Below are 57,671 nucleotides of genomic sequence, written 5' to 3'. Positions count from 1 at the left end.
GACCAGCGCCTGGCGGTGCTGGCCGACGGCATGGGCGGCTACAACGCCGGCGAGGTTGCCAGCGGCATGGCCACCACCTTCATCCGCAGCGAGCTGGGCCGCTGGCTGGCGCAGGCGGGTGGCCGCGCCAACGCCCGCGAGCTGCGGCGCGCACTGGAGATCTGCGTGGAGAACGCGAACCGCGCCATCTTCAACGCCGCGCATGCCAACCGCCAGTACGAAGGCATGGGCACGACGCTGGTGCTGGCCGTCTTCCAGGACCGCCGCTTGGTCCTGGGGCACATCGGGGACTCGCGCTGCTATCGCCTGCGCGGCGGGCGACTGGTGCAGCTCACGCGCGACCACTCGCTGCTGCAGGAGCAGCTCGACGCCGGCCTCATCACGGCCGACCAGGCCGCCACCTCCACGCAGCGCAACCTGGTCACCCGGGCCCTGGGCGTGGAGGACACCGTGCTGCTGGAGCTGGCCGAGCACCGGGTGGAAGCGGGCGACTGCTACCTGCTCTGCTCGGACGGCCTGAACGACATGGTCGACGACCAGGGCATCGCGGCGATCCTGCAGATGCAGGCGGACCTCGAGCACAAGGCCGACCGGCTGGTGGAGACGGCCAATGCGAACGGCGGGCGGGACAATGTCTCGGTCGTGCTGGCCTGCGCCGAGGCCGGCGGACCTCGCCGGGGGCTGCTGTCGCGGCTGCTGGGACAATGAGCCCGGCCGAACGGCCCCACAGGCTTATTCAAAGACAAGGACCAGGAGCGGGACCATGCCGAAGATGATCATGTCGATCGACGGTGTCGTCATCAAGGAAATCCAGATCACCAAGGACCGGACCACCCTCGGGCGCCGGCCCTACAACGATGTCGTGATCGACAACCTCGCGGTCAGCGGGGAGCACGCGGTGGTGCACATGACCGCGGAGGGTGTTTTCCTTGAGGACTTGAACAGCACCAACGGAACCTACGTCAACGGGAAGGCGGTCAAGCGCCAGGCCCTGCAGCCCGAAGACGTGGTGGAGATCGGCCGCTACCGCATCAAGTACCTGGCCGAGGCGCCGGCGCCGGGCGCGCAGGAGCAGGCGAGCGCGGCGCCGCAGGCGGCTGCGCAGCCGCCTGCCAGCCCGCAGGCGTTCGTCAAGGTCCTTTCCGGCGCCGCCACGGGGCGCGAGGTGCCGCTCGTCAAGGTGGTCACCACCCTGGGCAAGCCGGGCGTGGCGGTGGCCGCGATCACGCGGCGCGCCCACGGCTTCAGCGTCAACCACGTGGACGGCGAGCTGCGGCTGGTCCTCAACGGCGAGCCGATCGGCGCCGAGCCCGTCACGCTGCAGGCCGGCGACGTGCTGGAGCTGGCCGGCACGCGCATGCAGTTCGTGCAGGCCTGATCGTGGGCTGGACGCGTCCGCGCCTGGACTTCCTGCGCCGGCACGGGCCGCGCGTCCTCCTCACCCTGCTCCCCCTGGTGCTGGCGCTGCTGCATGCGGTCGGCGCCCTGCCCATCGGCCTGCTCGCCCGCCTGGACAACATCGTCTACGACGCGCGCCTGCAGGCCACCATGCCGCGCACGCTGGACGAGCGCGTGGTCATCATCGACATCGACGAGCGCAGCCTGGCCGAGATCGGCCGCTGGCCCTGGGGGCGCCACCAGCTCGCGCGCCTGACCGACGAAGTCTTCGACCGCCAGGGCGCGGCCGTGCTCGGCTTCGACGTGCTCTTCGCCGAGCCCGACGAAAGCTCCGGCCTGCGCCGCCTGCGCGAGCTGGCACGGGACGAACTGCGCGACCAGCCTGCCTTCGCGCAGCGCGTGCGGCAACTCGAAGGCGGACTGGACTACGACGGCCTCTTCGCCCGCTCGCTGCAGGGCCGGCCGGTGGTCCTGGGCTACTACTTCACCAACGACTCCCAAGGCCGCGCCTCCGGCGTGCTGCCCGCGCCCGCGCTGCCCGCGCAGCGCCTGGACGGCCGGCCGATCCGCTTCACCAGCTGGAGCGGCTACGGTGCCAACATCGAGCGCCTGGTCGCGGCCGCCCCGCTGGGCGGCTACTTCAACCCCATGGTGGACAGCGACGGCGTGGTGCGCGCCGTGCCGCTCCTGACCGAGTTCCACGGGCGCTACTACGAGTCGCTCTCGCTGGCGGTCTTCCGCACCCTGCTCGGGCTGCCCGAGGTCGAGCCCGTCTTCGTCCCCGGTGCGCGCGGCTACCACGCGCTGGACGCGGTGCGGCTGCGCCTGGGCGACAAGGCGCTGGACATCCCGGTGGCCGAAGGCGTCACGGTGCTGGTGCCATTCCGCGGACCGGGTGGGGTGGACGGCGGCTCCTTCCGCTACATCTCGGCGGCCGACGTCATCCAGGGCAAGCTCGCGCCCGAGAGCCTGCGCGGCAAGGTGGTCCTGGTGGGCACCACCGCCCCCGGCCTGAAGGACCTGCGCGTCACCCCCGTAGGCGAGGCCTATGCCGGCGTGGAGGCGCACGCCAACCTCGTCTCCGGCCTGCTGGACGGCCGCACCCTGGTCAAGCCCGACTACGCGGTGGGCTACGACGTGGTGGTGCTGGTGCTGGGCGGCCTCGCGCTCGCCGCGCTGCTGCCGGCGCTCTCGGCAGCGCGGGCCATCGGCGTGAGCGCGCTGGTGATCGCGGCCGGCGTGGGGCTGAACTTCTGGCTGTACCTGTCCATGGGCCTGGTGCTGCCACTGGCGGCCTTCCTGGCCATGGCACTCACCGCCTTCGCGCTCAACATGAGCTACGGCTACTTCGTGGAAAGCCGCAACAAGCGCGAGCTGGCGCAGCTGTTCGGCACCTACGTGCCGCCCGAGCTCGTGGACGAAATGGTCAAGAGCCCCGAGAGCTACAGCATGGCGGCAACGAACAAGGAGCTCACCGTCATGTTCTGCGACATGCGCGGCTTCACGCGCCTGTCCGAGCAGATGGAGCCCATCCAGCTGCAGGCCCTGCTCAATCGCCTCTTCACCCGCCTGACCGACATCATCCGCGCCAACCGCGGCACCATCGACAAGTACATGGGCGACTGCGTCATGGCCTTCTGGGGCGCGCCCGTGGACACGCCGCGCCATGCGGCCCTGGCCGTGAAGACCGCGCTGGAAATGGCGCAGGCCGTGGAGCTGGTCAACCAGGAACACCGCGCCGCGGGCCTGCCCGCCATCGGCATCGGCATCGGGCTGAACACCGGCACCATGTGCGTGGGCGACATGGGCTCGGACGTGCGCCGCGCCTACACCGTCATCGGCGACGAGGTGAACCTCGCCTCCCGCCTGGAGGGCCTGTCCAAGTTCTACGGCGGCGTGATCGTCGCCAGCGAAAGCACGCGCGAGGCGGCCCCGGAGTTTGCCTGGCAGGAGCTGGACAAGGTCCGCGTCAAGGGCAAGGAGCGCGCGGTCTCCATCTTCCAGCCGCTTCCCGACGCGGCGGAGGCTGACACGGAACTGAACACCTGGGCCGGGTTCCTGAAGGCCTGGCGGAGCCAGGACTGGCCGGCGTGCGAGGCCCTGCTGCACGGCCTGCGCGCGCAGCACGGCGACAAGGCGCTGTATGCGCTCTATGCCGAGCGATTGCAGGACATGCGCGCCCAACCGGCCGATCCGGCCTGGGACGGCGCCACGAATTACGAGACCAAGTGAGGCGGACGACATGAAGGTGCGCGTGTTGGGATGCTCGGGGGCGATTGCGCGGGACTGCCGCACGACCTCCTTCCTGGTGGACGAGGACATCCTGGTCGATGCCGGCACCGGCGTGGGCGACCTCAGCCTGGACGAAATGGCCGCCGTCACCGACGTCTTCCTCACGCATTCGCACCTGGACCACGTGGCCGCCCTGCCGCTCATGCTGGATGCGGTGGGCGCGCGGCGCACGCGGCCGGTGCGCGTGCATGCGCTGGACGCCACGGTGGCGGCCCTGCAGGCCCATGTGTTCAATGACGTCATCTGGCCCGACTTCACGCGCCTGCCGCACCCGCAGGACCCCTTCCTGCAGTTCCATGCCCTCGCGCCCGGCGAAGTGACCGAGGTTCGCGGGCGTCGCATCGAGGCGCTGCCCGCCCTGCATTCGGTGCCGGCCGTGGGCTATGCCGTCTCGGCGCACGCGGGCTGCTGGGTCTTCTCCGGCGACACCACGCGCAACCCGGCGTTCTGGCGCCGCGTGAACGAGCTGGACGTCGCTGCGCTGGTGATCGAGACCGCTTTCAGCAACCGCGAGCGTGACCTCGCCCGGCGCAGCCAGCACCTGTCGCCGCACAGCCTGGCCGAGGAACTGGACTGCATCGCGGGCGGGCGCGCCTACCCCATCTACATCACGCACACCAAGCCGGCGGAGACGGAGCTGATCATGTCGGAGATCGCCCGCTTCGACGCCGAAGCGCCCGGCGCCGACGGCCCCACCCACGACATCCGCTGGCTCGTCGCCGGGCAGGTACTCGAGTTATGACCCGCGGCTCGACACTCCCTGTCCCGGGTGTAGTCGAGCCCACCGCAGTGCCACGCAAGCCCGGCGTCCGGGGCGGCCTGCCCTTCGAGGCGCTGTTCTACCGCCAGCTGCAGCAGGTCACCACGCGCATCCACGACACCGAAGACGTGGAGCAGATCATGCTGGAGGTCAGCCCCGAGATCTGCCGCCTCTTCAACGCCGACCGCCTCACGCTCTACGCGCTCGCCGAGGACCTGAGCGCCATCGTCTCCAAGGTCAAGACCGGCCTGGCCAGCGCCCGCGCGCTGCGCCTGCCGGTGGGCCCGCAAAGCATCGCGGGCTACGTGGCCATGAGCCGGCATGCGCTGAACCTGCCGGACGTGCACGACCGCGCAGCGCTGCGGCGCATCCACCCGCAGCTGAAGTTCCTGGACGAGGTGGACCGGCGCTCGGGCTACAAGACCCGGCAGATGATGGCCCTGCCCATCATCGAAGGCGAAACGCTGTACGGCGTGCTGCAGATCATCAACAGCCTGGACGGGCGGCCCTTTTCCGCATTGGAGTTCGAAGGGGCGGTGCAGCTGTGCCGCACCCTGGCCACGGCCCTGCGCCAGCGCATGCACAAGGCTGCTGTGCACTCCCTGCGCCGGCCCACGCGCTACGACGGCCTGCTGGCCGACGGTGTCATCGACGCCCAGGACCTGCATCGCGCCATGGAACTCGCGCGCGAGGACGGCCGGCCGGTGGAGCAGGTGCTGCTCACGGACTTCCGCATCCGCGCCGCGCAGATCGGCGCCTCGCTCTCGCGCTACTTCGGCGTGCCCTACGAGCCGCACCTGCGCGCACGCATCCGCTCGGAAACGCTGCACGGTGTGCTCAGGCGCGAATTCGTCGTCGAACACGGCTGGATTCCCCTGGAGGACTCGCCCGACGGCCTGCTGGTCATGTGCCGCGACCCGGAGGTCGTGCGCGGCTCGCGCATCGTCCCGCAGGTGTTCCCGCGCGCCGCGCGCATCGCCTGGCGCGTCACCACCGAGACGGAATTCGAGCAGACGCTGCAGCAGCTCTATGGCGACGACGAGCGCGCGCGCGTGGACAACATGCTGGGTGACATCGGCCCGCCGCTGGACGACGAGAACGGTGGCGAGCTGGAATCGGCCGCGGCGGACAACGAGCTGGTCAAGTTCGTCAACAAGGTCGTCGTGGATGCGTACGAGCAGCGCGCCTCGGACATCCACATCGAGCCGCTGCCGGGGCGTGGCCGCACCGGCATCCGCTTTCGCATCGACGGCGTCCTGCAGCCGTACACGGAGGTCCCCGCGCACTTCAGGCGCGCGCTGGTCACGCGCCTGAAGATCATGTGCGACCTGGACATCTCCGAACGCCGCCGCCCGCAGGACGGCAAGATCCGCTTCCGCAAGTTCGGCCCGCTGGACATCGAGCTGCGCGTGGCCACGCTCCCCACGGCCGGCGACGTGGAAGACGTCGTCATCCGCCTCCTCGCCGCGGGCGAACCCCTGCCGTTGGACCAGCTGGAGATCGGTGCGCACACCCTGCAGGCGCTGCAGGCGGCCATCGCCAAGCCCTATGGCCTCTTCTACGTCTGTGGCCCCACGGGTTCGGGCAAGACCACCACGCTGCACGCCATCCTGCGCCACCTCAACACCCCGGAGGTCAAGATCTGGACCGCCGAAGACCCGGTGGAAATCACGCAGAAGGGGCTGCGCCAAGTGCAGGTGAACAAGAAGGCGGGCCTGGACTTCGCCATCCTCATGCGCGCCTTCCTGCGGGCGGACCCGGACATCATCATGGTCGGCGAGTCCCGCGACGCCGAAACCGTGGGCATGAGCGTGGAGGCCTCGCTCACCGGCCACCTGGTCTTCTCCACCCTGCACACCAACTCGGCCCCGGAATCCATCGTCCGCCTGCTGGACATGGGCATGGACCCCTTCAACTTCGCCGACGCCCTGCTCGGCATCCTGGCGCAGCGGCTGGCGCGCAGGCTGTGCGAGTGCAAGGAGGCTTATCTGCCGGGCGAGGAGGAGGTGCAGGCCCTGGTCGGCGAGTACGCCGAGGAACTGCGCGCCACCCCGGCTTGGCAGGCCGACCCGGCGGGCGAGGTGCAGCGCCTGCGCGAGGCGTGGCTGCGGGAGTGGGGACACGACGGGCAGCTGCGCCTGTACCGGGCCAAGGGCTGCGAGCGTTGCCACGGCACCGGGTACCGGGGGCGCGTGGGGCTGCACGAACTGCTGGTGCCGGACGCGCAGGTCAAGCGGCTGATCCAGCAGCGGGCGTCGGTGGGGGAGATCTTCGCGGCCTGCGTGGGCAGGGGGATGCGGAGCTTGAAGATGGATGGGGTGGAGAAGGTGCTGCTGGGCGTGACCGACCTGTCACAGGTGCGGGCGGTCTGCCTGCGCTGAACCGCCGAACGTGACGAAAATGTCAGGGTTCGGCGGTCGAAGGTGACGTTCTTGTTGAGTCGCGGTTTCGAAACGAGCTGCAAGTGTGTGTTTCTTAACGAAACGGAGCTGGCACAGCAGTTGCTCTATGAGCCGGGCTCCCCAACGCTTTTCACCACCGGAGGTTTTATGAAGCGTCAACTGCAAAAGGGTTTCACCCTGATCGAACTGATGATCGTTGTTGCGATCATCGGCATCCTGGCCGCCGTGGCCCTGCCTGCTTACCAGGACTACACCAAGCGGGCGAAGATGTCCGAAGTGGTGCTGGCGGCTTCGGCTTGCCGCACGACGATCACGGAGGTGTATCAGTCGGGTACGGCGACGACGTTCAGCGCGAACGGCTGGGGCTGTGAGAGCACCACCGCCTCTAGCAAGTACGTGGCGAGCATCACGACCGGCACGACAGGCGTCATCACCGTGACCGCGACGGGTTTCAACGACACCACGATCGATGGCAAAGCCGTGATGCTCACCCCCTACCACGACGACACCACCGCGAAGAACCCGGCTACGACCGGACACATGGGCGCTCCGGTGTTCAAGTGGATCTGCGGACCTGACGCCACCAATGCCATGCCCACCAAGTTCCTGCCCGGCTCCTGCCGCGGCTGATCTGGACATTACTTGAGGAAGGGGCCTTACGGCCCCTTTTCTAATTGTGTTGCGCAGCGACTTTCAATCGATGCCTACGCCGTGCGACGGCGAGGAACTTGAACTGACCATCTTGATGCCCTGCCTCAACGAGGCGCGGACAGTCCAGGCCTGCATCAGTGCTGCACGCGGTTTCCTGGCAAGCCACGGCGTGAAGGGCGAAGTGCTGGTTGCGGATAACGGCTCGACTGATGGGTCCGACCGGCTTGCTGCTGCCGCGGGAGCGCGAGTCATTCGTGTGGATCGTCGTGGCTACGGCGCGGCTTTGATGGCCGGTGTGCACGCTGCGCGCGGCCGCTGCATCATCATGGGCGACGCAGACGAGAGCTACGATTTCTCGACATTGGCCGCGTTCGTCGCCCGCCTGCGATCCGGTGCGGAACTGGTGATGGGCAACCGGTTCAAGGGGGGCATCGAACCCGGCGCGATGCCAGCATTGCACCGGCATCTCGGCAATCCTGTCCTCAGTTTCATCGGACGCCGATTTTTCCGGATCGCGATCGGAGATTTTCACTGCGGCTTGCGCGGATTTTCACGCGAATCCATTCTGCGGCTCAGCCTCGCGACGGAAGGCATGGAGTTCGCCAGCGAGATGGTTGCCAAGGCGGCACTCGCGGGATTGCGGATCGAGGAGGTTCCGACCGTTCTACGACCCGACGGCCGTGGTCGGCCCCCCCACCTGCGCACCTGGCGCGATGGCTGGCGACACCTGCGCTTCCTCCTGCTCTTCTGCCCTCGCTGGTTATTTCTTTATCCAGGTGTGGCGTTGTTTCTCGTGGGTGCCATGGGGTTCCTGGCCCTTCAAAGCAAGTCCGTGGTAGTGGCTTCGATCGGACTCGACATCCACTCGCTTCTTTACATGGCTGGGGCGGTTATTGTCGGGTTGCAGTTGGTGCAGCTCGCTGTCCTCACCAAATGGATTGGCGTCATGGCTGGCGTCGTGCCCAAGCCCCGATGGCTTGAGCGTGTCGAGCGCTTCGGCTCGATCGAGATGGGCCTGCTAGTGGGAGCGGCACTCCTCGTGGCCGGCTGCGGATGGTCGGTGAGCCTTGTGGATGCATGGAGTTCGTCGGGTTTCGGGAATTTGGATCCGCGGTCGGTGATGCGGCATGCCATCCCCGCGGTGACGCTGGTGGTGCTGGGCACCCAGACCGCCGCGGGTGCGCTATTTGCCGGCGCGGTGGCGCTGACCTGGCGCTCGTCGCCAAGCCATTCGAAAGCTTAGCTCTATGAATCTGGAGTCTTCGCCACCACGCTTGCTTCTTGCCTGCGAGCCGGCGTTAGTGTGGCTGCTGGGACTCTTTGCTTTCATGGCTGTGCCTGTCGCGCTCGGTGGGCTGGGTCTGAGCTGGGATGCGCTCAACCACCACGTTTATCTCGGATGGATTGCCCAGTCCCCAAGGTTCGACCGCGACCTCCTTGCGGCTGCTTCGCAGAGCAGCCAGTACCCCTATCTGTATTGGCCGATGTACCGCCTCGCGACTGCAGGGGTTTCAGGCGTTGTCGCTGGCGGCGCACTCGCGTCGATCGCGTCACTTGCCGTTCCCGCTGTCTGGATGATTGCCCGGTGGTGCTGCCCTGGCCGCACGTGGATGGACTTCCTGCTGCGACTGAGTGGCGTCTTTCTAGCGTTCATGGGCGGCGTAACGCTGTCGCTACTGGATTCAACCTCCAATGACTTCTTGGCTGCGATTCCTCTCCTTTGGGCGTTTGCTGTCTGCACGCTCCTTGACGGAGGTCCGTCTGACCGCCGAAAAGTGGCACTCTCCGGCCTGTTGGCTGGGATCGCGGTTGGATTCAAATTGAGCAACGGGCCAATTGCGCTTGTGATGCCTGTGATGTGGTTGATCGGCACCAAGGCGGTGCCGCAAGCCGCAGCACGCCTCTCGATAGGAATGCTTCTCTCCTTCATCGGTGGATTGATCGCTTATGGATGGTGGGGATTTCAGTTGTGGCAGCAGTACGGGAATCCGATCTATCCGCTGTATCACGAATGGTTTAGCAATCTAAATCGGTTCGCGGGAATTTTGTGATCCGCTTCAAACCCGACGACTGGGTCGATGTACTCATGAGGCCGTTCGATATGGTCTCGCCCGAAGCCAACATCTATGTGGAGATCCCCGCTCCCGATGTTCGGTTTGCTGTCGTCGTTTTGTTGGCGGCTGCTCTCTTTTGCTTCTCTCTCATGGGCAAGCGGCCGCCGCAGGAGCCCCGCCGTGCGGCACGGCTGCTCGTGGTCACCTTGCTGGCCACAGGTGCATGGCTCGCGACGTCCGGTAACGGCCGATACTTCATACCCATACTGGTCATCCTCGGTCCTTTGACGGTCGGGTTGATCCGCTGTCTTTCAGTCAGTCGAGGATTCCAGCTGTCGCTGGTGGCGATGATCATGGGGCTGCAGGCATTCCTGTTGGTGCAGTCGCCGCCGTGGAACACGTGGGCTTGGTTGCGCTGGGGCACTGCGCCTTACTTCCATGTGGACGGGGTCCCTCAGGAATCGTCGGTCACTTACGTCACCGTGACCAATATCTCCTACTCCCTGATTGCGCCCCTCTTTCCGAGCGGGGCGCGCTGGGTGAATCTGACGGTGATCGGACAGCGGGAAGCCGCGGCGCTGGAGCATCTGGTCAGTAGTTCGGAAACGGTAAGGCTTGTTCTACCGACGCTACCGTCCCAGACGGACACGAGTGGCCAGCCATCGGCCGGAGTGCGCCAAGCCGTTGACCAAATGCTGCACAGCCATGGTCTTTCGCTTGGAAAATCGTGTGGCTTGCTGCCGTCGCGGAGCATCGCGGCGATCTTGAAGCGCGAGCTGCCGGAGGGAGGGGGTGATGCGCCGCCAGTCGGGTTTTGGGTGTGCCCATTGGAACGGACGGATGATCGGCCCCCTGTCTCCGATCATCCGCCAGGAGCCAACCTGGAAGACGTTTTCTCGGCTGTCGAAAAGTTGTGCCCCAGATTCTTTCCACCGAAAACCAGTGCGACGACGAGGGTGGAGGGGGCGTTCGCGCGCATGTACAGCGACTCCGACACCAAGTTGTATGTGCTCGACGATGGCCGGGTCATGTACAAGTTCTGGCGGAGCCTCAACCCAGTTTTTGTAGGGACCGTCGATGAAGTTCGAGGGTCCGCGGCTCGGATCGACTGCAGCCAGATACGGGCGCCTAACTGGCGCAGCGGCGGCCCCTAGATGCTTAGGGTGCCCACGTGGCGCTCAGCAGGTTGATCCGATCGCGGCACGTGCTTGGTAGCGCAGACGCGAGTTGCTCGCCGAGCGGGTCGTTGTCAGCGACGCCGCATTTCCAACTCCTAGCTGACTGTCCGGCAGCGAAGTTTCCGCCGCCCACCAGAGGCGGAACGGCTGTCGCATAAGGCTTCAGGTAAATAAACCGCCCGCTCAAGTCATTGACGTTCTGCAATTGGATGCGGATTTCGCCATGCTCCGTTGTCTGAATTCGGCGAACAAATTTAGAAGATGCAACCACGGTTTCGCAGCCCCAATTACCAGCACCGGGAGAATTCACTTCGCGGGACCAGCCGTCCGACACCGCTGTGCGGCACGTACTTCCCGCAAGCACGGCTTCGGACATGTTCGCGCGCAGGGTATTGTCTCTGTAAAGCGGCAACGCAACCGCAGCCAAGATGCCGATGATTGCAACCACCACCATCAGTTCAATAATGTTGAATCCGCGAACGCGCTGCAGCGAAGTGCCGCACATAGTCAACTCCTGTAAAGCCGCAAGTGCACAGTACATTCTGTCACAGTATGTGGTGACGTGGTCGTCGTAAAACGTTCGAAGGGCGTACCTAGCGGGGCGCTGGCAACAAGCCCCGCCCACTGAGGATTTCAGCCAACAGAACACCTCGGAAAAGAAGCTCGTCAACCCACGAATGCCGCCGGCGGACCGGGGAAAGAAGGAGCCGCGCAAGCCGAGTGGCGCGGCCAGGGTCCAAGAACTGCTCTAGCTCGCGGCGCTTTTCGGGCGGTAGGTCGGACCCGTACACCAAACCGAAGTTGCGAGCCTGCCGAAATAGGATATGCGCCCAGCTTCGCTTGAGCATGAAAGCCAAGGTCTGCAGATACTGCTGCGCTCCAGCACCGCGGCCCACAACATTGCGAGCGTGCTGCCGGTACAAAATCCGAGACTCGTCGTCGAAGATCACGCAGCCGAGTGCAGAGACCACGAGGTAGGCCCACCAGTCGTGAAAATATATGTCTTCGAGGTTCCCGGTGCGTGCAACGGCCAACGCGGCGGATCGATTCAGCGCAGCAGTGCAGCCGGTCACGATGTTCTCGCACAGTGCATTACGGAACGACGGCGCGTGAGTGAACCGCTGCGAATGGGAGATAAAACGGAGGTCCGAGTCAACGAGCGTCTGACGCGAGCAATAAAGCACAGGGACGGTGGATGGACGCGACGAAATAGCCGCCAAGGCGCGCTGCATCTTCCCCGGGAGCCAAACGTCGTCCTGATCAGCGAAGAAGAAGACGTCGAACTTCTCGCTTGCCTCGCCTAGCAAGGTAAGGAAGCTGGCGGCGAATCCAAGGTTGGATCCGATAAGGAGCTCGATCCGGGGATCTTCGAGGCTCGCGATGACATCAGCTGTCCCATCGCTGGATCCGTCGTCACGAATCAAGACGCGACCCCCCGGTGGCAGTTGCGACAGGATCGATGCAAGCTGCTCTATGACGAAGTTGGCGCCGTTGAATGTAGACATCAAAACGGCAACCTGCGCACCGCTGGGCTCCGGGACAGCCGTATCAGACTGCACGTTAGCTGCCATGCTCAGGCGTGGGGGCGTGCCAGGAGCCGCTCTTGCCCCCCTGTTTTTCTAACAGGCGGATGCCGTCCATGACCATCCCCCGATCCACAGCTTTGCACATGTCGTAAATGGTGAGGAGCGCCATTTGGACGGCGGTGAGCGCTTCCATCTCAACCCCAGTCACACCCAGTGTTTCTGCTGTCGCAGCACAAAAAACCGCCGATCGACTTTCATCGACCTCGAACTCCACCGCCACCCGCGTCAACGGCACCGGATGACACAGCGGAATCAGCTCACTCGTCCGCTTCGCCGCCATGATCCCCGCGATGCGCGCCACGCCCAGCACGTCGCCTTTCTTTGCCGTCCCCGACTTCACCAGTTCCAGCGTCGCACGCTCCATGCGGATGCGCCCCTCCGCCTTCGCGATGCGATGAGTTACGGCTTTCCCGGACACGTCCACCATGTGGGCTTGTCCTTGGGCGTCAAAATGCGTCAATCCACTCATGGGAAGGTGCGAAAGCTGTTCGATGAAGGATTCGATGATACGAGGCCGCCGGCCGGGGCTCGCCGCGCTGGTGCTGGCCCTCTCGGTGGCGTTCACCCCTGCTGGGCCGGCCAGTGCGCAACTGCCCAGCCTCGGCGACAGCAGCGACATCTCCGCCAGCACCGAGCGCCGCATCGGTGACCGCATCGCGCGCGAGCTCTATCGCGACCCCGACTACATCGACGACCCTCTCCTGCACGAGTACGTGATGAGCCTGTGGCAGCCGCTGCTCGCGGCTGCGCGGCAGCGGGGCGATCTGAACACCGAGCTCGACCAGCGCTTTGCCTGGCAGGTCCTGCTCGGGAAGGACCGCAGCATCAACGCCTTCGCCCTGCCGGGCGGCTGGCTCGGCCTGCACCTGGGGCTGGTGGCCAGCAGCGGCTCGCGCGACGAGCTGGCCGCCGTGCTGGCGCACGAGTTGAGCCACGTCACGCAGCGCCACATCGCGCGGCTGATGTCGCGCGAGAAGCGCCAGACCCCCTGGATGATCGGCGCCATGATCCTCGGCGCCCTGGCGGCGGCCAAGAGCCCGGAAGCCGGCAAGGCGGTGATGACCGGCGGCCAGGCGCTGGCCGTGCAGAACCAGCTCAATTTCTCGCGCGAGATGGAGCGCGAGGCGGACCGGGTGGGGCTCGGCATCATGAGCCAGGCAGGCTTCCAGCCCCAGGGCTTTGCGGGCATGTTCGAGAAGCTGCAGCAGCAGTCGCGCCTGAACGACGACGGCGCCTACCCCTACCTGCGCACCCACCCGCTCACCACCGAGCGTCTGGCGGACATGCAGTCGCGCCAGGTCCTGGGCGGCCGCAGCGCCGCACCGGTCGATTGGGAGCACGCCATGATGGCCGCGCGGGCGCGCGCCTTGTCCGCCGGGGGGACTGAAGCCCTGCGCAACGTGCTGCGCGAGGCCAGTTCCACGCCGGCCGATGCCGGGGATCTGCGGCAGGCTGGCGTACTCTATGCGGGCGCGCTGGCGGCCTCCAAGCTGGGTGACCATGCGACCGCGCTGCGCCTGGTCGACCAGCTCGGGGCCAAGGTGCAGCAACAGCCGGCGGCCATGCGCGCTTCGCGCGTGCTCGCGGGCGAGATCGCGCTCGCGGCGAACGACAGGCAGCGCATCGCGCCGTGGGTCGATGAAGCGACGGGCAGCGGTCGGCCCGAGGTCCTGCTGTCGGCCCGGGCGGCTTTGCGAGCCGGCCAGCCCGCGCAGGCGGCGCAGAAGCTCCAGACCTGGGTGGCGCTGCATCCGCAGGACGGCACGGCATGGCAGCTCCTGGCGACTGCCCACGCCGCGCAGGGCCAGCCAGCGCGCGCCGTGCGCGCCGAGGCGGAGGCGCAGGTCGCCTGGATGGATTACGCGGCGGCCATGGATCGCTTGCGCGCGGCGCAGGACCTGGCGCGGCGAGGATCGGGGTCAGACCACATCGAGGCGTCGATCATCGACACCCGCGTGCGGCAGGTGGAATCACTTCTTCGAGAACAGGCGCTCGAGCGCTGAATCGATGATCACGCCCAGGAACGAGTAGATCAGGGAGCCCAGCAGCGCCGCGCCGAAGCCCCGCACATGGAAGCCGTCCAGCAGCCCGGAGGCGGCCCAGAACATCAGCGCATTGATCACGAAGAGGAACAGCCCCAGCGTGACCAGCGTCACCGGCAGGGTGAGCACCACCAGCACGGGCCGCACCACCATGTTCAGGAGACCAATCACGAAAGCCGCGATCAGCGCCGAGCTGAAGTTGGGCACGTCCACACCCGTGTAGATGTTCGCCACGAAGAGCAGGGCGATGGCGCTGAGGAGCCACTTGGCGATGAGCTTCATGGGCGGGGAGGATAGCATTGGCGCTTTCTTCGGACGCGTACGGCCTTGCCATCTCTCCAGAGTGGCGCGGCAGTGCCTAGCGTGGCTATGTGTCACCAACCAAACCATCGAGACGCAGTTTGACGCATCACGTCAACCAGGGGCCCCGCCAGCGAGACCTCCTGTATAGCGCGGCCGGACTCCTCCTGCCGCTCGCGGCGGCCATGTGCGCGCTTCCGATTCTCATTCAAGCGCTTGGGCTGACCCGCTTTGGGCTCTTGATGATGATGATGGCGGGTGTCCTCTATCTCTCCGTGCTTGATCTGGGGATCGGAACTGCGATCACCTACTGGTTGTCTCGCCGAAACTCATCAGCCGACGAGTCGGGCGGGGTCATCGGCAGCGCCACCACAGTCGTGCTTGTGATCGGTCTTTTCGTCGGCGCAGCTATGTTGTACTTTGCGCCGCGGCTGGCATCACTCGTGGGAGATGCCGACCTATTGGCCGATGTAACGCTCGCGCTACGCGTGCTAGGGTTGGCAGCGGCCCCCGTCTTGCTAGGCGCGTTGTATTCCGGTGTGCTTGCCGCCGAGCAGCGGTTCTGGGAGCTCAACTGGATCAGGTCGCTCATGGGCGTGCTCAGCTACGCTGGGCCTGCCGCGGCAAGCTTGTGGATGCCGTCGCTGTCGCTATCGTGTGCGGTCCTCGTCGCCGTGCGTGCCATATGGGCAGCCCTTCTGTTCCGCGAGTGCCATCGCCTCGCGCCCATTCGCCTCTCAGGTGCGGTCGACGCGGTTCTCACACTTCGCCCATTGCTGCGGTTCGGAGCATGGCTGACGGTCTCGAACCTTGTCGGGCCGATCATGATGTACATGGATCGCTTTTACCTCGGCCTAGTTCGATCCGCAGAGGACGTCGCCCGGTACGTGACTCCCTACGAGATCGCAACCCGTTTGACGCTCCTGCCAGCAGCAGTTATGCCCGTTCTTTTCCCTGCGTTCGTCCGACTCTTCGCGAACCGCGATACTCGGATGCCACCCTCGGCGCTGCCTATGCAGACGGCTTTCTGGATCGCAACTGCGTGTGCACTTGCGGCGGGGTCCTTGAGTTTCGGAGCGCCGGCAGTGATTAAGATCATAGGTGGTGGGGAGCTGGCCGAAGATAGCGTGAAGGTCCTCCGAATCCTCCTGGCCGCGACGCTACTGAACTGCTTGGCACAAGTTCACTTTGCACAAGTACAGTCGACGGGCCGAACCGATCTCATTGCGAAGGTGCACCTCGTCGAGGTGTGTCTCTACATTCCGGCGCTCTTACTGCTTCTGGATATCCTTGGGATCGTCGGTGTGGCGCTTGCGTGGGCTCTACGCGCTTCGATCGATGCGGGCGTCTTCTGCAGGATGGCTGGATCGAACGAAGATGCTGTGCAGCGTCAACGAAGCCGAACGCTGTTCTGGGGCGTAGCTATGTATTCACTGCTAATCACGGTCAGTGCGTTCGGCAGTGCGCAATGGTTAGATGTGTTGGTGCTTGCAATCCCGTTACTCGTGTGCTTTGGGGTGTTTGCGAATTTCCGCTCACAAGGTGCGCTCATGCGCTCCTTGCGAGCTATCTGGCGCGTCTGACATGCACGCTGGACCACTTGATTGGCCCGCGGGAGGGATTGAAGTTCTTGGCCGCTGCCCCGTGTGCTACAGCAATTCGCGGGAGTTGCTTCATGAACAGCTTCTGGATCGCCTTTTTGGCACGCCCGGGTTATGGACTTTGCACCGGTGTGAATGTGGCGTTGCCTACCTCGACCCGCGCCCACGCAGCGACTTTCTCTACTTAGCCTACCGGGACTACTACACGCACCAGCGCCAAGACGAGGCGGCTGGAATCGCCTCCTTGATGGTGCGAGCCAAGGCCTTGATCCGCCGCCAGTATGTCGGTGCGAAGTACGGTGTACGCACAAGGCACAGTCCCGGATATGCGCTCCTGCGCTTGTTTCCCGCACAGACCAATGCCCTCGATGCTTTCATGCGGCACATCCCCATGCCTTGGGGCGGGCGCAGACTGCTAGACGTAGGTTGCGGGGATGGCATGTTCCTGGCGCATGCGCAGCTGGCCGGCTGGAACGTCATGGGAACAGAACTTGATGCCAGGGCGGCAGCGCAGGCGAAATCAAGAGGTGTTGAGGTTTTCCTAGGAAAAGTGGAAGACCTCCTGCAATCAGGTGTTCGCTTTGAGCAGATCACACTCTCTCACGTGATCGAGCATGTGGCAGATCCAAGGGCTATTCTCAGCGCGGTCAGATCGCTTCTAGTGCCTGGCGGTGCATGCTGGATAGAAACCCCGAATATCGACGCGTATGGCCATCAGCTGTTCGGGCCGGCGTGGCGTGGGCTCGAGCCGCCGCGCCACCTGCAATTGTTCACGCGTGAGCGCTTGCGATTGCTTTGCGAAGCGGTCGGGTTTCAGGCGGTGGAGGACGCACCCTGGCACCCGGACGGATGGGTCGTGCTTGAGGCGAGCATGAAGCTTGCGCGACAGCTAGATTTGAAAATCGACAAAGGAGAGATAAAGAAGCTCAGGTATTTCGGCTCACAGGACCCGGAAAAGCGCGAGTTCATCACGCTTTGTGCTCGCTGCTGAATTCCAACTGCGTCTTATCGGAAGCGGCTCGTCTCTCTAACTATCATGCGGGCCGCGATTTTCAACCCTGACCTAATGGCCGCCATCCACATCACCGACATCGAGGCCGCCATCAACTACTGGCGCGAGAAGAAGCCCTCGCCTGATGGCGTCACCCTCGCCCCCGAGCTGCGCGCGCTGGCGGAGGTGTATGCGCTGATGGTCTTCTACCGCGAGGAGGAGGCCGCCGAGAAGGGCTTTCCGCCCGCCGCCTACGCCGCTTGGAAGGCCTGGTACGACAGCACCCCCGACACGCCCTGCATCGCCATCTGCTCCACAAGCCAGGGGGACGAGCAGTGCAAGGGCTGCGGCCGCAGCTTCGAGGAGGTGCAGCGCTGGCCGGAGATGAGCCCGGCGGAAAAGCGCCAGACCTGGCGGCGGATCACCCTGCAGGGGGACGCCTGGCGTTTCAACCGCTATCGCGAACGGGCCGGAAAAGACCTGGCTGTCAACGAGCCGGAGCCGCCCGCGTCGTCCTGAGGCGCGGGCAGGGGCGTCCTACTTCCACCGCCCCATCTCCACCTCCACGCTCCGCTCCCCATCCCCGATGAGGAGCCCCCCCTCCTGCACCGTCGCCTGCAGCTGCATGCTGCGCGCGGCCAGCTTCGCCAGTTCCTGGCTGCTCGCCGCACTGATGCGGAACACCTCCAGGTTCGACAGCCGCGAGAGCTTGCCCTCGATGCCGCGCCACCAGATGTCCGCCGCATGCGAGAAGGCATACAGGCGCACCCGGTCCGCCTTGCTGCAGGCCTTGGCGATGGGCTTGTCTTCGGGCTGCCCCACCTCGACCCACAGCCGCGTGCGCTCGGTGAAGTCGCGCAGATAAACGTCCGGGTCGTCCGGGTCCGAGAGGCCCGCGCCGAAGGCCAGGCGCCCGTCGCCGCCGCACATGGTCTGCAGCTCGTGTGCGTTGAGCGCCAGGGCCGCCAGGCGGACCATCATGCGTTCGTCGGTCTCGCTCGGGTGCCTTGCCAGCGTGAGAGCGTGGTCGGCGTAGTAGCCGTGGTCGATGTCGGCCAGCTGGACGTTGGCCTTGTAGATGGTGGACTTGAGAGCCACTGCGTGCGCGGCCTTCTTCAGGCCCGGCGCGCGAGCGCGGCGGCCATGCCGGTGTAGCCGGCCGGGGTGAGGGCGAGCAGGCGGTCCTTCTCGGCTTGCGGGATGTCCAGCGATCGCACCAGCGCGTGCAGGTCCTCGGGCCGTACGCTTCGGCCGCGCGTGGCTTCCTTGAGCTTCTCGTAGGCGCCTGCCACGCCGAAGCGGCGCATGACGGTCTGGATCGGTTCGGCCAGCACTTCCCAGGCCTGGTCCAGGTCCTGCGCCAGCGCCTCGCTGTTGAGCTCCAGCTTGGCCAGGCCGATGCCCAGCGAGTGGTAGGCCAGGGCCGCGTAGCCCAGCGCGACGCCCATGTTGCGCAGGACGGTGGAGTCGGTCAGGTCACGCTGCCAGCGCGAGACGGGAAGCTTCTCGGAGAGGTGCCGCAGCAGCGCGTTGGACAAGCCCAGGTTGCCTTCGGCGTTCTCGAAGTCGATGGGGTTGACCTTGTGCGGCATGGTCGAGGAGCCGATCTCCCCTTCGCGTAGCTTCTGCTTGAAGTAGCCGACGCTGACGTAGCCCCAAACGTCGCGCGACCAGTCCACCAGGACGGTGTTGGCGCGCGCCACGGCGTCGAAGAGTTCGGCCATGTAGTCGTGCGGCTCGATCTGGATGCTGTACGGCTGGAAGGTCAAGCCCAGGCCCAGCGGCTCGGGGGACTCGACCACCTTGCGGCTGAAGGCTTCCCAGTCGAAGTCGGGCCAGGCCGCCAGGTGCGCGTTGTAGTTGCCCACTGCCCCGTTCATCTTGGCCATGAGCTTGACGGCGGCGATGCGTTCGCGCGCCTGCGACAGGCGCACCACCACGTTGGCGATTTCCTTGCCCACGGTGGTGGGGCTGGCGGTCTGGCCGTGGGTGCGACTGAGCATGGGCACCTCGGCCCACTGGTGGGCCATGGCGCGCAGTCGGGTGATGAGCGCGTCCAGCGCCGGCAGGATCACCTGCTCGCGCGCGGCCTTCAGCTGCAGGGCGTGGCTGGTGTTGTTGATGTCTTCGCTGGTGCAGCCGAAGTGCACGAATTCGGCCGCCGCGCGCAGCTCCGGACGGGCCTCGAAGCGCGACTTGATCCAGTACTCCACGGCCTTGACGTCGTGGTTGGTGGTCTTCTCGATCTCCTTGATGGCGATCGCGTCGGCTTCGGAGAAATTCTTCGCCAGGCCCAGGAGGTAGGTGCGGGCACCGGGGGACAGCGGCTTGAACTCGGCGAAGCCGGCGTCCGACAGGGCGATGAACCAGCAGACTTCGACCTGCACCCGGCGGTGCATATAGCCCTGCTCGCTCATGATGGGCCGCAGCGGCGCCAGCCGGGCCGCGTAGCGGCCGTCCAACGGCGACAGGGCGGCGATGGTGGAAAGCGTCATCCGGCCGATTGTAGGTGGGGGTCCTCGAGGCGAGAGCCGCTCAGGTGCGGCACTAGAATCGCCTACCGATCTCAACCGAGCCCCCGTCTTCCATGAAACTCATCGGAGCGACTTCCAGCCCCTACGTGCGCAAGGTGCGCATCGTGATGGCCGAGAAAAAGCTGGACTACCAACTTGTGCTGGAAGACGTCTGGGCCGACGACACCGCCATCGCCCACTCCAACCCGCTCGGCAAGGTGCCCTGTCTGGTGATGGAAGGCGGCGAGGCGCTGTTCGACTCGCGCGTGATCGTCGAATACCTGGACACGCTCTCGCCGGTGGGCAAGCTCATTCCCGCGGTGGGGCGCGAGCGTGCGGAGGTCAAGACCTGGGAGGCGCTGGCCGACGGCGTGCTCGACGCCCTGGTGCTGGCCCGCCTGGAGAGGCACTGGGGCGGCCGCAAGGACGGCGAGCGCAGCCAGGCCTGGATCGAGCGGCAACTGCGCAAGACGGACACCAGCCTCAAGGCCATGAGCCAGGGGCTGGCCGACAAGCCCTTCTGCGCCGGCATCCACCTCACGCTGGCTGACGTGGCCGTGGGCTGCGCACTCGGTTATCTGGACTTCCGCTTCCCCGAGATCGCGTGGCGCGCCGACCATCCCAACCTGGCGAAGCTGTACGACAAGCTGTCGCAGCGTCCGAGCTTCCAGGACAGCCAGCCCGCCTGAGCGGATCGAGACACCTTCCCCCATTGGGGGAAGGCAGGGATGGGGGCCGCGCGAGAAGTGGCGCTGCCGGCGCGCGCGGCCCCCACCCCAACCCTCCCCCAGAGGGGGAGGGAGTGGCTACATCCCCGTCACGCGCTTGATGCTGGCCTGGTACAGCCGGAAGGGCAGCAGGCGCAGCGTCTTCATCCACCAGGTGAAGCGGCGCGGGAAGTGGATTTCGAAGCTGCCGTTGTGCCATCCGCGCAGGATGGCCTGCGCCGCCTGCGCCGGCTGCATCAGCGCGGGCATCTCGAACGCGTTCTGCGCGGTCAGCGGCGTGTCGACGAAGCCTGGGTTGATGAGGCTCACGCCGATGCCCTGCGACCGCAGGTCCAGGTACAGCGTTTCGGCCAGGTTGATCAGGGCCGCCTTGGTCGGGCCGTAGCCCAGGCTGAGGGGCAATCCCCGAAAACCCGCCACGCTGCTGACGATGCTCAGGTGACCGCCGCCCTGAGCCAGCAGCCGCGGCAGCACGGCGTCGAGCACGTGCAGCGCGCCGGAGTAGTTCACGCGTTCGTGCCGCTGCATTTCCGAGAGGTCATAGCGCGTCGCGCGTACCGCACGGTAGTAGCCGGCGCAATAAACCACGCAGTCCAGCAAGCCCTCGGGGGCGACCTGGGCCGCGGCGGCCAGGATGGCGGCGCCATCCTCGGCATCGACGGGCAGGGCGACGCTGCCCGGGTGCGCGTCCACGAAGGCCTGCAGGGGCTCGCGCCGACGCGCCGAGACGAACACGCGCGCGCCGCGTGCATGCAGCGCCTCGGCCAGCGACCAGCCGATGCCGCTGGACGCGCCGACGATCCACACGTTGCGCCCGGCCCAGTCCCGCTGCGGCGGGTTCATGGGCGAGAACAGCCAACGGCGTGGCGTGGGCGCCTTGGCGACGAGGGTTCCGGTGCTCATGGCGCGCCCCGCGTCGCTGCGGCGGCCGCGGGCCGCAGCAGCAGGAGGTACAGGCCCAGGCCCGCGAGCAGCTTGAGCGCGCAGGGCAGCAGGGCATAGGCCATGGACAAGGCTGCCAGCGCCTGGGGTTCGCGCGTGCCGGGGCTGTAACCCGCCAGTTCGAGCAGCGGAAGCGCCAGGCCGGCGGCCAGCGCGAGGCTCGCCTTGGCCGCGAAGTTCCACCAGCCGAAGTAGGCGCCCTCGTGCAGCCCGCGGTCGCCGGCCTGGGCGATGGTGCCCGCCAGCACGGCCCCGGGTAGCGCCAGGTCGGTGCCGAGCGCGGCGCCCGAGAGCGCGCACACGACGAGGAACAGCGCGCTGTCACCCGGCCCGAGCGCCAGCGTGCCGCTGAATGCGGCCACCGCCAGACCCATGCCGGCCAGCCAGGTGCGCGCGAGGCCCCAGCGCGGCACGAGCGCGAGCCACGCCGGCATGGCGAGCGCCGCGCAGGCGAAGTAGGTGGCCAGGAATGCCGGCTCCAGCGCGCTGGACGCCTGCAGCCGGTCCTGCACGAAGAACAGCACCAGCGTGGCCGGGATCGCGCTGGCCACCCCGTTGAGTGTGAAGACGGCCAGCAGGCCGCGGAAGGCCGGGCGCCGCAGCGGCAGACTGATGGCCTTGCGTGGCGCCCCGGACCGCGGCACTGGCGTGGCGCCCTGGCGCCAGGCCAGCCAGCCTGCGGCGAGCAGCACGGCGAAGAGCACGGCGGTGGCCGGCAGGCCCCAGAGCGTCGGGGCCACCGAGGCCAGCAGCACGCCCACCAGGCCAAGGCCTTCGCGCCAGCCGACGATGCGGCTTCGCTGGTGTTCGTCGCCTCCGAGCATCGCGCCCCAGGACTGGTGGGCCACGGTGACCGCGCTGAAGGCCAGGTAGGTGACCGTCAGCAGCGCGGCGGCCCAGGTGAGGGCAGCCTGCGGCTCGCGCACCGGCGGCAGCAGCAGCAGGGCGAAGGCCGGCGCGAGCAGCAGGCAGGCGGCGGCGGCGAAGCGCAGCACGGCGCCGGGTGAGCGCGCGAAGCGGCGGTCCACCCAGCGCCCGACGAGGGGGTCGACCACCGCGTCCAGCAGCCGCGTGCCGAGCAGGACCAGGCCGAGCGCCGCCAGCGGCACGCCGAACTCGCGGGCATAGTGGTTGGGCACGATCACGTACAGCGGGAGCGCCACGAAGGCGAGCGGCAGCCCGAGCAGGCCGTAGCGCCAGCCTTCGGAGCGGGTGAACCCGGGCGCGGTGTTCACGGCGTGGTACCCCGCAGCAGTTGCTCGCGCAGCGTGGGCTCTGAGGTGGCCGCGGCCAGCCAGATCGAGAAGAACAGCCGCGCGAAGACCGGGTCGGCCAGCTCGCCGATCGCCTGGCCGTTGTGTAGGAAGAGCACACCCCGGCCGGGCCGGTGCAGGCCTGAAAGGCGCTCGCCGGGCCGAATGTCCGGCAGGAGGCGGGCCAGCTGCTCCTGCCAGCGGGCCGCCGTCTCGGGTGCGAGGGAAGTATCGTGCCGCCGCATTTCCTCCAGCGACACCTTGGCGATGTCCCGCGCGCGCAGCTCGCGCAGATAGGTGAGCGTGAGCATGAACTCGTGCTGCTCGAAGCGCGCTGCGCGAAAGGCCGGCGCCGTCCACAGGGCGGCGTCATAGACCGCGAAGCCCCACCAGGTGAGGCGTCCGCCCCCGGCCCGAAGCAGCTCGCCCGAGGCTTGTGCGAGCTCCGGCGGCCTGGCGGCGGCTTCGCTGGCGGACGCGCCGGCCTGGACGGCCAGGGCCAGCGACAGCCCGAGGGCGGCGGTGTTCAAGGTCTTTGCAGCGTGAACTGCAGCACGTCGATGTCGCCCTGCCCGAAGGCGGCTTCGCAATAGGCGAGATAGAACTCCCATAGCCGGATGAACCCTTCGTCGAAGCCTTGCTGCAGCACCTGGGCCCGGGCCGCCAGAAAGGCGGCGCGCCAGCGGCGCAGCGTCTCTGCGTAGTCGGTGCCGAAAGCCATTTCGTCCACCACCTGCAGTCCCGCGGCCTGCGCTTCGCGGCGGAACTCGCGCGGACAGGGCAGGCAGCCGCCCGGGAAGATGTACTGCTGGATGAAGTCGGTGGAGCGGATGTAGCGGTCCCACAGGCGGTCGTCGATGACGATGCTCTGGATGCAGGCGCGCCCGCCCGGCTTGAGCAGCTTGCGGACCGATGCGAAGTAGGCGGGCCAGTACGCGCGGCCCACGGCTTCGACCATCTCGATGGAGCAGATCGCGTCGTAGGGCCCGTCGTCGATGTCGCGCCAGTCCTGCAGGCGAAGGTCGGCGAGTGGCCCGGCTCCGGCGGCGTCCATGCGCGCCCGGGCGAAGGCTAGTTGCTCCGTGGAGAGGGTCACGCCGGTGATGCGCGCGCCGTGATCGACCGCGCAGGCCTCGGCCAGCGCGCCCCAGCCGCAGCCGATCTCCAGCACGCGGTCGCCGGGTCGCACGCCGGCCATGTGCAGGGCGCGCTGCACCTTCGCATGCTGCGCCTGCGGGAGTGATTGCAAGCGGTCGCCCTGGAACCAGGCCGACGAGTAGTTCATGGTCTCGTCGAGCCAGGCCGCGTAGAAGGCGTTGCCCAGGTCGTAGTGCGCGTGGATGTTGCGGCGGCTGTTGGCGCGCGTGTTGCGCCGAAGCAGGTGACGCAGGCGGTAGAACAGGCGCCCGCTCCAGCGGCCGTGGATCACGTCGTCCAGCGCGCGGCGGTTGATCAGCAGGACGCGCAGCAAGGCGGGCAGGTCCGGCGTCGTCCATTCGCCCTGCACGAAGCCCTCGGCGAAGCCGATGTCGCCCGAGGCCAGCGCGGCGCGGCAGGCATTCCAGTTGCGAAGCGAGAGCGTGGCGTGCGGCGCCTCGCCGCTGCCGAAGCGGCGGCGCTCGCCGTCGGGCAACTGCAGCGTGAGCGTGCCGTGCGCCACGCGGGCAAGCAGTTTCAGCACGGTGCGTGCTGCCGCAGGCGCGCCGTGCGGCCAGGACATGGAGGGGGCGAAGGTCGCCGAGCTTGTCTTCATCGGGTCACGAAGCGGTCGGGTGGGGGAGGTTTGCGGTGGAAGGGAACGCCGCGCGCCCACAGGCGCAGGGCCTGCCAGTGGATGCGCGCGATCACCATCAGCGTCATGGCCGGATGGCGCCACAGGGCGCGCCGCACCGCGGCCCTCGTGAGCGGCTCCAGCCGGCCGGCCACGCTGGTGCACAGCAGCGGGCCGGCGTCGTCGTCGTGTTCGATGCGGGCCACGGTGCGCTCGCGCCCGGGTGTCACCAGGAAGCGGAAGCGGTAGCGGCCTTCGACCCGGCAGAAAGGCGAGACGTGGAAGGCCTTCTGCGCCTGCAGCTCGCGGCCGAAGGCGGGCGCGTCCAGCACGTAGCAGTGGCGTTCGCCAAACGTGTTGTTCACCTCGACCACGATGGCGCGCAGCGCGCCGTCGGCCCGGTGGCAGTACCAGAAGCTCACCGGCTTGAAGGTGTAGCCCAGCACCCGCGGATAGCAGTGCAGCCAGGCTTCGCCGGTGGCGTCGGTGATGCCCTGGGCGTGCAGCAGGCCATCGAGCCAGGCGAGCGCGTCCTCGCCGCCTTCGCCGTGGTCGCGGTCCCAGAAGCTCAGGGCGCCGGCCCGGTTGCGTGGCAACGCCGGCGTCCCGCTCGGGTGCAGGCTGCGCATGGGCAGCATCAGGAAGAAGGTGCGATAGGCGAAGGCGTGCCGGGCCGGCCGCAGGCGCGTGTGCCGGACCTCGCCGAAGCCGATCAGGGCGCCGGCAGTCATGGCGCGGCCGCGAGCGTGGCGGTGGAACCGACGGACGCGCCCGCCTGCGCGAGCAGCTGGCGCGCCGCCGAGAGGCCCGCCTTGAGCCCGTCCTCGTGGAAGCCATAGCCCATCCACGCACCGGCGAACCAGGTGCGCGCCTGTCCCTGCAGACGCTGCAGCCGGGCCTGGGCCTGCAGCGCGGGCCCGTCGAAGACGGGGTGCGCGTACGCGTAGCGGCCCAGCACCCGCGCCGCATCGGGCGCCCGCACCGGGTTCAGCGAGACGATGACGGGCTGTGCCCAGGGCAGGGGCTGCAGGAGGTTGATGAGGTAGTGCAGGCACACGCGGGATGCCTGCGCGCCCGCAACGTGTTCGTAGTTCCAGGCAGCCCAGGTCGCGCGGCGCGCGGGCAGCAGCGCGGCATCGGTATGCAGCACGGCTTCATTGTCCTGGTAGCGGATGGCGCCCAGGAGCTCGCGCTCCTGCGGGCTGGCGTCGGCGAGCAGGGCCAGGGCCTGGTCGCTGTGCGTGGCCAGCACGACCTGGTCGAAGTGCTCCCAGCCGCCCTCGGTGCGCAGCCGCACGCCGTCGCCGCTGCGGATCACCGCCTGCACGGGCGTGCGCAGGCGCGCATCGGACAGTTGCGCGACGATGCGCTCGACATAGCGGCGCGAGCCACCGGTGACCGTGCGCCAGGGCGGCCGGCCGCTGACCTGGATCAGCCCATGGTTGTGGCAGAAGCGGATCAGGCTGCCCACCGGGTAGCGCAGCATCTGTTCGGTCGGGCAACTCCAGATGCAGCCCAGCATGGGCAGCAGGTACCAGTCGCGGAAGGCCTGCGAGAAACCATGGGCCGCGAGGAAATCGCCCAGGGGCTGCACCAGGGCGATGTCGGCGTGCGCCTGGGCGATCCGTGTGGTGATGCGGTTGAAGCGCAGCAGGTCCCACAGCATGCGCAGGAACTGCGGCCGCAGCAGGTTGCGGCGCTGCGCGAAGACGGTGCCAAGGCTGCTGCCGCTCCACTCCAGGGCCGGGGACGCATCCGGGTGTCGCACCTGCACGGAGAACGACATCTCGGTGCGCGTGCTGGGCACCTGCAGCGCATCGAAGAGCGCGATCAGCCCAGGGTAGGTGCGCTCGTTGAAGACGAGGAAGCCGGTGTCAACGCCCTGCGTCAGCGGCCGGCCGTCGGGGCCGGGCAGGGTCACGTCCACCGTGTGGGCGTGGCCGCCGAACCAGTCCGATGCTTCGAACAGCGTCACGGCGGCATGGCCGTTCAAGGCCTGCGCGGCCGCCAGTCCGGCGATGCCCGAGCCGACGACGGCGACCCTCATCGGCGCGCTCCGCGCCCGGGACTGCGAAAAGAAAGATGCTGCGAAGCGCCCTGGAACGAAAGAGGGAGGGAGGGAGGAGGAGAAGAATCGCCCCAGGATTTCAGCCGGGCCCGAAGGCGCCGGAAGGCTCCGCAGCAGGAACCGGTCAACCCCCAGTGCCTGCTCCCAGCGCCGATGGACACCCCCCGTCGGGCCAGGGTTCCCGCTGGGATGGCGCGGACGAGGTAAGAGTTTGTGACCATGCCTGATGTCGAGTGAACTGGTTGGTATGGAGTATGACTGCGCGGTATCGATAGCGCAAGTCCGTCGCGGCGACGGGTTATGCGCCCACGGGCGCTTCGCGCGCGCCGCTTAAAATTCACGCAACCACGTCTTCCTCATGCTTTATCCCGAACTTTTCAAGCAGCTCGAGTCCGTCCGCTGGCACATGGACAAGGACATTCCCTGGGACCGCTTCGATGCGTCCCTGCTCTCCGACGAGCAGGCCCAGACCATCAAGATGAACGCCATCACCGAGTGGGCCGCCCTGCCCGCCACGGAGATGTTCTTGCGCGACAACCGCGACGACAGCGACTTCTCGGCCTTCATGTCCATCTGGTTCTTCGAGGAGCAGAAGCACTCGCTGGTGCTGATGGAGTATCTCAAGCGCTTCCGTCCGGACCTGGTGCCCACCGAGCAGGAACTGCACGAGATCCGCTTCGAGTTCGAGCCGGCGCCCGCGCTGGAGACGCTGATGCTGCATTTCTGCGGCGAGATCCGCCTGAACCACTGGTACCGCCGCGCGGCCGAGTGGCACACCGAGCCGGTCATCAAGCAGATCTACACCACCCTGAGCCAGGACGAAGCCCGCCATGGCGGCGCCTACCTGCGCTACATGAAGCGCGCCATCGCGCGTTGCGGCGACGAAGCCAGGGCCGCCTTCGCCAAGATCGGCGTGCTCATGGCGAGCGCGCGTCGCACCGCGCAGGCCCTGCACCCGACCAACCTGCACGTGAACAAGACCCTGTTCCCGCGCGACACCATCCAGAGCCGCCTGCCCGACCCCGAGTGGCTGGAGCACTGGCTGGACAAGCAGATCGCCTTCGACCTGCAGTGGGAGAACAAGGTGGTCGAGCGCATCCTGCACAACCTGGGGCTGCTCATGGACCGCAGCTTCAAGAACGTGCAGGAGCTCAATCGCTACCGCAAGGAGTTGACTGCCAGCCTCGCGGCGGGCGCTCTGCGCGAGGCCAGCGCGGCGTGAGCCTGGCGGGCTCCGGGGCCGGCGCGCCCGCCCCGATCGCCTTCCTGCGCAAGCTCGTGCCGCGCGAGCGCGCGGCCGAAGCGGCGGCGCGGCTGCCCCGGCCCGTGGTCTTCACCAACGGCGTCTTCGACGTGCTGCACCGCGGCCACGTCACTTACCTCGCCCAGGCCCGGGCCGAGGGAGCGAGCCTGGTGCTGGCGCTCAACACCGACGCCTCCGCGCGTCGCCTCGGCAAGGGTCCGGACCGCCCCCTCAACAACGAGCAGGATCGCGCCGCCATGGTGGCGGCATTGGAGTCCGTGGACCTGGTGACCTGGTTCGACGAGGACACCCCGGTGCAGCTCATCGCCGAGTTGCGGCCCGACGTGTACGTCAAGGGCGGCGACTACGACATGCGCCGCCTCGCCGAGACCACCCTGGTGGAAAGCTGGGGCGGCCGCGCGCTGGCGATTCCGTTCGTCGAGGGTTACTCCACCACCTCGTTCGTGAAGCGCGTCCGAGGCGCCTGAGCGCCTCCCTCAGCCGGCGCTCGCACGCTCTTCGTGCCGCCGGCCGCGCAGCCGCGCGACCATGCGGCGCACGAAGTGCTCCACGTCGTCCACGTACGTGAACACCACCGGGATCACCAGCAGGCTCAGCACCGTGGACGTGATCAGGCCGCCGATGACGGCAATGGCCATGGGCGAGCGGAAGCTCGGGTCCGCCGCGCCCCAGCCCACGGCGATCGGCAGCATGCCGGCGCTCATGGCGATGGTGGTCATGATGATCGGGCGGGCGCGCTTGTGGCAGGCGTCCAGCAGCGCCTCCAGGCGGCTCATGCCGTGGTCGCGGCGGGCGACGATGGCGTACTCCACCAGCAGGATGGAGTTCTTGGTCGCGATGCCCATGAGCATGATCAGGCCGATGAGCGAAGGCATGGAGAAGCTGGCATTGGCCGCCAGCAGCCCCACGAAGGCCCCGCCCAGTGACAGCGGCAGCGCCGCGAGGATGGTCACCGGGTGCAGGAAGTCCTTGAACAGCAGCACCAGCACGATGTAGATGCACAGCACGCCCGTGAGCATGGCCAGGCCGAAGCTGGCGAACAGCTCGCCCATGACTTCCGCGTCGCCGATCTCCACCACGCGCACCCCGGCCGGCAGCTTGCGGATGGAGGGCAGCTCGTCCACCACCGCCTTGACCTCGCCCAGGGGCAGGCCCGAGAGTTCGACCTCGAAGTTGATGTTGCGCGAGCGGTCGTAGCGGTCGATCACGGCCGGTCCGCCGGTGAGGTCGAAGCGGGCCACCTCGCCCAGCGGCACCGGGCCGCGCGCGCCCGGCACCTGCAGGCGCTCCAGCAGGGACAAGTCCTGCTGCGCCGACTCGGCCAGCTTGACCACGATGGGCACCTGCCGCTGCGAGAGGTTGAGCTTGGGCAGGGCCGCGTCGTAGTCGCCCACGGTGGCGATGCGCAGCGTCTCCCCGATGGCTGCGCTGGTCACCCCCAGGTCGGCTGCACGGGCGAAGTCCGGGCGCACGGAAATCTCCGGCCGCACCAGGCTGGCGGTGGAGGCCACGCTGCCCAGGCCCGGGATGGTGCGCAGGTCGCGCTCGACCGCGCGCGCCGCCGTGGCCAGGGCCTGCGGGTCCTCGCCGGTGAGCACCAGGATGTACTTCTCGCCCGAGCCGCCCAGCCCCACCTTGCTGCGCACGCCGGGCAGGGCCTCCAGCGCGCCGCGGATCTGGTTTTCGATCGGCTGCTTGCGCGGGCGCTCGCTGCGTTCGGCCAGCAGCACCGTGAGCGTGGCCTTGCGCACCTCGGCCGCGCCCCCGGCGGCGAAGGGGTCCCCGCCGGCGCTGCCGCCGCCGATGGTGGTGTAGACGCTCTGCACGTGCGGCACGCGTCCGATCAAGGTGCGCGCCTGTTCGGCGGCATTGCGCGTCTGCGCCAGCGTGGAGCCCGGCGGCAGCTCCAGGTACACCTGGGTCTGGGAGTTGTCGTCCGGCGGGATGAAGCCCGTGGGCAGCAGCGGGATGAGCGCCACCGAGCCGAAGAAGAACAAGGTCGCCAGCACCATGGTCGTGACGCGATGGCGCAGGCACCAGCGCGCCGCGCCCATGTACGCGGCCAGCCAGCGCGGCTCGCGTTCGGCGGTGACGATGGGCTTGAGCAGGTAGGCCGCCATCATGGGCGTGAGCACCCGCGCGACCACCAGCGAGGCGAACACCGCGAGGGACGCCGTCCAGCCGAACTGCTTGAAGAACTTGCCGGCCACGCCGCTCATGAAGGCCGTGGGCAGGAACACAGCGATCAGCGTGAAGGTGGTGGCGATCACGGCCAGGCCGATCTCGTCGGCGGCTTCCATCGCGGCCTGGAAGGGGCTCTTGCCCATGCGCAGGTGGCGCACGATGTTCTCCACCTCCACGATGGCGTCGTCCACCAGGATGCCGACCACCAGCGACAGCGCCAGCAGCGTCACCACGTTGATGGAAAACCCCAGCAGGTACATGCCCAGGAAGGCCGGGATCACCGACATGGGCAGGGCTACCGCCGACACGAAGGTCGCGCGCCAGTCGCGCAGGAACAGCCACACCACCAGCACCGCGAGCAGCGCGCCCTCGTACAGCAGCTTGAGCGAAGCGTCGTACTCCTGCTCCACCGGCGTGACGAAATCGAAGGCCTGCGTGAGCTCGATGTCCGGGTGGGCGGCGCGCAGTTCGGCGAGCGCCGTGCGCACGCCCGCGCCGACCTCCACCTCGCTCTCGCCCTTGCTGCGCGCGACCTCGAAGCCCACCACCGGCCGGCCGTCCAGCAGCGCCGCCGAACGCGGCTCGGCGTAGCTGTCGCGGACGGTGGCGACGTCGCCGATGCGAACCGAGCGGCCGCGCGGCACCGGGACGCGGATGTCCGCGACCTCACCAGCGGTGCGCACCGTGCCCAGGGTGCGCACGGGCTGCTCGCCGCTGCCGAGCTCGGCGCGTCCGCCGGCCACCTCCACCTGCACCTGCCGCAGCGCGCGCGAGACGTCCGCCGCGGTCACGCCCAGGGCCAGCATGCGCTGCGGGTCCAGGTTCACCTGGACTTCGCGGTCCACGCCACCCACGCGCTTGACGGCGCCCACGCCCGGCACGGCCAGCAGCTTGCGCGAGACCTCGTTGTCCACGAACCAGGACAGCGCCTCGGCATCCATGCGCGGCGAGGCGATGGCGTAGGCCAGCACCGGCTGGCCGGCGAGGTTCAGCTTGTTGATGACGGGGTCGCGCAGGTCCGAGGGCAGGTCGGCGCGGATGGCCGCGACCGCCGAACGCACGTCGTCGACGGCTTCCTGCGTGGGTTTTTCCAGGCGGAATTCGGCCGTGATGGTGGCCACGCCGTCCTGCACCTTGGTGTAGATGTGCTTGAGCCCCTGGACGGTCGCCAGGGCGTTCTCGATCTTGCGCGCGACGTCCGTTTCCATCTGCGCCGGCGAAGCGCCCGGCAGCGCCGCGCTGACGCTCACCGTGGGCAGGTCGATGTCCGGGAAGTTCTGCACCTTCATCGCCTTGAAGGACAGCAGCCCTCCGAAGGTGAGCAGCACGAAAAGCATGGCCGCCGGAATGGGATTGCGGATCGACCACGAGGAGACGTTCATCATCTTGGAAGCCTTGGTCCGGCGCGGCCGGTCACTTCGCGGCAGCGCCGTTGCCCGGCGCGGCGCCGTCGGGGGCGGCGGCGGCCACGCCCGGCTGCGGGGTCGGATCGACCACGCGCACCACGTCGCCCTCGTTCAGGAAGCTGCCGCCCGAGGCGATCACCCGTGCATCGGGCGCGAGGCCCTCGATGATCTCCATCCGGTCGCCCACGATGCGCCCGGCCTGCACCTTCACCTGCTGGACGCGGTTGTCGGGCGTGAGCGTCATCACGTAGCTGAAGCCGTCGCGCACCACCACCGCCGTCTGCGGCACGGTGAGCGCGGAGGCGCTGCCCAGGTCGAAGCTGCCGCGCGCGTACATGCCGGGCAGCGCGTTGCCGCCCTCGCCGACCGGCTTGACGTCCACATAGACCAGGGCCTGCCGGGTCTGCGGGTCCACCGTGGGGCCGATGGTCCGCACGCGGCCCTGCAGCCTCGCCCCACTCGCGGCCGTGACCTCGGCGGGGGTGCCGGGCCGAAGGCGGCCCAGTGCGTCGGAGGTGACCTCGGCACGCCACTCCAGGCGGCCCTGGCGGATCAGGCGGAACAGCTCGGTGCCGCTGGCCACCACGGCGCCCACGGTCGCATTGCGCGCGGAGATGATGCCCTCGTCGGGCGCCACCACCTGGGTCTGGCCCTGGCGCAGCTGCCGCGCGTCCAGCGCCGCGCGGGCTGCCTGCACCCGCGCCCGCGCCGTCTCGGCGGCGGTCACGTACTGGTTGATCTGCGAGGCCGAGAGCGCGCCGGTCGCCTCCAGGCTGCGCGCCCGCTGGGCGTTGGCCACGGCCTCGGCGGCCGCCGCTTCCGCCTCGGCCAGCGTGGCGCGGGCCTGCGCGGCTTCGGCATCGACGGTGTCGCGCGCGAAGACCGCCAGCACCTGGCCCTTCTTGACGCGGTCGCCCACGTTCACGCGCACCTCGGTCAGGCGCTGCCCGCCGGTCTCGGCCCCGATGCTGGCCTCCTGCCAGGCGGCGATGTTGCCGTTGGCGGCCAGCGTCTGCGCGAGCTGCGCGCGCAGCGGCGTGGTGGTGGTCACCGTCAGGGCCGGCTTGGGTTCCGGCGCGGTGGCGGCCGGGCTGCCTGAAGCGGCGTCCGGCCCCTCGTTGCGCTGGCAGGCCGCCAGGACGAGCGCCAGCGCAATCAGCAGGAGGGGCGTGCGGAGGGTGGATGCGTGCATGGGAAGGCGTCCGGATGGGGGTTCAGGGCTGTGCGGCAAGGGCGGAGGCGTCGCGCTCCCAGCCACCGCCGGCGGCGCGGTAGAGGCTCACCCAGGCCGACTGCAGGTCGCGCTCGAGGCCGACCACCGCGGTCTGCGCGGCGAACAGGTCGCGCCGCGCGTCCTCCAGCTCCACGAGGCTGGCCAGGCCGCTGCGGTAGCGCGCTTCAACGGAGTCGAAGTAGGCCTGGAAGTTTCGGGCGGCGGTTCGTACCGAGTCGCCGCGCCGCAGCGCCGCGTCGATGGCCACCAGCGCCTGCTCGACCTCGCTCACCGCCGAGCGCACGCGGCCGCGGTAGAGCGCCACGGCCTCCTGGTAGCGGCCGATGGCGGCGTCCACGTTGGCTTCGCGGCGGCCGCCGTCGAAGAGCGGTACCGAGACGGCCAGCGGGCCGATGGCCCAGGTCTGCGCCTCCACCGTGTCGCCGCCGGTGCGGACCAGGCCGGCGCGGATGGAGCCCGACAGGGACAGGCGCGGGTAGCGGTCCGCGCGCGCGGCGCCGACCTCGGCGCTGGCCGCGGCGATCGCCTGCTCGGCCTGGAACACGTCCGGGCGCTGCGCCAGCACGCGCGCCGGCAAGGCCGCCACGCCGAACAGCGTGCCGGGTATCGCCGTGCGTGTCTGCGCCAGGCGCGCGGCCAGCGCGGGCTCGGCCAGGCCAGTCAGGGCCACCAGGGTCTTGAGCTCGATCTCGCACTGCGCCCGCTGCTGGATCAGGCGCGCCGCGCTGTCGGCGGCGGCGGCGCGGGCGAGGGCCGCGTTGGCGGGCGGGGTGAAGCCGGCGTCGGCGCTCAGCTGCGCGAGCCGCGCGGTCTCGGCCCGCGAGCCGGCATCGCCTTGCGAGACCTCCAGCAGGCGCTGGCAGGCGCGCAGGCGGAAGTAGCTGGCGGCGGTCTCGGCCGCGACGGTGATGCGGGCGTCATGCCAGCCCGCCTCGGCGCTGCGAAGCCGCGCCTGCGCCGCATCGATCGCGTACTGGCGACCGCCGAAGAGGTCGATCTCCCAGCCAGCTTCGGCGCCGACCTGCGCCGTGGTGGCCAGGGGCAGCGGCGCCTGCGCGTTGCCGCGCGTGAGGGAGGCGGCGCCGTCCACGCTGGGCAGCAGCGCGGCGCGGGACGCCGCCCGCGCCGCCCGTGCCTGCGCGATGCGGGCCTGCGCGGCGGCGATCGTGGGGCTGCCGGTCTGGGCCTGGTCGATCAGGTCCGCCAGCACGGCGTCGTCCAGCTCGCGCCACCAGCGGACCAGGTCCGCCAGGCGGCCGCCGTGCGGCATGGGCGCATACCACTGCGTCGGCGCCACGATCTCGGGCGGTGCGGGGGCGCGCGGGACGGCGCAGGCCGCCAGCCACAGCGGCAAGGCGCAGGCCGCGGCCAGGCGCAGGAAAGTCATCGAATCGTGTCCTCTCTCGGCGTGCGGAAGCTGCCGCGCCGCACGCGCATGTGTCAGCCGCGCAGGCCGGCGTGGGCACTGCGTTCGCGAAAAATCCAGCCGGCGATTGTCGCGGTTTCGTGTGACTTGTCAGTCGAAGACGGCGCGCCACAGCGCCAGCACGGCGTCGCGCTCGGTGGCCATGGCCTCGGGCGGCAGCTGGGTGGACTCCTCGTTCAGCCGCGCCAGGTGCTGCGCCCGGCGCAGGCTGCGGTAGGCGTCGGCCGCGGCGACCCCGACCGGCGCCGGCAGCAGGCCGCAGGCCTGCGCCCGCTGCAAGAGCGCGATGTTGCCGACATTGGGGATGAGCTCGCGGTGGCGCGCCGCGTGGGCCAGCACCAGGAACTGCACCGCGAACTCGGCGTCGACCATGCCGCCCGGGCTGTGCTTGAGGTCGAAGCGGCCGGCGCGCACCGAATGGGCCGCGCGCACCTTGTCACGCATGGCCATGATCTCTTCGCGCAGCGCGGCCGCGTCGCGCGGGGCGGTGATCACCGCTTCGCGCACGGCTTCGAAACGCGGCGCGAGCGCCGGCTCGCCCATGACGAAGCGGGCCCGCGTCATGGCCTGGTGTTCCCAGGTCCAGGCGGTGTTGCTGCCGCGGTTCTGCTGGTAGTTCGCGTAGGCCTCGAAGCTGGTGATGAGCAGGCCCGAGTTGCCGTTGGGCCGCAGCGCGGTGTCGATCTCGAACAGGTCGCCCTCGCCGGTCTTGGTGGTCAGCCAGTTGATCAGCTTGCGGACGAAGGCGGTGTAGCTCTCCGGGGCGGCCTCGTGCTCGTCCTCGTAGACGAAGACGATGTCCAGGTCGCTGCCGTAGCCCAGCTCTTTTCCGCCCAGCTTGCCGTAGCCGATGATGGCAAAGCGCGGCTGCGCGGCGTGGCGCGCCTTCAGGCGCTCCCAGCACCAGCCGGCCGTCACGCGCAGCACGGAGTCGGCCAGCGCGCTCAGGTCGTCGGCCACGTGCTCGACGCTCAGGCGCCCTTCCAGGTCGCGCGCCAGGGTGCGCATGATCTCGGCATGGTGGGCCCGCCGCAGCAGGTCCAGCAGCGCCTCTTCATCGTCCTGCCCGGTGCGGGCCAGTGCGGCCCGACGCGCCTGCAGTTCGCGCTCGAACTCGGCGGCGGCGAAGCGCTCGGCCAGGAAGGCCTCGCCCGCCAGCTCGTCGATCACGCCGGGGTGCTTGAGCAGGTAGCGTGCCGGCCAGCGCGCCGCGCCCAGCAGGCGCAGCAGCCGCTCGTGCACGCCCGGGCGCTCCAGCAGCAGGGCGAGGTAGCTCTCGCGCCTCAGCAGGGGCTCGATCCAGTCGGCCATGCGAACGGCCGCGACCTCGCTCACCCGGCCCTCCTCCAGCCACTGCGCCGTGCGCTCCATCAGGCGCAGCAGGCGCAGGCGCGCGTCCTCGCGCAGGGCCAGCACGCGCGGGTGCTGGCGCCAGGCCGCCACGCGCTCGCGCACCTGCGGGGGAAGCGTCGGCAGCAGCGCGTCCAGGTCCGGCGCCGCCAGCCGGCGGCCGTTCGGGCCGTGGCAGCCCCTGCACGCCTTGGCGCCGCCCAGCAGGGTGTCGAACTCCTGGGCCACCAGCTCGCGGTGGCTGTCCAGCTCGCGCAGGAAGGCGCAGCAGTCGGGCAGGCCCAGGGTGCGCGCGATCCAGTTCAGGTCGCCGTCGTCGCGCGGCTCGCAGGCCACGGGCAGCACATGGGTCTGCTGGTCGTCCAGGTACTGGATGCGGTGCTCGATGCGGCGCAGGAACACGTAGGCGCGGGCCAGGGCCTCGGCCGTGGCGGCCGGCATCAGGCCGGCGGCGGCCACGCGCTGCAAGGCGTCCAGCGTGGGCCGGGTGCGCAGCTCCGGGAACTGGCCGCCGCGCACCACCTGCAGCAGCTGCACGGTGAATTCGATCTCGCGGATGCCGCCGCGCGAGAGCTTCACGTCATTGGCCCGCTCGGGCCGGCCGGCGGCGCGCCGGGCCGCGTGCTCGCGGATCTGCCGGTGCAGATCGCGCAGCGACTCGAACACGCTGTAGTCCAGGTACTTGCGAAAGACGAAGGGCAGCACCGCCGAGCGCAGGGCCTGGGCGCTGCCGTCCTCGATGGCTGCGCGTGGCGCCACCACACGGCTCTTGAGCCAGGCAAAGCGCTCCCACTCGCGACCCTGGACCTGGAAGTAATCCTCCAGCGCGCCCAGCGAAACGGTCGATGGCCCGGAATTGCCGTGCGGCCGCAGCGCCAGGTCGATGCGGAAGACGAAGCCGTGCTCGGTGGTGTCGCCCACCAGGCCATAGATCAGCTTGACCGCCTTGCCGAAGTACTCGTGGTTCGAGATGCGGCCGCGCCCCTCGACCCCGGCGGTCTCGCCGTCGTGGTCGAAGACGTAGATGAGGTCGATGTCGCTGGAGACGTTGAGTTCGCGCGCGCCCAGCTTGCCCATGCCGACGATCCACAACCGCGCCCGGCCGCCGTCCGGGGCGATCGGTGCGCCGTGCTGGGCGTCGAGCTGCTCGAAGGCGTCCAGGCAGGCGCGGTCCAGGGCCAGCTCGGCCAGCCAGGTGACCGCGCGGGTCACCACCTCCAGCGGTGCGCCCTCGTCGCAGTCGAGGCGCACCAGCCGCTCCAAGGTGAGCTGGCGCAGCATGCGCAGCGCCACCGAGGTGCTGCCTTCCCGGGCGCGCAGGCGCTCGTAGCACTCGGCGAGCGACTCGCGCGTGGGGGCGCCCGCAGCCAGCAGGTCCAGGTCCGCGGCATAGCGGCGGCGCAGGCGCTGCACGAAGCGTGAATGCGAGGACGGTGCGGGGTCCGCGGAAAGGCCCTGACCGGGCAGGACCTCTCCTTCCTGCGCGGGATGGGCCGGGCCACCGGGGCTCATAATTCCTGCCACTTCCGAGTTTCCATGAACGATTCGCTGCTGCCCTCGCGCGCGCTGCGCGTGCTTTCTGCCGCTGCCGGCGCGTTGTGGTGGCTCCTGGTGGTCCTCTGGCTGGTGCTGGTGCTGGCCTGGGGGGCGCTGCACGGGTGGATTGTGCCGCGTATCGGCGAGTGGCGACCGCAGCTGGAAATGCAGGCCACGCGGGCGCTGGGGGTTCCGGTGCGCATCGGCGGCATCGCCGCGCGCAGTGAAGGGCTGGTGCCCACCTTCGAGCTGCGCGACGTGGTGATCGAGGGGCCGGCTTCGGCCACGCCGCTGCGCCTGGGCCGCGTCACCGCGTCGCTGTCGCCGCGCTCCCTGTGGAACCTGGGCTTCGAGCAGCTGGCCGTCGAGCGGCCGGAGGTCGAGGTGCGACGCACGGCCGCGGGGCGCTGGTCCGTCGCCGGTTTCGAGCTGTCCCCGGACGGCGGGGACACGCGCGCGGCCGACTGGTTCTTCCGCCAGAAGGAGGTCCTGGTACTCGGGGGCACCCTTCGCGTGGTGGACGAGCAGCGGCAAGCCGCGCCCATCACTTTCGAGGACCTGCAGTTCGTGAGCCGCAACGGCGTGCGCCGCCACGCCCTGCGCCTGGACGCCACGCCGCCGGCGGGTTCGGGCGAGCGTTTCACGGTGCAGGGCGTGTTCCGCCAGCCGCTGCTGTCCACCCACGCCGGGCGCTGGCAGGAGTGGACAGGGCAGCTGTACGCGCAGGCACCGCGGCTGGATCTGGCGCCCTGGCAGGCCTGGGGCTTGCCGGGCCTGGAGCTGCAGGGCGGCCAGGGGGGCCTGCGGGCCTGGGTCGATGTCGAGCAGGGCCACTGGCGCGCGGCGGTGGCCGACGTCGCGCTGGACGGATTGCGCCTGCGCGTGGGCGAGCGCCCGGCGCTGGCCTTGGACGCGGTCTCGGGCCGCGTCGGCGGACGGCGGCTGGAGGGTGGGTTCGAGCTGGAGACGCGCGGGCTGGCCTTCCGGACCGGCGACGGCCGGCGCTGGCCGGGCGGCGACGTGCACCTGGCCTGGACCGAGGCCGGCGGCCGCCTCGCGGCCGACCGCCTGGACCTGAAGGCCCTGGCGCAGCTCGCGACCCGCCTCCCTCTGGATGGCGCCCTGCTGGCGCAGTTGCGCGAGCGTGCGCCGGCCGGACGCATCGAGACGCTCCAGGCGCGCTGGCAGGGGCCGCTGCATGCGCCCCGTCGCTACCAGGTGCAGGGGCGCGCCACGGACGTCGCGGTCGAGGCGGCGGCGGGGCAGCCGGGACTGCGCGGCGCCTCGCTCGACTTCGAGCTGAGTGAAGCCGGCGGCAAGGCGCAGCTGACGCTGCGCGACGGCGCGCTCGACCTGCCCGGCGTGCTGGCGCCGGCGCGGGTGCCCCTGGACCGGCTGGACGCCGACCTGCAGTGGCGCACGGCCGGTGCGCGCAAGACCCTGGAGATCCGGAACCTGGACCTGCGCAATGCGGACCTGCACGCGCGCGGCCAGGTGGCCTGGCGGGCGGGCGAGGGGGCGCGGGGGCCCTTTCCGGGCGTGCTCGACCTGCAGCTGGAGCTGCCGCGGGCGGACGGCGCGCGCGTCTGGCGCTACCTGCCGCTCTCGCTGCCCGCGGATGCGCGCGACTACGTGCGTGACGCGGTGCGCGCCGGCAAGGTCTCCGACGGCCGCGTGCGCGTGCGCGGCGACCTGCGGGACTTTCCCTTCCCCCGGCGCCAGCAGGGCGAGTTCCTCGTCACCGCGCGGGTCCGCGACGCCACCTATGCCTTTGCCCCGGCGCCCGATGCCGCGGGCCAGTGGCCGGTCCTCACGCAGCTGTCGGGCGAGCTGGTCTTCGAAGGCAGGAGCCTGCAGGTGCGCCAGGCGCAGGGCCGCTTCGCCGGCGCGGCCGGCCTGCAGGTGCAGGCCGATGCCAGCATCGCCGACCTGGACGCGAGCACCGTGGTCGTCAACGGCGCCGTGCGCGGGCCGCTCGCGGAGTCGCTGGCGATCTTCAACGCCACCCCGGTCGCGGCCCGCCTCGAACAGCCCCTGGGCCGCGCCAGCGCCGGCGGTGCGGCCGAGGTGCGCCTGCGCCTGGCCCTGCCGCTGGCCCACATGGACCAGTCCCGCGTGCAGGGCAGCGTCACCCTGGGGGGCAACGACGTGCGGCTGCGTCCGGACCTTCCGCTGCTCGCGCGGGCGCGGGGCGTGGTCGGCTTCAGCGACGCCGGCTTCAACCTCTCGGGCGTCCAGGCGCGGGCCCTGGGCGGCGACCTGCGCATCGAGGGCGGCAGCCGCGACCTGCCCGCCGGCTCGACCGAGCCGGGCACCGTGGTGCGCCTGCAGGGCACGGCCACGGCCGAGGGCCTGCGCGAGTGGGGTGAGGCGGCCGGCTCGCTCGCCGGGCTGGCGCGCCGGGCCAGCGGGGCGGCCAGCTACAGCGCCACGCTCGGCCTGCGCCCCGAAGGCACCGACGTGGTGGTCGCCAGCGACCTGCAGGGCCTGGCCCTGGACCTGCCGGCGCCGCTGGGCAAGCCGGCCGAGGCTCCGCTGCCGCTGCGCTTCGAGCTGCGTGCGCTGCCCGGCGCTCGGCCGGCCAGCGACCAGCTCACGCTGGAGCTGGGGCGCATCCTCAGCGCCCGCTATGTGCGGGACGTCTCCACGCAGGAGCCGCGGGTGCTGCGCGGCGCGCTGGCCGTGGGTCTGGCCGAGGGCGAGGCGGCGCCGCTGCCGGACCGCGGCGTGCTGGCCAACATCCGGCTCGCGAGCTTCAGCGTCGATGCCTGGGAGTCGGTGCTGGAGGGTCTGTCCGGCCCCTCGCCCGGGCCGCGCAAGGGCAGCGCGTCCGGATCGACGGCGGCCTCGGACTACCTGCCTACCGTCATGGCCGTGCGCGCCCGCGAGCTCACTGCCCAGGGGCGCACGCTCAACGACGTGGTGGTCGGCGGCTCGCGCGAGGGATCGGTCTGGCGCGCCAACGTCGATGCGCGCCAGCTCAATGGCTATGTGGAATACCGCGAGGCGTCCCAGCGCCAGGCCGGGCGCGTGCTCGCGCGGCTCTCCCGCCTGTCGCTGGAGGCGGCTGCCGCCAAGGAGGTCGAGAGCCTGCTGGACGAGCAGCCGGCCAGCATGCCCACCCTGGACGTGGTGGTGGAGGACTTCGAACTGCGCGGGCGCGACCTGGGCCGCCTGGAGATCGAGGCCAGCAACCGCAATGCCGCGGGTGTGCCGGAATGGCGCCTGACCCGCCTGAGCCTGTCCATGCCGGAGGCCAGCTTCAGCGCCAGCGGCAACTGGGCCGCCCTTGGCTTGGACACCGGCCGGCCCGGCGTGCCCGAGCGGCGCCGCACGGTGATGAACTTCCGCATGGACATCCAGGACTCCGGCGCGCTGCTGGCGCGCCTGGGCATGCCCGGCGTGGTGCGGCGCGGGCGCGGCAAGCTCGAAGGCCAGGTGGCCTGGGCCGGCTCGCCGCTGTCGATGGACTACCCCAGCATGAGCGGCAACATGGCCGTCAACATCGAGTCCGGGCAGTTCCTCAAGGCCGACCCGGGCCTGGCCAAGCTGCTGGGCGTGCTGAGCCTGCAGGCGCTGCCACGGCGCCTCACGCTCGATTTCCGCGATGTGTTCTCCACCGGCTTCGCCTTCGACTTCGTGCGCGGGCACGTCGCCATCGAGCAGGGCGTGGCCACGACCAACAATCTGCAGATGAAGGGCGTCAACGCCGCGGTGCTGATGGAAGGCCGCGCCGACATCGCGCGCGAGACGCAGGACCTGAAGGTGGTGGTGGTGCCCGAGATCAACGCCGGCACGGCCTCGCTGGTGGCCGGGATGATCAACCCGGCCATCGGCCTGGGCACCTTCCTGGCGCAGATGTTCCTGCGCGAGCCGCTGATGCGGGCCGCGACCCAGGAATTCCACATCCACGGGACCTGGACCGACCCCCAGGTCACCCGCATCGACCGCCGGGCCGAAGCGCGTGCGCAGGCGCGTGCCGGGGCGGTCCACACGGCGCCCGGGGCGCTAGTCCGATGAAACCGAGAAATCGGCTGTGCGCAGGGGTCTGGCAGGGCGGGCGGCTAGGCGCGGCCCGCTGCCGAGGCCGGTGGCCTCGGCAAGGGGCGCAACGACGCAGCGCGCCCTGCCAAACCCCTGCCCGAAGGGTGGGCACCTGCGCGGGGCGCCCTCGTCGTTGCAAATGCTCGCCGGGTGTCCAACCCGGCTGCGCTTTGCGCCTAGATGGCGCCCCGCGCAGGTGCCCACGCACAGCCGATTTCTCGGTTTCATCGGACTAAGGAGTCACTGACATGCCGCTCGTCGCCGCCGTGGTGCAGATGGTCTCGTCCACCGTCCTGGAGGACAACCTGCGGGAGGCCCGGCGCCTGCTGGCCCGCGCCGCTTCCGAGGGCGCGGAGCTGGCCGTGCTGCCGGAGTACTTCTGCCTCATGGGCCATCGCGACAGCGACAAGCTGCAGGTGCGCGAGGACCTCGGCCACGGGCCCATCCAGGACTTCCTCGCGGCCTGCGCGCGCGAGTTCGGGCTCTGGATCGTCGGCGGCACGCTGCCGCTGCGCGCCGACTCCGCGGAGCACGTGCGCAACACGAGCCTGGTGTTCTCGCCGACGGGCGAGCGCGTGGCCCGCTACGACAAGATCCACCTGTTCTGCTTCGACAACGGCCGCGAACGCTACGACGAGGCGCGGGTGATCGAGGCCGGCCGCGAGCCGGTGGTCTTCGAGCTGCCGGCGCGGGACGGCCGCACCTGGCGCATCGGCCTGTCGGTCTGCTACGACCTGCGCTTTCCCGAGCTGTACCGCGACCTGGCCGCGCGCGGGGCCGACGTGCTGCTGGTCCCGAGTGCCTTCACCCACACCACCGGGCAGGCCCACTGGGAGACGCTGCTGCGCGCCCGGGCGGTCGAGAACCTGGCCTGGGTGCTGGCCCCGGCGCAGGGCGGCACGCACGAGAACGGCCGCCGCACCTGGGGCCATTCCATGGCCGTGGACCCCTGGGGCGTCGTGCTCGCCTGCCACGCGTCCGAGGGCGCGGGCGTGCTGATCGCCTCGCTGAACGCCCAGCGGCAGCAGCAGCTTCGCGAACAGCTGCCGGCGCTCACGCACCGGGTGCTGTAGGTGAGCGCCATCCTGCCCCTGTCCAGCTGGCGGCGCGCGGCCGGCGGCGCGCCGCGCCACTTCGGCTTCGGCTCGCGCTCGCTGCTGTGGGTGCTCCTCCTGGCGCTCGTCGCCGCGCTGCTGGGCCTGCTGGTCTGGCTGGCCGGACGCTACGAGGCGAGCCATGTGCAGTCCAACCTGGACCGCGACGCCGCCGCCGCGGCCGCGGACATCCGGGCCGGGCTCGCGCGCAACGCACAGAGCCTGCAGGCACTGCAAAGCTCGCGGGCCGACCCGCAGGCCTGGCTGCTCGACGCGGCGCGGCTGCTGCGCGAGCAGCGCGAGTGGCTTCGCATCGAGTGGCGCGACGCGCAGCTGAACCCGCTGGCGGTGGCCGAGACGCCCTACCTCATGCCCGTCTTCGAGCGACTGGGCCGGCCGCAGGCGCAGCAGGACCTGGCGCTGGCCTGCGCGCAGGCCCGGCGCGGCGGCGGCCCGGCCTATTCGGCCAGCTACTTCGTGCCGCAGGCGGACGGCCTGGGCATGGAGGTGATGGACCTGTGCCTGCCGCAGGTCCAGTCCGGCGAGCTCACGGGCTACGTGGTGGCGACCTACTCGCTCTCCGAGATCCTGGCCACCATGGTCGGCGCGCAGCTCACGCGCAGCCAGCAGATCTCCTTCAACGAAGCCGACGGCACCCGCCTGGCCCTGCACGGGGTCAAGCAGCGCGGCAACCGCACCTTCCAGTCGCAGCAGCTGCTCGACCTGCCGGGCAACACCATCGTGCTGCGCATGGAGAGCTGGCGCGCCGTGCCCGACCTGTTCCCCAACGTGCTCACCGCGCTGGTCACGGCCATGTCGATCACGCTGGTGGCGGTGCTGTCCATCCTGGTCAAGGACGTGCGCCGGCGCGTGCAGGTCGAGCACGACCTGGCCGATGCGCTCGCCTTCCGCAAGGCCATGGAGGACTCGCTGGTCACGGGCCTGCGCGCACGCGACCTGGAAGGGCGCATCACCTACGTCAATCCCGCCTTCTGCGACATGGTGGGCTTCAGCGCCGAGGAACTGCTCGGGCGTTCCCTGCCGGCGCCCTACTGGCCGCCGGAGCTGGCGGGGGAATACCAGACGCGCCAGGAGGTGCGCCTGACCGGGCAGCACTCGCCGCCGCGCAACGGCTTCGAGTCGGTCTTCATGCGCAAGGACGGCTCGCGCTTTCCGGTGCTGATCATCGAGGCGCCGCTGATCAACGCGCAGGGCGCGCAGACCGGCTGGATGAGCGCATTCCTGGACATTTCCGAGCAGCGGCGCATCGAGGAACTCTCGCGTGCCAGCCAGGAGCGGCTGCAGGCGACCGCCCGCCTGGCCACCGTGGGCGAGATGGCGTCGCTGCTCAGTCACGAGCTCAACCAGCCCCTGGCCGCGATCTCCAGCTACGCCACCGGCTCCCTGAACCTGCTGCGTGCGGGCGACGGCGAGAACCTGGAAGGTGCCTTGCAGCGCATCGCGCAGCAGGCCGAGCGCGCGGGCAAGGTGATCAAGAGCGTGCACGACTTCGTGCGGCGGCGCGACCAGGACCGCGAGCCCACGTCGCCGCAGGCGCTGGTCGATGCCGTCATGCCGCTGGTGACCTTGCAGGCGCGCAAGCTCGGCGTGAGCGTGGTCACGCGCCTGCCCGCGGGCCTCGCGCGCGTGATGTGCGACCGCACCATGGTCGAACAGGTGCTGCTCAATCTGGCGCGCAACGCCATGCAGGCCATGGACGAGGCGCGCGTGCTGCGGCCGTCCCTCACCATCCAGGCGCGCGCCGTGAACCCGGGCGAGGGAGCGGCCAAGCGCTGGGTGGAGTTCTCGGTGATCGACGTGGGACCGGGCATCTCCGCCCAGGTGCGCCAGCAGCTGTTCACGCCTTTCTTCACCACCAAGGCCGAGGGCATGGGCCTGGGCCTGTCCCTGTGCCGCACGGTGGTGGAGCAGCACGGGGGGGCGCTGGTGTTCGAGCCCCACCTGCCGCAGGGTACGATCTTCCGCTTCACCCTGCCGGTGGCCGAGGCCGGTGCCGAGCGCACAGCCGCCGCCGCAGAACACACCGCCGCCAACGCGGCGGACACCGCCTGATCCAGCTTCACGCCGCATGCAACCTGTCCTCGATGCCATGGTCTACATCGTCGATGACGACGCGTCCGTGCGCGAGGCCCTGGCCTGGTTGCTGCGGTCGCGGCGCCTGGCCAGCGAATGCTTCGCCAGCGCGGGCCAGTTCGAGGCCCTGCTCGCGCGGGGCGCCACGCAGACGCAGCCCTGCTGCCTGCTGCTGGACGTGCGCATGCCCGGCACCAGCGGCCTGGCGCTGTTCGACAAGCTCGCCGAGCAGGGGCGCATCGAGGCCATGCCGGTCATCTTCCTGACCGGCCACGCCGACGTGCCCACGGCGGTGGGCATGGTCAAGCGCGGCGCCTTCGACTTCTGCGAGAAGCCTTTCTCGGACAACGCCCTGGTGGACCGCATCGAGCAGGCGCTGGCGCAATCGGCCCGGGTGCTCGAACGCCAGCGGCGGCGGCAGGGTCTGCAGCAGCGCCTGGGCGAGCTGACGCAGCGCGAGCGCGACGTGATGCAGCTGGTCGCCCGGGGGCTTCCGAACAAGCTGATCGCCGACGCTTTGGACATCAGCGTGCGCACGGTGGAAGTGCACCGCTCGCGCGTGTTCGACAAGATGGACGTGAAGTCGGCGGTGGAACTGGCCAACGCCCTTCGCGATGCCGATGCCTGAGGCTCAGGGACGCGGCGGATCGTCCCCCGGCGGCGTGTCGTCCTGGCGCGGCGGCTCGCCCTTGGGCCGGCCCGAGAACATGGTCCACCACACGATGCCCACCAGCACCACGAGCGCGAGCAGGGCTTCCAGCAGAATCAGCAGCATGAGACGAGTGGCACGGTGGACGATGGCATGGGCGATTGTAGGAACGCTCGCGGGCTGCGGCGGCGTGCCGCAGTGGCCGGACCCGCCGGGTGCGCCGAATGCTTCGCCGGTCCCGCAGCCACCGCTCCAGCCGCCTCTCCAGCCGCCGCCGCTCGCCCAGCCGGCGCCGCCCGCCTCACCGGCGCCCGCCGTGCCCGTGACCGCCTCGCGCAGCCGCTGGACGCCCGTGCCCTGGACCGAGCTGGTCGGCTTCGACCAGGATCCGCTGCACGAAGCCTGGAACGCCTGGCTGCGAAGCTGCGAGCGCCCGCCGGTGCCGCTCGCGGCCCTGTGCCCCGAGGTACGGCGCCTGGCCATCGGCACGCCCGAGGAACAGCGCGCGTGGATGCGTGAGCGCCTGCAGCCCTGGCGCATCGAGCCGCACTCCGGCCCGGCCGAGGGCCTGCTCACCGCCTACTACGAGCCCCTGTTCGAGGCGCGCCGGCAGGCCGGCCCCGGCTTCGAGGTGCCCCTGCACGCCCTGCCCGAGGGGCACGGCCGCCAGCGCCCGTGGTACAGCCGGCAGGAGATCGACACCCTGCCGCAGGCGCGCGCCCTGCTGCGCGGGCGCGAGATCGCCTGGCTGGCCGACCCGGTCGATGCCCTCATGCTGCAGATCCAGGGCAGCGGCCGCCTGCTGGTCACCGAAGCGGACGGAAGCCGGCGCCTTGTGCGCCTGGCCTACGCCGGCAGCAACGACCATCCCTATCGCAGCGTGGGCGGCTGGCTGCTGCAGCAGGGCGCCGTGCGCGATGCGTCCTGGCCGGGCATCAAGGCCTGGGTCCGCGCCAACCCGCAGCGCGTGCAGGAGATGCTCTGGAGCAACCCGCGCACGGTGTTCTTCCGCGAAGAGCCGCTGAGCGAATTCGACGCCGGCTTCGGCCCGCGCGGTGCGCAGGGCGTGGCGCTCACGCCCGGGCGCTCCATCGCGGTCGACAAGGAGAGCGTGCCCTATGGCACCCCGGTGTGGCTCGCCTCGCCGGGGCCGCAGGTGGCGCTGAACCGGCTCGTGATGGCGCAGGACACCGGCAGCGCCATCGTCGGCGCGGTGCGCGCCGACTGGTTCGTGGGCTGGGGCGCGCAGGCCGGCGAGGTGGCTGGTCGCCTGAAGCAGCCGCTGCGCCTGTGGGCGCTCTGGCCGCGTGGGCTGCAGCCGCCCGGGAGCATCGACCAGGCGAGTCGCTGAACCGGTTTCACCGTTCCGTCACGCGCCCGCCATGGGCGTGTCATCGACCGTTCCTACGCTCGCGCCGTCCTGAACGACGCTTGAGTAACGAACGATGAACACCACCCACCTGCCCGAGACCGAAGACTGCAACACGAGCAGCAACCCCAGCCTCAACGAGATCCTGGACGCGCGCCTGTCGCGGCGTTCGGCCATGCGCCTGGGCGTCGGCGGAGCCGGCAGCGCCGTGCTCGCGAGTTTCGGCGTGAGCGCCTGCGGCGGCGGTGACGACGCCCTCGCGCCCCCGGCCGCCGCCCCGGCCCCGGCCCCCGCGCCCACCCCCATCACCCTCGGCTTCGAAGCCGTGCCCAAGAGCCTTGCCGACACCGTGGTCGTGCCCGCCGGCTACACCGCGAAGGTGATCTACGCGCTGGGCGACCCGATCGACGGCGCCACGCCCGCCTACAAGAACGACGGCACCGACACCGACTTCGACAAGCGCGCCGGCGACCACCACGACGGCATGGAGTACTTCGGCCTGAACGCCGCCGGCACCGCGCGCGACCCCGCCGGCTCGGAGCGTGGCCTGATCGCCATGAACCACGAGGCGACCAGCCACTCGGGCCTGGCCTCGACCTACCTCCATGCCGACGGCGGCACGGACACCCTGCCCCGACCGGCTGCCGAGGTCGACCGCGAGATCGCCATCCACGGCCTGTCGGTCGTCGAGGTGCGGCGCGGTGCCAGCGGTCATGCGGTCCAGGCGGCCTCCGGCTTCAACCGCCGCGTCACCCCGCTCACGCCGGTGCAGATCCTCGGCCCGGCCCGCGGCAACGCGCTGATGGTCACCCGGTACTCCGCCGATGGCACGCAGACCCGCGGCACCATCAACAACTGCGGCACCGGCAGCACGCCCTGGGGCACCTTCCTCACCGGCGAGGAGAACTGGGCCGGCTACTTCACCCGCGCCGCGGCCGACGACACGGCCCGCGGCGGCGCCACCGCCAGGAGCGTGGTCTCGCTGCGCCGCTACGGCCGCAATGCCGGCGCGGCCAGCCGCCATGGTTGGGAAACCGGCGGCGCCGGTGACGTTTACGCGCGCTGGAACATCAGCCAGACGGGCGCCGCGGACACCGACGACTACCGCAACGAGCTCAACACCTTCGGCTACATCGTCGAGATGGACCCGTACGACAAGACCCAGGCGATCCGCAAGCGCACCGCGCTGGGCCGCTTCGCGCACGAGAGCGCCTCCTTCGGCAAGGTGAGCGCCGGCAAGCCGCTGGCCGTGTACATGGGCGACGACTCGCGCGGCGAGTACATCTACAAGTTCGTCTCCAGCGCCAATTGGTCGGCGGCGGATGCCGACCCGGCCAACCGCATCACCACCGGTGACAAGTACCTGGACGCGGGCAAGCTGTACGTGGCCAGGTTCAACGCCGACGGCACCGGCAACTGGATCGAGCTGTCCATCGCCAACCTGGACATCGCCAACTACGCGACCTACGACTTCGCCGACCAGGCCGACGTGGTGGTGAATGCACGCCTGGCCGCCGACGCCGTGGGCGCAACGAAGATGGACCGTCCCGAGTGGTGCGCGGTGCATCCGGTCACCGGCGAGGTCTACTACACGCTCACCAACAACAGCAACCGCAAGCTGGAGCCCGCGAGCAGCTCGCAGATGGCGGTGGACGCGGCCAACCCGCGCAGCTACACCGATGCCAAGGCCGGCGTCACCGGTTCGGCCGGTAACGTCCACGGCCACATCCTGCGCCTGCGCGAGAACGGCTCGGAGACGGCCGCCACCGCCTTCACCTGGGACGTGTACCTGTTCGGCGCCGAAGCCGGCGCCGACCTCGCCAAGGTGAACCTCTCGGCGCTCACCGCCGACCAGGACTTCTCCGCGCCGGACGGCCTGTGGTTCAGCCCCAAGACCGGCCTGTGCTTCATCCAGACCGACGACGGCGCCTACACCGACGTCACCAACTGCATGATGCTGGTGGGCATCCCCGGCTCGGTCGGCGACGGCGAGGTCGTGCCCCTGAACTACACCAAGGGCGACGGCAGCACCGTGACGGTGAACGCCCGCGTCGGCGCCAAGCCCACGGCCTCCACGCTGCGACGCTTCCTGGTCGGCCCGGTGGACTGCGAGATCACCGGCATCTGCGAGACGCCCGACGGCCGCGCGCTCTTCGTCAACATCCAGCACCCGGGCGAGACCATCGTCAAGGCCGACATCGGCGATCCGGGCAAGTACGTGAGCCACTGGCCGGGCAATGCCGGCTACGGTGCCGGCGGCGCCAACGCCCGCCCGCGTTCGGCCACCGTCGTGATCACCCGCAACGATGGCGGGCTGGTCGCCGCCGATGGCACGGCCGTCCTGAACAACAACTAAGACCCCTTGAGATGCCCCAGCGGCCACGCGCTGCTGGTCTTGACCTCCCCCAGCGAAAAGCTGGTGTGGAGGTCTTTCACGTTGGGCAGGTTGATCAGCACCTCGCGCGCGAACTGCGAGAAGCTCGCCAGGTCGCGCGAGACCACCTGCAGCTCGAAGGTGCCGGTGCCGCTGATGTAGTGGCACGAGACGATCTCCGGGATGCGGCGGATGGCCTCCTCCATCTGCCGCGTGCCCTCCCCGGTGTTGCGCTCGGCGTCCAGGCGGACGAAGGCCAGCACGCCCAGGCCGATCTTCTGGCGGTCGATCACCGCCCGGTAGCCCTGGATGTAGCCGGCCTCCTCCAGCGCCCGCACGCGCCGCCAGCAGGGCGCGGCCGACAGCCCCACCCGCTGGGCCAGCTCGGTGTTGGTCAGGCGGCCATCGTTCTGCAGCTCACGCAGGATGAGCAGATCGAACTTATCGAGTGTTTCCATTTGGCACGGATGGCAGAAAGAATCTTGCTCATGGTAGCCAGTTCACGGCAAAGAAAGCAAAGACATATCCGGGCGGGCACCCTACACTGCGGCAAAAGCACAAGCCTGCGCGGCTTCGCTGCGCGCCACGACTGGAGACACGCCCCGCCATGAACGCACCGCTGCCCGAATCGGTCCGCCACGCCCTGGAAAACGTCACGCTCGACGACAAGTACGCCCTGGACCAGGGGCAGGCCTTCATGAGCGGCGTGCAGGCGCTGGTCAAGCTGCCCATGCTGCAGCGGCGCCGCGATGCCATCGCCGGGCGCAATACGGCCGGCTTCGTCAGCGGCTACCGCGGCTCGCCGCTGGGCGGCTATGACCAGGCGCTGTGGGCCGCGCGCAAGTACCTGGAGGCCAGCCAGGTGGTGTTCCAGCCGGGCGTCAACGAGGAACTCGCCGCCACGGCCGTGTGGGGCACGCAGCAGCTGGGCTTCGCGCCGGAGGGCGCCAACCGCTACGACGGCGTCTTCGGCATCTGGTACGGCAAGGGCCCGGGCGTGGACCGCAGCGCCGACGTCTTCAAGCACGCCAACATGGCCGGAACCACCCCCTGGGGCGGCGTCATCGCGGTGGCCGGCGACGACCACGTCGCCAAGAGCTCCACCGCCGCCCACCAGAGCGACCACATCTTCAAGGCCTGCGGCCTGCCGGTGTTCTTCCCCACCAGCGTGCAGGAGATCCTGGACCTGGGCATCCACGCCTTCGCCATGAGCCGCTACGCCGGCGTGTGGACCGGCATGAAGACCATCCAGGAGATCGTCGAGTCCAGCGCCACGGCCGTCATCGACCCGGCGCGCGTGCGCATCGCGCTGCCCACCGATTTCGCCATGCCACCGGGCGGCGTGCACATCCGCTGGCCGGATACGGCGCTCGAACAGGAGGCGCGCCTCTTCGACTTCAAGTGGTACGCGGCCCTGGCCTACATCCGCGCCAACCGCCTGAACCACAACGTGATCGAAGGGCCGCAGGACCGCTTCGGCATCATCGCCAGCGGCAAGGCTTACAACGACACCCGCCAGGCCCTGGCCGACCTGGGCCTGGACGACGAAGCCTGCCGGCGCCTGGGGATCCGGCTGCACAAGGTGGCCGTGGTGTGGCCGCTGGAAGCCCAGATCACGCGCCAGTTCGCCACCGGGCTGCGCGAGATCCTGGTGGTGGAGGAAAAGCGCCAGGTCATCGAGTACCAGCTCAAGGAGGAGCTGTACAACTGGCGCAGCGACGTGCGGCCCAACGTGCTGGGCAAGTTCGACGAGGTCGAAGGCGACTACTCGGGCGGCGAGTGGTCCAAGCCCAATCCCAGCGCCGACACGCTGCTGCGGGCCAATGCGGACCTCTCCCCGGCGCTGATCGCGCGGGCCATCGCCCGGCGGCTGAAGAAGCTGGGCGTCGACGCCGACACCGCCGCCCGGCTCGATGCGCAGCTGGCCATCCTGGAGGCCAAGGAGCGCTCCATGCAGGCGCTGGAGGTCAAGGCCGACCGCGCGCCCTGGTTCTGCTCGGGCTGCCCGCACAACACCTCCACGGTGGTGCCCGAGGGCTCGCGCGCCATGGCCGGCATCGGCTGCCACTTCATGGCCACCTGGATGGACCGCAGCACCATCGGCTTCACGCAGATGGGCGGCGAGGGCGTGCCCTGGGTCGGCCAGCAGCCCTTCACGCACGAGAAGCACGTCTTCGCCAACCTCGGCGACGGCACCTACTTCCACAGCGGCCTGCTCGCCATCCGCCAGTCGATCGCCGCGGGCGTGAACATCACCTACAAGATCCTCTACAACGACGCCGTCGCCATGACCGGCGGCCAGCAGGTCGGCGAGCGCCCCGAGGGCCACTCGGTGATGCAGATCGTCCAGAGCCTGCAGGCCGAGGGGGTGGCGCGTCAGGTCATCGTGAGCGACGAGCCGCACAAGTACGACGATGCGCCCCTGCCTTCGGGCGTGGCCGTCTTCCACCGCGACGAGCTGGACCGCATCCAGCGCGAGTTCCGCGAGATCCCCGGCACCACCGCCATCGTCTACGACCAGACCTGCGCCACCGAGAAGCGGCGCCGGCGCAAGCGCGGCAAGATGGTGGATCCGGCCGTGCGGGTCATGATCAACGAGCTGGTCTGCGAGGGCTGCGGCGACTGCGGCGTGAAGTCCAACTGCCTGTCCGTCGAGCCGCTGGAGACGCCCTTCGGGCGCAAGCGCACCATCAACCAGAGCACCTGCAACAAGGACACCAGCTGCCTCAAGGGCTTCTGCCCGAGCTTCGTCACCGTGGAGGGCGGGCAGATGAAGAAGAAGGCGAAGGCCGCGGCCATCTCGCCCTTCTCGCTGGGCGAGCTGCCGCTGCCCACGTTGCCCGCGCTGGACGCGCCCTGGGGCATCGTCGTCGCCGGCGTGGGCGGCACGGGGGTCATCACCATCGGGCAGCTGCTCGGCATGGCGGCGCACCTGGAGGGCAAGGGCGTCGTCACGCAGGACGCGGCCGGCCTGGCGCAGAAGGGCGGCGCCACGTGGAGCCACGTGCTGATCGGCGAGCGGCTGGAGGCGATCCGGACCACCCGCGTGGGCATGGCCGGGGCCGACCTCGTGATCGGCTGCGACCCCATCGTCACCGCCGGCAAGGAGACCCTGCTGCGCATGCGCGAAGGTCGCACGCACGTGGCCCTGAACGCGCACAGCACGCCCACCGCCGCCTTCGTGCGCGACACCGAATGGGCCAACCCCAGCGACGCCTGCGCGGCGGAAATCGTCCGCGCCGTGGGCGCGGCACGGGTGGGCGGCTTCAACGCCGAGGCGGTGGCCTCCGGGCTCATGGGCGACAGCATCTTCGTCAATCCCATGATGCTGGGCTACGCCTGGCAGCGGGGCTGGATCCCCGTGGGGCTGGAAGCGCTGATGCGGGCCATCGAACTGAACAACGTGGCCGTCGAGGCGAACAAGGCGGCCTTCACCTGGGGCCGCCGCGCCGCCCACGACGCTGCCGGCGTCGAGAAGCTGCTGCAGCCGGGCCAGGTGGTGCAGTTGCACCGGCGTGAGACCTTGGAGGCCGTCGTCGAGCGCCGCGCGAGCTTCCTCACGGCCTACCAGGACGCCCGCTATGCCCGCGAATACACCGACTTCGTGGAGCGGGTGCGCCAGGCCGAGGCGCCGCTGAACTCCACGCGCCTGGCCGAAGCCGTCGCACGCAACCTCTTCAAGCTCATGGCCTACAAGGACGAGTACGAGGTCGCCCGGCTGCATGCCGACACGGGCTTCCAGGAACGCATCGCCGCCCAGTTCGAGGGCGACTACACCGTTCACTTCCATCTCGCGCCGCCGCTGCTGGCCAAGCGCAACGAGAAGGGCGAGCTGCAGAAGCGCCGCTATGGCCCCTCGATGCTGCTGGCCTTCCGGCTGCTGGCCCGCCTGCGCGGGCTGCGGGGTACCGCGCTCGATCCCTTCGGCTACACCGAGGAGCGCCGCACCGAACGGGCCTTGATCGCGCAGTACCGGCACGACCTCGAGGCGCTGACCGCCGGGCTGCGCGCCGACACCCACGGGCTCGCGCTGGAGATCGCCCGCATTCCCGAGCAGATCCGCGGCTTCGGGCACGTCAAGGAGCGGCACCTCGGCCCTGCCCGCGAGCGCTGGCAGTCGCTCATGGCGCAGTGGCGCGGCCAGCGCCCCGGCGAGCGCCTGGCCGCCTGAGTCTCGGCCGGGCCGCTCCGACGGCCGGGGCCTGCCCGGGACATACAATCCCCGACTTTCGCCGAGCGGTCGGCGCGATCGCGCCTGCCCAGGGCACTTTGGCCGCCACCGCGACTCCAGACAACAACCCTCCAGGAGCCCTCGTGTTCATCTCGTCCGCCTTCGCCCAGACCGCGCCCGCTGCCGCCGGCAGCACGCCCTCGCTGCTCACGCAGATGCTGCCGCTGGTGCTGATGTTCGTGGTGCTTTACTTCATCATGATCCGCCCCCAGATGAAGCGGCAGAAGGAACACAAGGCCATGGTCGAGGCCCTGGCCAAGGGTGACGAAGTCGCCACGGCGGGCGGCATCCTCGGCCGCGTGTCCCGTGTCGGCGACACCTACATCGGTGTCGAGATCGCCAGCGGCGTCGAGATCCAGCTGCAGCGCAGCGCCGTGGTGCAGGTGCTCCCGAAGGGCACCCTCAAGTAAGGAAGTCATGAACCGCTATCCGGTTTGGAAGTACGCGATCCTGGTGGTCGCGCTTCTGGTGGGCATCCTCTATGCCCTGCCCAATTTCTTCGGCGAGGCACCGGCCGTCCAGGTCTCGCCCGGCAAGGCCACGGTCAAGGTGGACACCACCACCCTGGCCCGGGTGGAGCAGGCGCTGGCCCAGGCGCAGGTGCAGCCGGAGTCGATCACCCTGGAGAACGGTTCGCTGCGCGTGCGCGTGGACACGCCGGAGACGCAGCTGAAGGTGCGCGACCTGCTGCAGCGCACCCTGGTGCCGGACCCGGCGGACCCGGGCTACATCGTGGCCCTGAACCTGGTCTCGGCCTCGCCCTCCTGGCTGTCGGCCATCAATGCCAAGCCCATGTACCTCGGCCTGGACCTGCGCGGCGGTGTGCACTTCATGCTGCAGGTGGACATGCAGGCGGCCCTGACGCAGCGGGCGGACGCCATCGCGGGCGACCTGCGCACCCAGATGCGCGAGGCCGGCATCCGCCACGGCGGCATCAGCCGCGAAGGCCAGTCCATCGAGATCACCGTCCGTGATGCCGCCACCGCCGAGCGCGTTCGCCGCCTGGTGGCCGACCAGTTCGCGGACTTCCAGCTCACCGAGCGCGCGCAGGGCGAAACCACCCGGCTCGTGGCCACGCTGCGGCCGGAAGCGGCGCGCCAGGTGCAGGCGCAGGCCCTCAAGCAGAACATCACCACGCTGCACAACCGGATCAACGAGCTCGGCGTGGCCGAGCCCGTGATCCAGCAGCAGGGGCTGGACCGCATCGTCGTCCAGCTCCCCGGCGTGCAGGACACCGCCAAGGCCAAGGACATCCTGGGCCGCACCGCCACGCTGGAGATGCGGCTGGTGGACGAAAGCGCCGAGGCGCGGGCGGCCGAACTCGGCTCCGGGCCGGTGCCCTTCGGCTCCGAGCGCTTCATGGACCGGGAAGGCCGCCCCGTGATCGTGAAGAAGCAGGTCATCCTGACCGGCGACAGCCTCACGGATGCCCAGCCCGGCTTCGACTCGCAGACCCAGCAGCCCAAGGTGGACCTCACGGTCGATGCCAAGGGCGGGCGCATCATGCGCGACACGAGCCGCGAGAACCTCAAGAAGCGCATGGCCATCCTGCTGTTCGAGAAGGGCCGCGGCGAGGTGCTCACGGCGCCGGTGATCCAGGGCGAACTCGGCAACCGCTTCCAGATCTCCGGCTCCATGACCGTCAACGAGGCCGCCGACCTGGCCCTGCTGCTGCGCGCCGGCTCGCTGGCCGCGCCCATGGAGATCATCGAGGAGCTGACCATCGGCCCGACCCTCGGCGCCGAGAACATCGCCAAGGGCTTCAACAGCGTGGCCTGGGGCTTTGCCGCCATCGTGGCCTTCATGGTCGCCTACTACGCGGTCTTCGGCCTGTTCTCCGGCCTGGCGCTGGCGGTCAACCTGCTGCTGCTGGTGGCGGTGCTCTCCATGCTGCAGGCCACGCTCACCTTGCCCGGCATGGCGGCCATGGCGCTGGCCCTGGGCATGGCGATCGATTCCAACGTGCTGATCAACGAGCGGATCCGCGAGGAGCTGCGCGGTGGCGCGGCGCCGCAGACGGCCATCAACGTGGGCTACGACCGGGCCTGGGCGACCATCCTGGACTCCAACGTGACGACGCTGATCGCCGGGGTGGCGCTGTTGGCTTTTGGCTCAGGACCCGTGCGCGGCTTTGCAGTCGTGCACACCATCGGTATTCTCACGTCCATGTTCTCGGCCGTGTTCTTCTCGCGGGGGCTGGTCAATTTCTGGTACGGGCGCCAGAAGAAGCTCAAGTCGGTGGCCATCGGCACCGTCTGGCGGCCGGGCGCCGGCGACACCCTGACACGGGCCAACGGCCGATAAGGAAGGCAGCAAGTGGAGTTCTTCAGGATCCGGCGCGACATCCCGTTCATGCGGCACGCGCTGATTTTCAACATCATCTCCTTCCTCACCTTCGCCGCGGCGGTGTTCTTCCTGCTCACGCGCGGCCTGCACCTGTCGGTGGAATTCACCGGCGGCACCGTGATGCAGGTGAGCTACAGCCAGCCGGCCGCGGTCGAGCCGATCCGCCAGACCGTCGCCGGACTGGGCTTCACCGACGTGCAGGTCCAGAGCTTCGGCACGGCCCGCGACGTCATGATCCGGCTGCCGGCGCAAAAAGGCGTGAGCTCGGCGCAGCAGAGCGAGCGCGTGCTCGCCGCGCTGCGGGCACAGGACCCCAGCGTGAACCTGCAGCGCACGGAGTTCGTGGGGCCCTCGGTCGGCGAGGAGCTCGCGGTGGACGGCCTGCTCGCCCTGGCCATGGTGGTGGTGGGCATCATGATCTACCTGGCCTTCCGCTTCGAGTGGAAGTTCGCGGTGGCGGCCATCCTGGCCAACCTGCACGACGTCATCATCATCCTGGGCTTCTTCGCCTTCTTCCAGTGGGAGTTCTCGCTGGCCGTGCTGGCGGCGGTGCTGGCCGTGCTGGGCTACTCGGTGAACGAGTCGGTGGTGATCTTCGACCGGATCCGGGAGGCCTTCCGACGCTTCCGGAAGATGAACACCGAGGAAGTGATCGACCATGCGATCACCTCCACCATCAGCCGCACCATCATCACCCACGGTTCCACGCAGATCATGGTGCTGTCCATGCTGCTGTTCGGCGGTGCGACGCTCTACTACTTCGCGCTGGCGCTGACCATCGGCATCCTGTTCGGCATCTATTCCTCGGTCTTCGTCGCCGCGGCCATCGCCATGTGGCTGGGCGTCAAGCGCGAAGACCTGGTGAAAGCCACGCCGCGGCGCGAGGGCGATCCGAACGACCCGAACGCGGGCGCCACCGTCTGAGTCTGCCGAGGACCGCTTGACCGCCCCGGCGCCCAGCTCTCCCGACGCCCTGGCGCGTCGCGTGCGCGAGCGCTTTGTCGAAGACATCGACAACAGCCTCGCTCGGCTGGCCGAGGCCATCGGCGACCGGCTGCAGGAGCAGGTGGACAAGGCGCCGAGCTCGCGCGAGGCGCACCAGCGGCGCGACGCGCGCGTCCACTTCGAGGCCCGGCGCAGCCGCTGGGTGGAAAAGACCCGGCGAGCCCTGCGGCGAGCGTCCCAGCCCGCGGCCGAACCGGAGCCCGCACCCAAGGCCTTCAGCCTCGAGCTGCAGCTGATCGGCGACGACGTGGTCGAGCGCAAGATCATTGCCTCGCGCCTGGCCATGGCCATCCACGAGAAGGCGACCTGGGAGCTCGCCGACCTCAAGCTGCGCATGCAGGTGCTCGAAGGCATTGACGACTTCGCCAACGCCGACCTGCTGCGGCCCGAGGCGCTGTCGCTGCTGCTGATCGAGCAGTGGATGGACAGTGAGCTGTCCCGCCAGACCTGGCTGCAGGTGAGCGACCTCGTCCAGCAGATGCTGGTGCCGGTGACGGTGAACGCCTATTCGCGGGCCAACACCGAGCTGGTCCGCGCCGGGGTCGTGCCCGACATCGATGCAGCCCGGCGGGTCAAGCGCGGGGCATCGCCGGCGGCGCGACCCGTGGCCGAGCCCGCACTCACGCTGGCCGACGGGCCTTCAGCCGGCTCGTCCGCATCGCCGGGCATGCCCCGGGGCGATGTTGCTTCGGCTGCCGTAGCGTCGCTGCAGGGCGCCTCCCCGCTGGCCGGCATGCACGGGCAGGCGCCCATGTCACTGGGCACGCACGCGGTGCATGCGGGACAGGTGCCTTATGCGGCGCATCCTGGACATGCGCCTCACCCGGCGCACGCGGGACATGCACCTCACGCGGCGCATGCTGGACATGCACCTCACGCGGCGCATGCTGGACATGCACCTCACGCGGCAAATGCGTCCCACGGGTCCTTCATGCCCGCGACTGCGCAGGTCTCGGCCGCGCCCTTCGCCGCCTCGCCGGACGGGGCGCCGGCTGCGCCCTCCCTTCCGGCGTCCAGCGCTGCGCGGCCGTTCGCGGGACTCGGGTGGGAGGTGGTGCCGAGCGCCGCGTCCGGCTTCGGCGCGCTCGGCACCGGGGGCGGAGCCGTCGTGGCGGCCCATCCGGCCGCAGCGCCGGTCGCGATGGGCTTCGCACCGGGCCAGGCAGCGTCCTGGCCGGCCGGTGGCGTGCAGGCGGCCGGCACGCTGGGCGACGCTGGCCCGCCCGGGCTTGCGGCTGCGGATCGCGGTGCTTCGACGGCGGCTTCTTCCTTGCAGCGCGCGCGCGCCCGGGCGCAGAACCTCGTGGGCCAGCTGCGGCAGCTGCTCGTGGACCGCGTCGCCGGATTCGACCCGGGGCAGATGTCCGCACCTTCCTCGGCGCTGGCGCAGGCGCTGACCGTGCAGCAGACGCACATCCGAACCCTCGTGGAAGCGCGCGAGTCGGCCAACTCCCCGGGGCTGGTGGTGGACCAGGCCGCCGTGCAGCAGGTGGCGCGCGAACTGCGCGAGCGCAGCGGCGAACTGAAGCAGCAGG

Annotated in this window: 45 protein-coding genes (2 of these 45 only partly in view); 27 read left to right on the top strand and 18 right to left on the bottom strand. The window is 69.7% G+C overall.

The window, feature by feature from the left end; all coding sequences use genetic code 11:
• The 9 genes from EZ242_RS15735 to EZ242_RS15695 form a co-directional block, all read left to right on the top strand.
• Positions 1 to 708 carry the 3' portion of a Stp1/IreP family PP2C-type Ser/Thr phosphatase gene (locus tag EZ242_RS15735; RefSeq protein WP_135286131.1) on the top strand. It extends 78 nt beyond the left edge of the window, so 708 of the gene's 786 nt are visible here — the last part of the coding sequence; its start codon lies beyond the left edge, outside the window; the stop codon is at positions 706 to 708.
• 55 nt (positions 709 to 763) lie between these two features.
• On the top strand, positions 764 to 1,378 hold the full coding sequence (locus EZ242_RS15730; RefSeq protein WP_135286130.1) for an FHA domain-containing protein: 615 nt from the start codon (positions 764 to 766) through the stop codon (positions 1,376 to 1,378).
• 2 nt (positions 1,379 to 1,380) lie between these two features.
• Positions 1,381 to 3,630: a CHASE2 domain-containing protein gene (locus EZ242_RS15725; protein WP_240787117.1), complete on the top strand. Its 2,250-nt coding sequence runs from the start codon at positions 1,381 to 1,383 to the stop codon at positions 3,628 to 3,630.
• 10 nt (positions 3,631 to 3,640) lie between these two features.
• Entirely contained in the window at positions 3,641 to 4,432 is a 792-nt protein-coding gene (locus EZ242_RS15720; protein WP_135286129.1) for a 3',5'-cyclic-nucleotide phosphodiesterase, read from the top strand.
• A 47-nt stretch (positions 4,433 to 4,479) separates the two neighbouring features.
• The gene (locus tag EZ242_RS15715) at positions 4,480 to 6,831 is read left to right on the top strand and encodes a GspE/PulE family protein (RefSeq protein WP_240787116.1); all 2,352 of its coding nucleotides are present in this window, start codon (positions 4,480 to 4,482) and stop codon (positions 6,829 to 6,831) included.
• A 168-nt stretch (positions 6,832 to 6,999) separates the two neighbouring features.
• Positions 7,000 to 7,482 (top strand): pilin, encoded by a 483-nt coding sequence (locus tag EZ242_RS15710; RefSeq protein ID WP_135286127.1) that lies wholly within the window; start codon positions 7,000 to 7,002, stop codon positions 7,480 to 7,482.
• Positions 7,483 to 7,531: 49 nt separating this feature from the next.
• A complete protein-coding gene (locus tag EZ242_RS15705) occupies positions 7,532 to 8,746 on the top strand; it encodes a glycosyltransferase family 2 protein (RefSeq protein ID WP_240787115.1) in 1,215 nt (404 codons plus the stop codon).
• 4 nt (positions 8,747 to 8,750) lie between these two features.
• Positions 8,751 to 9,554 carry a hypothetical protein gene (locus EZ242_RS15700; RefSeq protein WP_135286126.1) on the top strand — a complete coding sequence of 268 codons (804 nt, stop codon included), beginning with the start codon at positions 8,751 to 8,753 and terminating at the stop codon, positions 9,552 to 9,554.
• Complete coding sequence (locus EZ242_RS15695) at positions 9,551 to 10,711, top strand: hypothetical protein (RefSeq protein WP_135286125.1); 1,161 nt, start codon at positions 9,551 to 9,553, stop codon at positions 10,709 to 10,711. The genes EZ242_RS15700 and EZ242_RS15695 overlap by 4 nt, the downstream gene beginning before the upstream one ends.
• Positions 10,712 to 10,715: 4 nt before the next feature.
• On the opposite strand, the gene EZ242_RS15690 is transcribed toward EZ242_RS15695, so the two are convergent.
• The 3 genes from EZ242_RS15690 to moaC form a co-directional block, all read right to left on the bottom strand.
• Complete coding sequence (locus tag EZ242_RS15690; RefSeq protein ID WP_167784817.1) at positions 10,716 to 11,240, bottom strand: pilin; 525 nt, start codon at positions 11,238 to 11,240, stop codon at positions 10,716 to 10,718.
• 88 nt (positions 11,241 to 11,328) lie between these two features.
• Entirely contained in the window at positions 11,329 to 12,306 is a 978-nt protein-coding gene (locus EZ242_RS15685; RefSeq protein WP_135286123.1) for a glycosyltransferase family 2 protein, read from the bottom strand.
• Positions 12,296 to 12,790: a cyclic pyranopterin monophosphate synthase MoaC gene (moaC, locus tag EZ242_RS15680; protein ID WP_135286122.1), complete on the bottom strand. Its 495-nt coding sequence runs from the start codon at positions 12,788 to 12,790 to the stop codon at positions 12,296 to 12,298. The genes EZ242_RS15685 and moaC overlap by 11 nt, the downstream gene beginning before the upstream one ends.
• Before the next feature lie 22 nt (positions 12,791 to 12,812).
• Between moaC and EZ242_RS15675 the strand changes: the two genes are divergently transcribed.
• On the top strand, positions 12,813 to 14,324 hold the full coding sequence (locus EZ242_RS15675; RefSeq protein WP_135286121.1) for a M48 family metalloprotease: 1,512 nt from the start codon (positions 12,813 to 12,815) through the stop codon (positions 14,322 to 14,324).
• On the opposite strand, the gene EZ242_RS15670 is transcribed toward EZ242_RS15675, so the two are convergent.
• The gene (locus EZ242_RS15670; RefSeq protein ID WP_135286120.1) at positions 14,292 to 14,645 is read right to left on the bottom strand and encodes a phage holin family protein; all 354 of its coding nucleotides are present in this window, start codon (positions 14,643 to 14,645) and stop codon (positions 14,292 to 14,294) included. The genes EZ242_RS15675 and EZ242_RS15670 overlap by 33 nt on opposite strands.
• Positions 14,646 to 14,764: 119 nt before the next feature.
• Between EZ242_RS15670 and EZ242_RS15665 the strand changes: the two genes are divergently transcribed.
• The 3 genes from EZ242_RS15665 (at position 14,765) to EZ242_RS15655 (ending at position 17,774) form a co-directional block, all read left to right on the top strand.
• A complete protein-coding gene (locus EZ242_RS15665) occupies positions 14,765 to 16,246 on the top strand; it encodes an oligosaccharide flippase family protein (protein WP_135286119.1) in 1,482 nt (493 codons plus the stop codon).
• Between the two features lies 1 nt (position 16,247).
• The gene (locus EZ242_RS15660; protein ID WP_167784816.1) at positions 16,248 to 17,255 is read left to right on the top strand and encodes a class I SAM-dependent methyltransferase; all 1,008 of its coding nucleotides are present in this window, start codon (positions 16,248 to 16,250) and stop codon (positions 17,253 to 17,255) included.
• 75 nt (positions 17,256 to 17,330) lie between these two features.
• Positions 17,331 to 17,774, top strand: a complete 444-nt coding sequence (locus tag EZ242_RS15655) for a DUF3717 domain-containing protein (protein ID WP_135286117.1) — start codon at positions 17,331 to 17,333, stop codon at positions 17,772 to 17,774.
• Between the two features lie 18 nt (positions 17,775 to 17,792).
• Here EZ242_RS15655 and EZ242_RS15650 read toward each other — a convergent pair whose 3' ends face one another.
• Together EZ242_RS15650 and purB are read right to left on the bottom strand one after the other, a co-directional pair.
• Positions 17,793 to 18,353, bottom strand: a complete 561-nt coding sequence (locus EZ242_RS15650) for a YaeQ family protein (protein ID WP_135286116.1) — start codon at positions 18,351 to 18,353, stop codon at positions 17,793 to 17,795.
• A gap of 17 nt (positions 18,354 to 18,370) precedes the next feature.
• Positions 18,371 to 19,750: an adenylosuccinate lyase gene (gene purB / locus EZ242_RS15645; protein ID WP_135286115.1), complete on the bottom strand. Its 1,380-nt coding sequence runs from the start codon at positions 19,748 to 19,750 to the stop codon at positions 18,371 to 18,373.
• A gap of 92 nt (positions 19,751 to 19,842) precedes the next feature.
• Between purB and EZ242_RS15640 the strand changes: the two genes are divergently transcribed.
• Positions 19,843 to 20,457 (top strand): glutathione S-transferase family protein, encoded by a 615-nt coding sequence (locus tag EZ242_RS15640; protein WP_135286114.1) that lies wholly within the window; start codon positions 19,843 to 19,845, stop codon positions 20,455 to 20,457.
• 117 nt (positions 20,458 to 20,574) lie between these two features.
• On the opposite strand, the gene EZ242_RS15635 is transcribed toward EZ242_RS15640, so the two are convergent.
• From EZ242_RS15635 to EZ242_RS15610, 6 genes are read right to left on the bottom strand one after another with little or no spacing between them, the layout of a single operon-like run.
• Entirely contained in the window at positions 20,575 to 21,399 is an 825-nt protein-coding gene (locus EZ242_RS15635; protein ID WP_205960668.1) for an SDR family NAD(P)-dependent oxidoreductase, read from the bottom strand.
• Complete coding sequence (locus EZ242_RS15630; protein WP_135286113.1) at positions 21,396 to 22,673, bottom strand: MFS transporter; 1,278 nt, start codon at positions 22,671 to 22,673, stop codon at positions 21,396 to 21,398. Before EZ242_RS15630 ends, EZ242_RS15635 begins: the two co-directional genes overlap by 4 nt.
• Positions 22,670 to 23,221, bottom strand: a complete 552-nt coding sequence (locus EZ242_RS15625) for a chalcone isomerase family protein (RefSeq protein WP_240787114.1) — start codon at positions 23,219 to 23,221, stop codon at positions 22,670 to 22,672. The genes EZ242_RS15630 and EZ242_RS15625 overlap by 4 nt, the downstream gene beginning before the upstream one ends.
• Positions 23,218 to 24,444: an SAM-dependent methyltransferase gene (locus tag EZ242_RS15620; protein ID WP_135286111.1), complete on the bottom strand. Its 1,227-nt coding sequence runs from the start codon at positions 24,442 to 24,444 to the stop codon at positions 23,218 to 23,220. The genes EZ242_RS15625 and EZ242_RS15620 overlap by 4 nt, the downstream gene beginning before the upstream one ends.
• Positions 24,441 to 25,193, bottom strand: coding sequence for a DUF1365 domain-containing protein (locus tag EZ242_RS15615; protein ID WP_135286110.1), 753 nt, complete (start codon positions 25,191 to 25,193; stop codon positions 24,441 to 24,443). The genes EZ242_RS15620 and EZ242_RS15615 overlap by 4 nt, the downstream gene beginning before the upstream one ends.
• Entirely contained in the window at positions 25,190 to 26,509 is a 1,320-nt protein-coding gene (locus tag EZ242_RS15610; protein ID WP_135286109.1) for an NAD(P)/FAD-dependent oxidoreductase, read from the bottom strand. Before EZ242_RS15610 ends, EZ242_RS15615 begins: the two co-directional genes overlap by 4 nt.
• A gap of 379 nt (positions 26,510 to 26,888) precedes the next feature.
• Here EZ242_RS15610 and EZ242_RS15605 point away from each other — a divergent pair, with 379 nt between their 5' ends.
• Together EZ242_RS15605 and rfaE2 are read left to right on the top strand one after the other, a co-directional pair.
• Positions 26,889 to 27,752, top strand: coding sequence for a ferritin family protein (locus EZ242_RS15605; RefSeq protein WP_135286108.1), 864 nt, complete (start codon positions 26,889 to 26,891; stop codon positions 27,750 to 27,752).
• A 35-nt stretch (positions 27,753 to 27,787) separates the two neighbouring features.
• Entirely contained in the window at positions 27,788 to 28,261 is a 474-nt protein-coding gene (gene rfaE2, locus EZ242_RS15600) for a D-glycero-beta-D-manno-heptose 1-phosphate adenylyltransferase (RefSeq protein ID WP_135286374.1), read from the top strand.
• 9 nt (positions 28,262 to 28,270) lie between these two features.
• Here the strand turns inward: rfaE2 and EZ242_RS15595 are convergent, their stop codons facing one another.
• The 4 genes from EZ242_RS15595 to glnE all read right to left on the bottom strand — a co-directional run bounded on the left by EZ242_RS15595 (position 28,271) and on the right by glnE (position 36,906).
• Positions 28,271 to 31,360, bottom strand: a complete 3,090-nt coding sequence (locus EZ242_RS15595; RefSeq protein ID WP_135286373.1) for an efflux RND transporter permease subunit — start codon at positions 31,358 to 31,360, stop codon at positions 28,271 to 28,273.
• A 31-nt stretch (positions 31,361 to 31,391) separates the two neighbouring features.
• Entirely contained in the window at positions 31,392 to 32,576 is a 1,185-nt protein-coding gene (locus EZ242_RS15590; RefSeq protein ID WP_135286107.1) for an efflux RND transporter periplasmic adaptor subunit, read from the bottom strand.
• 22 nt (positions 32,577 to 32,598) lie between these two features.
• Positions 32,599 to 34,005, bottom strand: coding sequence for an efflux transporter outer membrane subunit (locus EZ242_RS15585; RefSeq protein ID WP_135286106.1), 1,407 nt, complete (start codon positions 34,003 to 34,005; stop codon positions 32,599 to 32,601).
• 129 nt (positions 34,006 to 34,134) lie between these two features.
• A complete protein-coding gene (glnE, locus tag EZ242_RS15580; RefSeq protein WP_135286105.1) occupies positions 34,135 to 36,906 on the bottom strand; it encodes a bifunctional [glutamate--ammonia ligase]-adenylyl-L-tyrosine phosphorylase/[glutamate--ammonia-ligase] adenylyltransferase in 2,772 nt (923 codons plus the stop codon).
• Positions 36,907 to 36,930: 24 nt separating this feature from the next.
• Here glnE and EZ242_RS15575 point away from each other — a divergent pair, with 24 nt between their 5' ends.
• The 4 genes from EZ242_RS15575 (at position 36,931) to EZ242_RS15560 (ending at position 44,790) form a co-directional block, all read left to right on the top strand.
• Positions 36,931 to 40,950, top strand: a complete 4,020-nt coding sequence (locus tag EZ242_RS15575; protein WP_135286104.1) for a YhdP family protein — start codon at positions 36,931 to 36,933, stop codon at positions 40,948 to 40,950.
• Between the two features lie 272 nt (positions 40,951 to 41,222).
• Positions 41,223 to 42,047, top strand: a complete 825-nt coding sequence (locus EZ242_RS15570) for a carbon-nitrogen hydrolase family protein (RefSeq protein ID WP_240787113.1) — start codon at positions 41,223 to 41,225, stop codon at positions 42,045 to 42,047.
• Complete coding sequence (locus EZ242_RS15565; protein ID WP_205960667.1) at positions 42,048 to 44,141, top strand: PAS domain S-box protein; 2,094 nt, start codon at positions 42,048 to 42,050, stop codon at positions 44,139 to 44,141.
• Between the two features lie 16 nt (positions 44,142 to 44,157).
• Positions 44,158 to 44,790 (top strand): response regulator transcription factor, encoded by a 633-nt coding sequence (locus tag EZ242_RS15560; protein WP_135286103.1) that lies wholly within the window; start codon positions 44,158 to 44,160, stop codon positions 44,788 to 44,790.
• Positions 44,791 to 44,793: 3 nt separating this feature from the next.
• Here the strand turns inward: EZ242_RS15560 and EZ242_RS22085 are convergent, their stop codons facing one another.
• Positions 44,794 to 44,937: a hypothetical protein gene (locus EZ242_RS22085; protein ID WP_167784799.1), complete on the bottom strand. Its 144-nt coding sequence runs from the start codon at positions 44,935 to 44,937 to the stop codon at positions 44,794 to 44,796.
• Here EZ242_RS22085 and mltA point away from each other — a divergent pair.
• Both mltA and EZ242_RS15550 read left to right on the top strand, forming a co-directional pair.
• Positions 44,870 to 46,162: a murein transglycosylase A gene (gene mltA / locus EZ242_RS15555; RefSeq protein ID WP_135286370.1), complete on the top strand. Its 1,293-nt coding sequence runs from the start codon at positions 44,870 to 44,872 to the stop codon at positions 46,160 to 46,162. The genes EZ242_RS22085 and mltA overlap by 68 nt on opposite strands.
• Positions 46,163 to 46,256: 94 nt before the next feature.
• Positions 46,257 to 48,536 carry a PhoX family protein gene (locus EZ242_RS15550; RefSeq protein WP_135286102.1) on the top strand — a complete coding sequence of 760 codons (2,280 nt, stop codon included), beginning with the start codon at positions 46,257 to 46,259 and terminating at the stop codon, positions 48,534 to 48,536.
• Here the strand turns inward: EZ242_RS15550 and EZ242_RS15545 are convergent.
• On the bottom strand, positions 48,533 to 49,012 hold the full coding sequence (locus EZ242_RS15545) for an Lrp/AsnC family transcriptional regulator (RefSeq protein ID WP_135286101.1): 480 nt from the start codon (positions 49,010 to 49,012) through the stop codon (positions 48,533 to 48,535). The genes EZ242_RS15550 and EZ242_RS15545 overlap by 4 nt on opposite strands.
• 149 nt (positions 49,013 to 49,161) lie before the next feature.
• Here EZ242_RS15545 and EZ242_RS15540 point away from each other — a divergent pair, with 149 nt between their 5' ends.
• The 5 genes from EZ242_RS15540 to EZ242_RS15520 all read left to right on the top strand — a co-directional run.
• A complete protein-coding gene (locus tag EZ242_RS15540) occupies positions 49,162 to 52,725 on the top strand; it encodes an indolepyruvate ferredoxin oxidoreductase family protein (RefSeq protein ID WP_135286100.1) in 3,564 nt (1,187 codons plus the stop codon).
• A 143-nt stretch (positions 52,726 to 52,868) separates the two neighbouring features.
• Positions 52,869 to 53,195, top strand: coding sequence for a preprotein translocase subunit YajC (gene yajC / locus EZ242_RS15535; RefSeq protein WP_135286099.1), 327 nt, complete (start codon positions 52,869 to 52,871; stop codon positions 53,193 to 53,195).
• A 7-nt stretch (positions 53,196 to 53,202) separates the two neighbouring features.
• A complete protein-coding gene (secD, locus tag EZ242_RS15530; RefSeq protein ID WP_135286098.1) occupies positions 53,203 to 55,089 on the top strand; it encodes a protein translocase subunit SecD in 1,887 nt (628 codons plus the stop codon).
• Positions 55,090 to 55,101: 12 nt separating this feature from the next.
• Positions 55,102 to 56,055, top strand: a complete 954-nt coding sequence (gene secF, locus EZ242_RS15525; RefSeq protein WP_135286097.1) for a protein translocase subunit SecF — start codon at positions 55,102 to 55,104, stop codon at positions 56,053 to 56,055.
• 16 nt (positions 56,056 to 56,071) lie between these two features.
• On the top strand, positions 56,072 to 57,671 hold the 5' portion of the coding sequence (locus tag EZ242_RS15520) for a DUF1631 family protein (protein ID WP_135286096.1). It continues 1,238 nt past the right edge of the window; the window shows 1,600 of its 2,838 coding nt (coding positions 1-1,600); the start codon lies at positions 56,072 to 56,074; its stop codon lies beyond the right edge, outside the window.

This window comes from Ramlibacter rhizophilus (genome assembly GCF_004681965.1).
Classification (GTDB): Bacteria; Pseudomonadota; Gammaproteobacteria; order Burkholderiales; family Burkholderiaceae_C; genus Ramlibacter; species Ramlibacter rhizophilus.
Note: the sequence above shows the minus strand (reverse complement) of the source record. Positions and strands in the feature narration are given on the sequence as shown.

Coding starts and splice junctions, on each gene's coding strand:
- EZ242_RS15545 (WP_135286101.1), bottom strand. CDS start 49,012: ATGGAAACACTCGATAAGTTCGATCTGCTCATCCTGCGTGAGCTGCAG.
- EZ242_RS22085 (WP_167784799.1), bottom strand. CDS start 44,937: ATGCTGCTGATTCTGCTGGAAGCCCTGCTCGCGCTCGTGGTGCTGGTG.
- mltA (WP_135286370.1), top strand. CDS start 44,870: ATGGTCCACCACACGATGCCCACCAGCACCACGAGCGCGAGCAGGGCT.
- EZ242_RS15710 (WP_135286127.1), top strand. CDS start 7,000: ATGAAGCGTCAACTGCAAAAGGGTTTCACCCTGATCGAACTGATGATC.
- EZ242_RS15660 (WP_167784816.1), top strand. CDS start 16,248: ATGCACGCTGGACCACTTGATTGGCCCGCGGGAGGGATTGAAGTTCTT.
- EZ242_RS15685 (WP_135286123.1), bottom strand. CDS start 12,306: ATGGCAGCTAACGTGCAGTCTGATACGGCTGTCCCGGAGCCCAGCGGT.
- EZ242_RS15540 (WP_135286100.1), top strand. CDS start 49,162: ATGAACGCACCGCTGCCCGAATCGGTCCGCCACGCCCTGGAAAACGTC.
- EZ242_RS15655 (WP_135286117.1), top strand. CDS start 17,331: ATGGCCGCCATCCACATCACCGACATCGAGGCCGCCATCAACTACTGG.
- EZ242_RS15675 (WP_135286121.1), top strand. CDS start 12,813: ATGAAGGATTCGATGATACGAGGCCGCCGGCCGGGGCTCGCCGCGCTG.
- EZ242_RS15730 (WP_135286130.1), top strand. CDS start 764: ATGCCGAAGATGATCATGTCGATCGACGGTGTCGTCATCAAGGAAATC.
- secD (WP_135286098.1), top strand. CDS start 53,203: ATGAACCGCTATCCGGTTTGGAAGTACGCGATCCTGGTGGTCGCGCTT.
- moaC (WP_135286122.1), bottom strand. CDS start 12,790: ATGAGTGGATTGACGCATTTTGACGCCCAAGGACAAGCCCACATGGTG.
- EZ242_RS15585 (WP_135286106.1), bottom strand. CDS start 34,005: ATGACTTTCCTGCGCCTGGCCGCGGCCTGCGCCTTGCCGCTGTGGCTG.
- EZ242_RS15560 (WP_135286103.1), top strand. CDS start 44,158: ATGCAACCTGTCCTCGATGCCATGGTCTACATCGTCGATGACGACGCG.
- EZ242_RS15615 (WP_135286110.1), bottom strand. CDS start 25,193: ATGACTGCCGGCGCCCTGATCGGCTTCGGCGAGGTCCGGCACACGCGC.
- EZ242_RS15640 (WP_135286114.1), top strand. CDS start 19,843: ATGAAACTCATCGGAGCGACTTCCAGCCCCTACGTGCGCAAGGTGCGC.
- EZ242_RS15550 (WP_135286102.1), top strand. CDS start 46,257: ATGAACACCACCCACCTGCCCGAGACCGAAGACTGCAACACGAGCAGC.
- EZ242_RS15590 (WP_135286107.1), bottom strand. CDS start 32,576: ATGCACGCATCCACCCTCCGCACGCCCCTCCTGCTGATTGCGCTGGCG.
- EZ242_RS15595 (WP_135286373.1), bottom strand. CDS start 31,360: ATGAACGTCTCCTCGTGGTCGATCCGCAATCCCATTCCGGCGGCCATG.
- EZ242_RS15690 (WP_167784817.1), bottom strand. CDS start 11,240: ATGTGCGGCACTTCGCTGCAGCGCGTTCGCGGATTCAACATTATTGAA.
- EZ242_RS15570 (WP_240787113.1), top strand. CDS start 41,223: ATGCCGCTCGTCGCCGCCGTGGTGCAGATGGTCTCGTCCACCGTCCTG.
- EZ242_RS15670 (WP_135286120.1), bottom strand. CDS start 14,645: ATGAAGCTCATCGCCAAGTGGCTCCTCAGCGCCATCGCCCTGCTCTTC.
- purB (WP_135286115.1), bottom strand. CDS start 19,750: ATGACGCTTTCCACCATCGCCGCCCTGTCGCCGTTGGACGGCCGCTAC.
- EZ242_RS15700 (WP_135286126.1), top strand. CDS start 8,751: ATGAATCTGGAGTCTTCGCCACCACGCTTGCTTCTTGCCTGCGAGCCG.
- EZ242_RS15720 (WP_135286129.1), top strand. CDS start 3,641: ATGAAGGTGCGCGTGTTGGGATGCTCGGGGGCGATTGCGCGGGACTGC.
- EZ242_RS15620 (WP_135286111.1), bottom strand. CDS start 24,444: ATGAAGACAAGCTCGGCGACCTTCGCCCCCTCCATGTCCTGGCCGCAC.
- EZ242_RS15610 (WP_135286109.1), bottom strand. CDS start 26,509: ATGAGGGTCGCCGTCGTCGGCTCGGGCATCGCCGGACTGGCGGCCGCG.
- EZ242_RS15635 (WP_205960668.1), bottom strand. CDS start 21,399: ATGAGCACCGGAACCCTCGTCGCCAAGGCGCCCACGCCACGCCGTTGG.
- EZ242_RS15575 (WP_135286104.1), top strand. CDS start 36,931: ATGAACGATTCGCTGCTGCCCTCGCGCGCGCTGCGCGTGCTTTCTGCC.
- EZ242_RS15605 (WP_135286108.1), top strand. CDS start 26,889: ATGCTTTATCCCGAACTTTTCAAGCAGCTCGAGTCCGTCCGCTGGCAC.
- glnE (WP_135286105.1), bottom strand. CDS start 36,906: ATGAGCCCCGGTGGCCCGGCCCATCCCGCGCAGGAAGGAGAGGTCCTG.